The sequence below is a fragment of the Phyllobacterium sp. CL33Tsu genome (assembly GCF_900113985.1).
GTDB classification, from domain to species: Bacteria; Pseudomonadota; Alphaproteobacteria; order Rhizobiales; family Rhizobiaceae; genus Phyllobacterium; species Phyllobacterium pellucidum.
This window is the reverse complement of the sequence record NZ_FORJ01000001.1, coordinates 1,822,459-1,878,838: the sequence shown is the minus strand read 5'-3', so window position 1 is coordinate 1,878,838 and position 56,380 is coordinate 1,822,459. Positions and strand designations below refer to the sequence as shown.

55 protein-coding genes and 2 tRNA genes (2 of these 57 running past the window's edge) are annotated in these 56,380 nt (G+C 58.3%); 30 read left to right on the top strand and 27 right to left on the bottom strand.

Features of this window, described 5'->3' with window-relative positions; translation table 11 throughout:
* The 7 genes from BM074_RS09165 to BM074_RS09135 all read left to right on the top strand — a co-directional run.
* Positions 1–483 carry the final stretch of an RNA-binding domain-containing protein gene (locus BM074_RS09165; RefSeq protein ID WP_175498940.1) on the top strand. 900 nt of this gene lie to the left of the window's left edge, so the window shows 483 of its 1,383 coding nt (coding positions 901–1,383); the start codon falls outside the window, past its left edge; it ends in the stop codon at positions 481–483.
* 545 nt (positions 484–1,028) lie between these two features.
* Positions 1,029–2,507, top strand: a complete 1,479-nt coding sequence (locus BM074_RS09160; protein WP_091921213.1) for a UbiA family prenyltransferase — start codon at positions 1,029–1,031, stop codon at positions 2,505–2,507.
* 8 nt (positions 2,508–2,515) lie between these two features.
* Complete coding sequence (locus tag BM074_RS09155) at positions 2,516–3,832, top strand: FAD-binding oxidoreductase (protein WP_091921585.1); 1,317 nt, start codon at positions 2,516–2,518, stop codon at positions 3,830–3,832.
* Positions 3,833–3,849: 17 nt separating this feature from the next.
* Positions 3,850–4,587, top strand: a complete 738-nt coding sequence (locus BM074_RS09150; protein WP_091921211.1) for an SDR family NAD(P)-dependent oxidoreductase — start codon at positions 3,850–3,852, stop codon at positions 4,585–4,587.
* Positions 4,584–5,519 (top strand): NAD-dependent epimerase/dehydratase family protein, encoded by a 936-nt coding sequence (locus BM074_RS09145; RefSeq protein ID WP_091921209.1) that lies wholly within the window; start codon positions 4,584–4,586, stop codon positions 5,517–5,519. The genes BM074_RS09150 and BM074_RS09145 overlap by 4 nt, the downstream gene beginning before the upstream one ends.
* Positions 5,520–5,527: 8 nt before the next feature.
* Positions 5,528–6,808, top strand: coding sequence for an NAD(P)/FAD-dependent oxidoreductase (locus tag BM074_RS09140; RefSeq protein ID WP_091921207.1), 1,281 nt, complete (start codon positions 5,528–5,530; stop codon positions 6,806–6,808).
* 38 nt (positions 6,809–6,846) lie between these two features.
* On the top strand, positions 6,847–7,230 hold the full coding sequence (locus tag BM074_RS09135) for a GtrA family protein (protein ID WP_244532752.1): 384 nt from the start codon (positions 6,847–6,849) through the stop codon (positions 7,228–7,230).
* Positions 7,231–7,285: 55 nt separating this feature from the next.
* On the opposite strand, the gene BM074_RS09130 is transcribed toward BM074_RS09135, so the two are convergent.
* The 3 genes from BM074_RS09130 to BM074_RS09120 form a co-directional block, all read right to left on the bottom strand.
* Positions 7,286–8,806: a rhamnan synthesis F family protein gene (locus BM074_RS09130; protein ID WP_091921203.1), complete on the bottom strand. Its 1,521-nt coding sequence runs from the start codon at positions 8,804–8,806 to the stop codon at positions 7,286–7,288.
* A gap of 1 nt (position 8,807) precedes the next feature.
* Positions 8,808–10,112, bottom strand: a complete 1,305-nt coding sequence (locus BM074_RS09125) for a glycosyltransferase WbsX family protein (RefSeq protein WP_091921201.1) — start codon at positions 10,110–10,112, stop codon at positions 8,808–8,810.
* A gap of 110 nt (positions 10,113–10,222) precedes the next feature.
* Positions 10,223–10,951 carry a class I SAM-dependent methyltransferase gene (locus BM074_RS09120; RefSeq protein ID WP_091921200.1) on the bottom strand — a complete coding sequence of 243 codons (729 nt, stop codon included), beginning with the start codon at positions 10,949–10,951 and terminating at the stop codon, positions 10,223–10,225.
* A gap of 221 nt (positions 10,952–11,172) precedes the next feature.
* On the opposite strand from BM074_RS09120, the gene BM074_RS09115 reads away from it, so the two are divergent.
* Positions 11,173–12,177, top strand: a complete 1,005-nt coding sequence (locus BM074_RS09115; protein ID WP_091921198.1) for a class I SAM-dependent methyltransferase — start codon at positions 11,173–11,175, stop codon at positions 12,175–12,177.
* 167 nt (positions 12,178–12,344) lie between these two features.
* Here BM074_RS09115 and BM074_RS09110 read toward each other — a convergent pair whose 3' ends face one another.
* The 3 genes from BM074_RS09110 to BM074_RS09100 form a co-directional block, all read right to left on the bottom strand.
* Entirely contained in the window at positions 12,345–13,361 is a 1,017-nt protein-coding gene (locus tag BM074_RS09110; protein ID WP_091921196.1) for a zinc-dependent alcohol dehydrogenase family protein, read from the bottom strand.
* 168 nt (positions 13,362–13,529) lie between these two features.
* A complete protein-coding gene (locus tag BM074_RS09105) occupies positions 13,530–14,510 on the bottom strand; it encodes an aldo/keto reductase (RefSeq protein ID WP_091921194.1) in 981 nt (326 codons plus the stop codon).
* 51 nt (positions 14,511–14,561) lie between these two features.
* On the bottom strand, positions 14,562–14,975 hold the full coding sequence (locus tag BM074_RS09100) for a (R)-mandelonitrile lyase (protein ID WP_027231309.1): 414 nt from the start codon (positions 14,973–14,975) through the stop codon (positions 14,562–14,564).
* A gap of 115 nt (positions 14,976–15,090) precedes the next feature.
* On the opposite strand from BM074_RS09100, the gene BM074_RS09095 reads away from it, so the two are divergent.
* A complete protein-coding gene (locus BM074_RS09095) occupies positions 15,091–15,984 on the top strand; it encodes a LysR family transcriptional regulator (protein WP_091921193.1) in 894 nt (297 codons plus the stop codon).
* Between the two features lie 82 nt (positions 15,985–16,066).
* Here BM074_RS09095 and BM074_RS09090 read toward each other — a convergent pair whose 3' ends face one another.
* On the bottom strand, positions 16,067–16,465 hold the full coding sequence (locus tag BM074_RS09090; protein WP_139217641.1) for a hypothetical protein: 399 nt from the start codon (positions 16,463–16,465) through the stop codon (positions 16,067–16,069).
* A 222-nt stretch (positions 16,466–16,687) separates the two neighbouring features.
* Between BM074_RS09090 and BM074_RS09085 the strand changes: the two genes are divergently transcribed.
* The 3 genes from BM074_RS09085 to BM074_RS09075 all read left to right on the top strand — a co-directional run bounded on the left by BM074_RS09085 (position 16,688) and on the right by BM074_RS09075 (position 19,231).
* Positions 16,688–17,161: a low affinity iron permease family protein gene (locus BM074_RS09085; RefSeq protein ID WP_091921583.1), complete on the top strand. Its 474-nt coding sequence runs from the start codon at positions 16,688–16,690 to the stop codon at positions 17,159–17,161.
* A 148-nt stretch (positions 17,162–17,309) separates the two neighbouring features.
* Entirely contained in the window at positions 17,310–17,459 is a 150-nt protein-coding gene (locus BM074_RS09080; RefSeq protein WP_081815820.1) for a DUF1127 domain-containing protein, read from the top strand.
* Positions 17,460–17,665: 206 nt separating this feature from the next.
* Positions 17,666–19,231 carry a VOC family protein gene (locus BM074_RS09075; protein ID WP_091921189.1) on the top strand — a complete coding sequence of 522 codons (1,566 nt, stop codon included), beginning with the start codon at positions 17,666–17,668 and terminating at the stop codon, positions 19,229–19,231.
* A gap of 19 nt (positions 19,232–19,250) precedes the next feature.
* Here BM074_RS09075 and BM074_RS09070 read toward each other — a convergent pair whose 3' ends face one another.
* Positions 19,251–20,204 (bottom strand): ring-cleaving dioxygenase, encoded by a 954-nt coding sequence (locus BM074_RS09070; protein WP_091921581.1) that lies wholly within the window; start codon positions 20,202–20,204, stop codon positions 19,251–19,253.
* A 165-nt stretch (positions 20,205–20,369) separates the two neighbouring features.
* Between BM074_RS09070 and BM074_RS09065 the strand changes: the two genes are divergently transcribed.
* The 4 genes from BM074_RS09065 to BM074_RS23270 all read left to right on the top strand — a co-directional run bounded on the left by BM074_RS09065 (position 20,370) and on the right by BM074_RS23270 (position 23,580).
* Positions 20,370–21,311 carry a LysR family transcriptional regulator gene (locus BM074_RS09065; protein WP_091921188.1) on the top strand — a complete coding sequence of 314 codons (942 nt, stop codon included), beginning with the start codon at positions 20,370–20,372 and terminating at the stop codon, positions 21,309–21,311.
* Between the two features lie 204 nt (positions 21,312–21,515).
* Positions 21,516–21,791: an HU family DNA-binding protein gene (locus tag BM074_RS09060; protein ID WP_027231303.1), complete on the top strand. Its 276-nt coding sequence runs from the start codon at positions 21,516–21,518 to the stop codon at positions 21,789–21,791.
* Between the two features lie 291 nt (positions 21,792–22,082).
* The gene (locus BM074_RS23275) at positions 22,083–23,342 is read left to right on the top strand and encodes a L,D-transpeptidase family protein (protein WP_027231302.1); all 1,260 of its coding nucleotides are present in this window, start codon (positions 22,083–22,085) and stop codon (positions 23,340–23,342) included.
* Between the two features lie 55 nt (positions 23,343–23,397).
* Positions 23,398–23,580 (top strand): sulfurtransferase TusA family protein, encoded by a 183-nt coding sequence (locus BM074_RS23270; RefSeq protein ID WP_244532782.1) that lies wholly within the window; start codon positions 23,398–23,400, stop codon positions 23,578–23,580.
* Here BM074_RS23270 and BM074_RS09050 read toward each other — a convergent pair.
* Together BM074_RS09050 and BM074_RS09045 are read right to left on the bottom strand one after the other, a co-directional pair.
* Positions 23,573–24,733 carry a CobW family GTP-binding protein gene (locus tag BM074_RS09050; RefSeq protein WP_091921185.1) on the bottom strand — a complete coding sequence of 387 codons (1,161 nt, stop codon included), beginning with the start codon at positions 24,731–24,733 and terminating at the stop codon, positions 23,573–23,575. The two genes, BM074_RS23270 and BM074_RS09050, sit on opposite strands and share 8 nt — an antisense overlap.
* Positions 24,733–25,845 (bottom strand): D-alanyl-D-alanine carboxypeptidase family protein, encoded by a 1,113-nt coding sequence (locus tag BM074_RS09045; RefSeq protein WP_091921183.1) that lies wholly within the window; start codon positions 25,843–25,845, stop codon positions 24,733–24,735. Before BM074_RS09045 ends, BM074_RS09050 begins: the two co-directional genes overlap by 1 nt.
* A gap of 169 nt (positions 25,846–26,014) precedes the next feature.
* On the opposite strand from BM074_RS09045, the gene BM074_RS09040 reads away from it, so the two are divergent.
* From BM074_RS09040 to BM074_RS09030, 3 genes are all read left to right on the top strand, one after another.
* Entirely contained in the window at positions 26,015–27,184 is a 1,170-nt protein-coding gene (locus BM074_RS09040) for a M20 aminoacylase family protein (RefSeq protein ID WP_091921182.1), read from the top strand.
* 75 nt (positions 27,185–27,259) lie between these two features.
* Positions 27,260–27,336, top strand: a tRNA-Arg gene (locus tag BM074_RS09035).
* A 255-nt stretch (positions 27,337–27,591) separates the two neighbouring features.
* Entirely contained in the window at positions 27,592–28,389 is a 798-nt protein-coding gene (locus BM074_RS09030) for a class I SAM-dependent methyltransferase (protein ID WP_091921180.1), read from the top strand.
* A 143-nt stretch (positions 28,390–28,532) separates the two neighbouring features.
* Here the strand turns inward: BM074_RS09030 and BM074_RS09025 are convergent, their stop codons facing one another.
* The 7 genes from BM074_RS09025 to cbiE all read right to left on the bottom strand — a co-directional run bounded on the left by BM074_RS09025 (position 28,533) and on the right by cbiE (position 34,885).
* Positions 28,533–29,027, bottom strand: coding sequence for a nuclear transport factor 2 family protein (locus tag BM074_RS09025; protein WP_091921179.1), 495 nt, complete (start codon positions 29,025–29,027; stop codon positions 28,533–28,535).
* Positions 29,028–29,103: 76 nt separating this feature from the next.
* Positions 29,104–29,907, bottom strand: a complete 804-nt coding sequence (locus BM074_RS09020) for an SDR family oxidoreductase (protein ID WP_027231296.1) — start codon at positions 29,905–29,907, stop codon at positions 29,104–29,106.
* 45 nt (positions 29,908–29,952) lie between these two features.
* Positions 29,953–30,354 (bottom strand): GlcG/HbpS family heme-binding protein, encoded by a 402-nt coding sequence (locus BM074_RS09015; protein WP_091921579.1) that lies wholly within the window; start codon positions 30,352–30,354, stop codon positions 29,953–29,955.
* A 157-nt stretch (positions 30,355–30,511) separates the two neighbouring features.
* Positions 30,512–31,417: an AraC family transcriptional regulator gene (locus tag BM074_RS09010; protein ID WP_091921177.1), complete on the bottom strand. Its 906-nt coding sequence runs from the start codon at positions 31,415–31,417 to the stop codon at positions 30,512–30,514.
* Positions 31,418–31,537: 120 nt separating this feature from the next.
* Complete coding sequence (locus BM074_RS09005) at positions 31,538–32,335, bottom strand: mechanosensitive ion channel family protein (protein WP_091921175.1); 798 nt, start codon at positions 32,333–32,335, stop codon at positions 31,538–31,540.
* A gap of 88 nt (positions 32,336–32,423) precedes the next feature.
* On the bottom strand, positions 32,424–33,470 hold the full coding sequence (locus BM074_RS09000) for a DUF475 domain-containing protein (protein WP_027231293.1): 1,047 nt from the start codon (positions 33,468–33,470) through the stop codon (positions 32,424–32,426).
* 182 nt (positions 33,471–33,652) lie between these two features.
* Entirely contained in the window at positions 33,653–34,885 is a 1,233-nt protein-coding gene (gene cbiE / locus BM074_RS08995) for a precorrin-6y C5,15-methyltransferase (decarboxylating) subunit CbiE (protein ID WP_091921577.1), read from the bottom strand.
* A gap of 112 nt (positions 34,886–34,997) precedes the next feature.
* Between cbiE and cobG the strand changes: the two genes are divergently transcribed.
* The 5 genes from cobG (at position 34,998) to purU (ending at position 40,167) form a co-directional block, all read left to right on the top strand.
* Complete coding sequence (cobG, locus tag BM074_RS08990) at positions 34,998–36,362, top strand: precorrin-3B synthase (RefSeq protein ID WP_091921173.1); 1,365 nt, start codon at positions 34,998–35,000, stop codon at positions 36,360–36,362.
* A complete protein-coding gene (locus BM074_RS08985) occupies positions 36,362–36,988 on the top strand; it encodes a precorrin-8X methylmutase (protein ID WP_027231290.1) in 627 nt (208 codons plus the stop codon). The genes cobG and BM074_RS08985 overlap by 1 nt, the downstream gene beginning before the upstream one ends.
* Positions 36,988–37,728: a precorrin-2 C(20)-methyltransferase gene (locus BM074_RS08980; protein WP_027231289.1), complete on the top strand. Its 741-nt coding sequence runs from the start codon at positions 36,988–36,990 to the stop codon at positions 37,726–37,728. Before BM074_RS08985 ends, BM074_RS08980 begins: the two co-directional genes overlap by 1 nt.
* Positions 37,725–39,143 carry a precorrin-3B C(17)-methyltransferase gene (gene cobJ, locus BM074_RS08975; protein WP_091921172.1) on the top strand — a complete coding sequence of 473 codons (1,419 nt, stop codon included), beginning with the start codon at positions 37,725–37,727 and terminating at the stop codon, positions 39,141–39,143. Before BM074_RS08980 ends, cobJ begins: the two co-directional genes overlap by 4 nt.
* Before the next feature lie 169 nt (positions 39,144–39,312).
* On the top strand, positions 39,313–40,167 hold the full coding sequence (purU, locus tag BM074_RS08970) for a formyltetrahydrofolate deformylase (protein ID WP_027231287.1): 855 nt from the start codon (positions 39,313–39,315) through the stop codon (positions 40,165–40,167).
* Positions 40,168–40,209: 42 nt separating this feature from the next.
* On the opposite strand, the gene BM074_RS08965 is transcribed toward purU, so the two are convergent.
* The gene (locus BM074_RS08965) at positions 40,210–41,133 is read right to left on the bottom strand and encodes a 2-hydroxyacid dehydrogenase (RefSeq protein ID WP_091921170.1); all 924 of its coding nucleotides are present in this window, start codon (positions 41,131–41,133) and stop codon (positions 40,210–40,212) included.
* A gap of 207 nt (positions 41,134–41,340) precedes the next feature.
* On the opposite strand from BM074_RS08965, the gene BM074_RS08960 reads away from it, so the two are divergent.
* Entirely contained in the window at positions 41,341–42,531 is a 1,191-nt protein-coding gene (locus tag BM074_RS08960) for an alpha-hydroxy acid oxidase (protein ID WP_091921168.1), read from the top strand.
* Between the two features lie 45 nt (positions 42,532–42,576).
* On the opposite strand, the gene BM074_RS08955 is transcribed toward BM074_RS08960, so the two are convergent.
* Entirely contained in the window at positions 42,577–43,278 is a 702-nt protein-coding gene (locus BM074_RS08955) for a glycosyltransferase (RefSeq protein WP_091921167.1), read from the bottom strand.
* 18 nt (positions 43,279–43,296) lie between these two features.
* Positions 43,297–43,935, bottom strand: coding sequence for a hypothetical protein (locus BM074_RS08950; RefSeq protein WP_091921165.1), 639 nt, complete (start codon positions 43,933–43,935; stop codon positions 43,297–43,299).
* A gap of 178 nt (positions 43,936–44,113) precedes the next feature.
* On the opposite strand from BM074_RS08950, the gene BM074_RS08945 reads away from it, so the two are divergent.
* Both BM074_RS08945 and BM074_RS08940 read left to right on the top strand, forming a co-directional pair.
* Positions 44,114–45,340 (top strand): TIGR03862 family flavoprotein, encoded by a 1,227-nt coding sequence (locus tag BM074_RS08945; protein ID WP_091921163.1) that lies wholly within the window; start codon positions 44,114–44,116, stop codon positions 45,338–45,340.
* Positions 45,341–45,428: 88 nt separating this feature from the next.
* Positions 45,429–46,142 (top strand): DUF2270 domain-containing protein, encoded by a 714-nt coding sequence (locus BM074_RS08940; protein ID WP_091921161.1) that lies wholly within the window; start codon positions 45,429–45,431, stop codon positions 46,140–46,142.
* 35 nt (positions 46,143–46,177) lie between these two features.
* Here BM074_RS08940 and BM074_RS08935 read toward each other — a convergent pair.
* Both BM074_RS08935 and BM074_RS08930 read right to left on the bottom strand, forming a co-directional pair.
* Positions 46,178–46,252, bottom strand: a tRNA-Glu gene (locus tag BM074_RS08935).
* A gap of 83 nt (positions 46,253–46,335) precedes the next feature.
* On the bottom strand, positions 46,336–46,734 hold the full coding sequence (locus BM074_RS08930) for a hypothetical protein (RefSeq protein ID WP_027231280.1): 399 nt from the start codon (positions 46,732–46,734) through the stop codon (positions 46,336–46,338).
* Positions 46,735–46,788: 54 nt separating this feature from the next.
* Here BM074_RS08930 and BM074_RS08925 point away from each other — a divergent pair, with 54 nt between their 5' ends.
* Both BM074_RS08925 and rpoH read left to right on the top strand, forming a co-directional pair.
* Positions 46,789–47,793 (top strand): RluA family pseudouridine synthase, encoded by a 1,005-nt coding sequence (locus BM074_RS08925; protein ID WP_091921159.1) that lies wholly within the window; start codon positions 46,789–46,791, stop codon positions 47,791–47,793.
* A 231-nt stretch (positions 47,794–48,024) separates the two neighbouring features.
* Positions 48,025–48,933 (top strand): RNA polymerase sigma factor RpoH, encoded by a 909-nt coding sequence (rpoH, locus tag BM074_RS08920; RefSeq protein WP_027231278.1) that lies wholly within the window; start codon positions 48,025–48,027, stop codon positions 48,931–48,933.
* A gap of 68 nt (positions 48,934–49,001) precedes the next feature.
* Here the strand turns inward: rpoH and BM074_RS23475 are convergent, their stop codons facing one another.
* Together BM074_RS23475 and BM074_RS08910 are read right to left on the bottom strand one after the other, a co-directional pair.
* A complete protein-coding gene (locus BM074_RS23475) occupies positions 49,002–50,678 on the bottom strand; it encodes a hypothetical protein (RefSeq protein ID WP_091921158.1) in 1,677 nt (558 codons plus the stop codon).
* A 47-nt stretch (positions 50,679–50,725) separates the two neighbouring features.
* Positions 50,726–52,018, bottom strand: a complete 1,293-nt coding sequence (locus BM074_RS08910; RefSeq protein ID WP_091921156.1) for an adenylosuccinate synthase — start codon at positions 52,016–52,018, stop codon at positions 50,726–50,728.
* A gap of 192 nt (positions 52,019–52,210) precedes the next feature.
* On the opposite strand from BM074_RS08910, the gene BM074_RS08905 reads away from it, so the two are divergent.
* The gene (locus BM074_RS08905) at positions 52,211–53,122 is read left to right on the top strand and encodes a DMT family transporter (protein ID WP_091921155.1); all 912 of its coding nucleotides are present in this window, start codon (positions 52,211–52,213) and stop codon (positions 53,120–53,122) included.
* Here the strand turns inward: BM074_RS08905 and BM074_RS08900 are convergent.
* From BM074_RS08900 to BM074_RS08890, 3 genes are all read right to left on the bottom strand, one after another.
* Complete coding sequence (locus BM074_RS08900) at positions 53,100–53,615, bottom strand: GNAT family N-acetyltransferase (protein WP_091921575.1); 516 nt, start codon at positions 53,613–53,615, stop codon at positions 53,100–53,102. The two genes, BM074_RS08905 and BM074_RS08900, sit on opposite strands and share 23 nt — an antisense overlap.
* A gap of 17 nt (positions 53,616–53,632) precedes the next feature.
* The gene (serA, locus tag BM074_RS08895; protein WP_027231273.1) at positions 53,633–55,228 is read right to left on the bottom strand and encodes a phosphoglycerate dehydrogenase; all 1,596 of its coding nucleotides are present in this window, start codon (positions 55,226–55,228) and stop codon (positions 53,633–53,635) included.
* Between the two features lie 74 nt (positions 55,229–55,302).
* A protein-coding gene (locus BM074_RS08890) for a phosphoserine transaminase (protein ID WP_091921153.1) crosses the window boundary here: on the bottom strand, positions 55,303–56,380 show its 3' portion. The gene runs 98 nt beyond the window's last position; the window shows 1,078 of its 1,176 coding nt (coding positions 99–1,176); the start codon falls outside the window, past its right edge; the stop codon is at positions 55,303–55,305.

Here is a 56,380-nt window from a genome sequence, read left to right as displayed (position 1 = left end):
GTCGAGAAGGAAAAATACTCGGTTCAGATCAAGAAGCCCGCCGACTGTACCAAGAACGAACTCAACGATTTTGCGCTCCTCATCAAGAAGGGGGGCGAAGTCGCGGATGGCATCGAGGCTCGCCTCAAGACGGCGGATGTTCTGGGCTTCATCCGATACGAGAAGGCAATTGTCGGCGTCGGGGCTCTTAAGAAGCCGGCGGCCGCCTACCGGAACGGTGTTTTTCAGAAGGCGCAAGCTACAGCCAATCCAGGTGACTTCACGCGCGAACTAGGATGGCTCTTCGTCGACCAAAAGCATCGTGGAAAGCAGACCCGGGACCTGATCGCGGGCTTGCTGGATGCGGCGCGAGCCAAGCTCGTTTATGCGACGACCCGCAAGGAAAACGAAAAATTACAACGCATCCTCAAGCATCATCGCTTCTTCCATAACGGCGCTGCGTACCCTCGACCGAAAACCCCGGCGAGGAAATTATCCTCCTGACACAGAGCTCCAGGCCGTCTATTTCAAAGGAAAAAGAAAGCACAAGCCGAGCTCAACAGCATCCCAAGCCGGATCGCGGTGCGCGTCAACAATCAAAAGGCTGAAGCACGTGCCTGAGCCGCCTGGGCCCGAAACCCTGCCATTCCGGCGGAGCTTTCCGCTTAGAGTCACCAAGGTGCGCGTATCGCTCGGATGTCCGCTTCTGGCGCCAAGGAGACATTCAACGAGTCCGATTGTATGGACGCTTGCGGCCCATTTCTGCCGCTCCCGCCAGCGAGCTTTGGACACAATGACCCAATGCCGGCCCGCAGGTGTTAGCGGCAATCACAAGAATTACATCGAACAAACAATGACATACGAGTTCTCACTTTCATCCTGCCCGGCGCGCCATTCTTTCAATATGATCCAATTATAGTTGTGATTGCCAATGTAGGCGTGAGCCTGATTCCGCCTGCATTTACCGTGAGCTGTCAGCGACCTTGTGGCGATGCATCACTTGTGCAAGAAACATTTGGTATTTTTCACTGGAAAAGTTTCAGCTATCAATGGAATTGGTATACCGCAAATTGGATGGAGAGATTTCTCCCGATGCCGCGAATGTTCACTCGGCGCGATATCCCCTTGTCGTCGATCTCGATAAGACGCTGATATTGACCGATACCCTGCATGAGCAGGTGGTAGCCGCAATCTTCACAAAACCGGCTGTACTTGCCTTCGCAGCTCCGAGTGTGCTGCGCGGGCGCGCCGCGCTGAAAGCCTCCCTTGCGTCGAAGGTCGACCTCGCTTCTACGGTGTTGCCCCTACGTGAAGATCTCGTCAAGTGGCTGCGTGAGCAGGCCGCGGCAGGCCGCGAAATTCATCTCTGCTCGGCGGCAAATCAAGCGGTTGTCGAGAATGTTTCCCGCCGCGTCGGGATTTTTGTTAGCGCCATCGGTTCGGCGACGGCAAACTTGAAGGGCCGCGTCAAGGCAGAACATCTGGCGCGCACTTTCCCGGATGGTTTCGTCTATGTCGGTGACAGCCGAGCGGACCTTGCCGTTTGGAAGGCGGCTGAAGGGGTTGTTCTGGCTGGCGCCTCGCCCGGCGTCGCCAAGGCCGCGCGGGGTCTCGGCAAGCCGGTAGAAGCGGAGTTTTCCAATCATCCGCTCGGTTTGAAGGATAGCCTCAAAGCACTGCGGGTCCACCACTGGTCCAAGAATGCGCTCATTTTCGTCCCGTTGGTTCTTGCCCATGCCTGGGGTGATTTTGCCGTTGTGCGCGATACGATCCTCGGTCTTATCTGCTTGCTAATGGTTACGTCTTCGACCTATCTGCTTAACGATCTTGCGGATTTGAGTGCCGACAGGAAGCACTGGTCGAAACGCAATCGGGCGCTCGCCAGTGGGCGGCTTCCGATCGCATCCGGCCTTTTGCTGGCTTGCAGCGGCCTCATAGCCGCCTTCATCGGCTCGTTGTTGCTGTCTCCCTATTTTACGCTTGCCGTGGCGGCCTATCTGACACTCACCCTGGCCTATTCATTCGGGCTCAAGCGCGTGCCCATCTTGGATACGCTCATCATCGGCATCCTGTTCACCACGCGCCTTATCATGGGCATTGCCCTTCTAAGGGTGCCCGCGTCGGCGTGGCTGCTGACGTTCTCGGTGTTCTTCTTTTTCTCGCTCGCCATGGCCAAGCGTCACACCGAAATCGTCCGGGCTTCATCAAGCGGCTCCCATAGTCTCGCGAGCCGCGGCTACCTGATCGAGGACGAGCCGCTCACACTGGCACTTGGTGTAGCTTCCGCCGTCGCATCCCTGCTGATCATGGTTCTCTTCATCGTCGAAGAGATGTTGCCGGGTCCGTTTTATTCGCATCCGCAGTTGCTGGCAGGTATACCCGTCTTCCTCGCGATCTGGATCGGTCGTATCTGGTTGCTCGCCCATCGCGGCCGAATGAACGACGACCCCGTCAGCTTCGCCTTGCGTGACAGGCCCAGCATTCTGCTGGGCGTTCTGATCGCAGTGCTGTTTGTGGCTGCCCTATGACGTCATACATGGTTGCGGATGACATCCGCTCCTGGGGCGGAACGGTAAAAGCGCAGCATTTCGTCAGCCGGCCGAGCTGGCGTGAGCAACTGCCGGAGCTCCTTGCCCGGAAAGAGGGACGAAGCGTGCTCGGCATCGGCTTGCGCCGGTCCTATGGCGACAGCGGACTCAATCCCGATGGCTCGCTTATCGACATGACTGCGCTGGACCGGGTGATATCGTTCGATCCTGTGACGCGGCTGTTGCGCGCGGAGGCCGGAATCGCCTTTGACAGCATCCTCGAACTCTTCGTGCAGCGCGGCTACTTTCTGCCGGTCACGCCTGGCACGCGTTTCGTTACATTGGGCGGCGCCGTTGCCAACGATGTTCACGGCAAGAACCATCATTCCGCCGGAACGATCGGCAGATGGGTGCGCCGCATCGGTCTCATTCGATCCGATGGCACAGAGATCGAGCTGACGCCCGACGATCAAACGGGGTTGTTTGCTGCAACGATTGGCGGATTGGGCCTGACGGGCCTGATAAGCTGGGCCGAGATCGAACTTCTGCCGATTGACAGTGCCATGATGGAGGCGGAGACCATCCCCTTTGCCAATCTCGACGCATTCTTTGCCGTTGCAGCGGAAAGCGATGACGCTGCAGATTACACGGTCGCCTGGGTCGATTGCTTGGCAAGAGGCGACCGGCTGGGGCGCGGACTATTCAGCCGTGCCCGCCACGCGCCTTTAGGAGCGCGACTGACAAAGCGAGCAAAGCCAAAGCTCAGCATGCCCTTCGCAATGCCGGGCTTCATGCTGAACGCTACCTCCATAGGTTTGTTCAACGGCCTTTATTTCTACCGCGGCCGCCGGGCTGCGGGACCTGCGATTACTCCATACCAGCCTTATTTCTATCCTCTCGATGCCATCGGTCATTGGAACCGGATGTATGGCAGCCGGGGCATGTACCAGTATCAATCGGTCGTGCCGCCAGCCACGGCGCGCGACGCCACGCGGGAAATGCTCGAGACGATATCCAAGGCTGGCGAAGGCTCCTTTCTCGCGGTGCTCAAGACCTTTGGTGGAGTGCCGTCACCCGGACTTTTATCTTTTCCGCAGGCGGGCACCACGCTTGCACTCGATTTTCCCAACAAGGGCCAGTTGACGCTTGACTTGTTGAACCGGCTCGACGACATCGTCCGGGAGGCAGGCGGGCGGCTCTATCCTGCCAAGGACGGGCGGATCTCCGCATCCATGTTTCGCGCCGGCTATCCGGCGTGGGAGACGTTTGCCAACCATGTCGACCCGGCATTCTCGTCAGCTTTCTGGCGAAGAGTGAGCCAATAACGAAGAGGAATGATTTTTTGCGCGTTATCGTTTTGGGAGCGACATCGGCGATTGCCGAGGCCACGGCCCGCCTTTACGCACTGGAAGGCGCTGATCTGCTGCTGGTAGGCCGCCAGGAAGGCAAGCTTGAAGCCATTGCTGCGGATCTGAAGGTTCGAGGCGCTTCCCGTGTCAAGACAGCGGTCCACGATCTTGCTGTTTCGGACGATGTGCGCACCAGGCTTGCAGAACTTGTTGCGACGCTTGGAGGTGTCGATCACGTTATCGTCGCCTACGGGATTCTCGGCGATCAGAACGAGGCCGAGCGCTCGACGGAGGTGGCAGAGGATATCCTGCGGATCAACTTCAATTCTGCTGCGGCCTGGTGTCTGGCTGTTGCGGATTTGTTCGAAACCCAGGCCCGGGGCTCGCTTGTCGTGGTTGGGTCAGTGGCAGGGGACCGCGGCAGGCGCGCGAACTACGTATATGGGTCTGCGAAGGCAGGCCTTGCCGCTCTCGTCGAAGGCATATCGCATCGTTTCGCCAGCAATGGTCCGCGCGCGGCGATTGTCAAGCCGGGCCCGACCATTACGCCAATGACCGATGGAATGAAGCGCAAGGGCGCGTTGTGGGCGACACCGGAGCAAATTGCGACGGTGGTGCGGCGGGCCGCGGATGGCAAAGGCCCCGTATTCTACGCACCGGCCCGCTGGCGCTTGATAATGCTCATCATCCGCAACTTGCCCACAGCAATCTTCAACCGGATGAGCATATGACCCGCAAGATCATCATCACCGGCGCGGCAGGCCTTGTCGGACAGAATCTTATAGCCCGGCTTAAGGCAAATCCAGACATTGCCATCGTCGGCATCGACAAGCATCCCGCCAACACGGCGTTGCTTCGGCGGATCCATCCGGAAATCGAAGTCATCGAGGCTGATCTTGCGAAGCCCGGTGCCTGGTCGGGCGCCCTCGCTGGAGCAGATGCCCTGGTGCTCAATCAGGCCCAGATCGGCGGCCTTCATGAGCAGGAATTCACCGACAACAATGTGATCGCCACTGAGAAAATTGTGGCGGCCATGCGCGAGCACGCAACGCCTTACTTCGTGCAGATTTCATCGTCGGTCGTGCGCTCGCAGGCCGATGATTTCTACACGCGTTCAAAAACGGCTCAAGAGAAATTCATTGATACCGTAACCGATATACCGCATTTGATATTGCGCCCGACATTGATGTTCGGCTGGTTCGACCGCAAACATCTTGGATGGTTGCGCCGTTTCATGGATCGCACTGCGGTCTTCCCGATCCCGGGCGACGGCAAGTTTATCCGCCAGCCGCTATACGTCGGTGATTTCGCCGCCATCATCGCTGCCGGATTGGATAGCCGGGCGACGGGTACCTACGACATTTCGGGACTGGAACAAGTCCACTATGGCGAGTTGATTGCACTCATCCACGACATCGTCAAACCAAAGGCGAAGATGGTCCATATACCCTATGGGCTGTTCTGGGCTCTGCTATACGCCTATGGCAAGCTCAACAAAAACCCGCCATTTACGACCAGCCAGTTGGAGGCGCTTGTCATACCGGAGACGTTCCCGGTTATTGATTGGCCAAAAATTTTCGGTATCAAAGCAACCCCGTTGCGGAAAGCGCTCGAGGAGACTTACCTCGATCCGCGCTATTCCGGTATTGTTCTCGATTTCTAAGGATCGCCATGAGCAGGATCGTCGTCGTAGGTGCCGGGCCAATGGGACTTGCGGCAGCACATCGCGCCGTTACCCTCGGTCATGAGGTTGACCTGATCGAGGCGGACAGCAAGCCGGGCGGGATGGCAGCGCATTTCGACTTTGGCGGATTGTCGATCGAGCGTTACTACCATTTTGTCTGCAAGACCGACGAGCCGACATTCGCCTTGATGGAAGAGCTTGGCATTGGCGACAAGATGCGCTGGACGCCGACGTCCATGGCTTACTACATCAAGGGCAAAATCCACCCTTGGGGCAGCCCGATTTCGCTTTTGATGTTCCCGCATTTGAGCTTCATCGCCAAGCTGCGGACGGGCGTTCAGATGTTTTTGACGACCAAGGCCAAGGCATTCGATCGCATAGAAAAGCTGACAGCGCGCCAGTGGATCGAAGGCGGTTCAGGCAAGGAAGTCTACGACACATTGTGGCGGCGCCTCATGCAGCTCAAATTCTATGAACTCTCGGATGATATTTCGGCGTCCTGGATTGCCACTCGCATCAAGCGCATCGGCAATTCGCGCCGCTCCATTTTTCAGGAGGAACTCGGCTATATCGAGGGCGGCAGCGAGACCCTGGTCAAGGCGCTTGCATCCGCCTTCGAGGCAAAGGGAGGTCGACTGCAACTTTCAGCGCCGGCAGAGAAAATCGAGACCGAGGACGGTAAGGTCACCGGTGTTACAGCGGGCGGAAGGTTCTTCCCCGCCGATGCGGTCATCTCCACCGTGCCAACGCCGCTCGTATCCAAGCTGGCTCCGGATCTTCCGGAGGCGTGGAAGGCAAAATACGATGCAATCCGCAATATCGGCGTCGTTTGCCTCCTGTTCAAGTTGAAGCGTTCGGTCACCAAAAACTTCTGGCTCAATATCGTAGACGACGACATCGACATTCCCGGTATCATCGAGTTTTCGAATCTGCGCCCTGTCGATGATACGATCGTCTATGTGCCCTATTATATGCCCACGACCCAGCCGAAATGGCAGTGGACCGACCAGCAGTTCATCGAAGAGGCGTTCGGCTATATAAGCCGCATCAATCCGGCAGTCACCAAAAGCGACCTGATCGATGCAAAAGTCGGCCGCCTGCGCTATGCCCAGCCGGTCTGCGAGCCGAATTTCTACGAGAAGCTGCCCGACGTTCAGACCCCGATTGCAGGACTGCAGATTGCCGACACATGCTTTTATTATCCTGAAGATCGCGGCGTTTCGGAGAGCATTCGCTTTGGCCGGTCAATGGCAGAGGCGGTCATCTGATGCGTGAGCGAGCGATCTCAGTTGTAGGATCTTCCTTCGTGCGGTTTGTTATTTCAGGCGGGATAGCCGCCGCAATCAACATTCTTTCCCGCATCGCTTTCTCGCAGTTCCTGCCCTTTAGTGCAGCTATTGTGCTGGCCTTTCTGGTAGGAATGACGACGGCCTTCATATTGATGAAGCAGTTCGTTTTCGACGAGTCCGGCAACTCGACTGGAAATGAATATGTGCGCTTTGGACTTGTGAACCTTGTCGCACTTTTGCAAGTCTGGCTGGTGAGCATCATTCTGGCGCGGTGGCTGCTCCCTGCGATCAACTACAATTGGCATGTTGATACAACGGCCCATGTTGTCGGGGTCCTCAGCCCGGTCCTTACCAGCTACGTCGCGCATAAATCATTCACCTTTGCCGGCACCGCACGGTAGAGTCCTACAGCGTTCGTTACGCACGACGGATCGTTTCGCAGTGGCAGGTCGTGGGCTAAAAGTAGGTTAGTTTCCGATGGCGGACTTTATGTGGAAACAATTCCGTGTCCTCGCCAATTTCCCGTAAAGACCAACCTTGGGATCTCAGTGTCATCGGGATTGCTCGTTCAAGCACGTGGCCGTAAGTTCCATCCCTTTGACCGTCCTCTGTCTCAAACTGATCCAAGTCGACATTGGAAAGAATCTCATTCGCGCATTGCGATCGTATCCAAAACATGGTTCCTGCATAGAAACCAAGGTCGTCGGAGGCTGGCGGATTTGATCCTGCCGATGTCATGAACTTAAATACTCGGGCCTGGTTCGAGCCCCAGTATCCCAGATCGCTGACATAGGATCCGCTTGCGCCAATCATCGCCAATTTAGGCGAGTTGCCAAATTCATTGACGATCTTTTGGACACCTGCTTCAGAGGGAATAAGTTCATTCAGCAGATCGCGTCTCCATTTCTCGCCGGTTGGAGAATAGAGGCTACGCTTCCCGTGAATTTTCAGGATTGGGATATCGTCGGGCAATTTGAGAAGAGCGAGTACCTTAAGAAAGGGCAGGACATCCCGCCCTTTGTTTTCGGTAGCCAATACGTCAAGCGAGACCTTGCTTCGTCGCCATCCAGACTTGAACGATGCCAGCACGGACGGACTTGATGACGTAACATGGACCTGGCTTCCATCCGGCAATCGGTCGAGTATCAAAATGAGTTCGTCGACGACTTCTTCATAGTGGCAATGGCAAATGACGATAAGCGGCGGCTTGATAGTCTCTTGCTTTATAGCTGGCACAGGTTGTTGGGTGACTGCCAACTGGGCAATCTCCTTCAGACGAGCGGAATCGCTCAGCGACAAGGGATTTTTGATAAGTCGCTCATACTTGACAATGCCATAACGCAGTTCAACTTCATCGGCGTAGTCATGCGTTGGATTAATTCCTCGCTTGGGCATGACGCGCCTTTGAAGACGCGAAGTATTCGAATCCATAATTGACGAGAAATCGGCACCCATGTCCTTGAGACACGACGATAGTCCAATTTCGTAGGCATAGATCACGTCCAGCCGAGTAGGTTGGGGTCGGACACTACTCATAAATTGCTGAAACGGTCGCCGCGAAAAAACAGAACGATCCACTGCGAAGAGATAACTCTGTCCATGCTCGGTGATCTGGAGCGAACTTGTAAGGAACACCGCCGGATCATTGGACTTGAACAGGAGGTTCAAGGCGTTGGTGAATTTTGACTCGTTGGAAATGAAGAAGCTATCATTGCAGAACAGAATTTTACTTGCAGGACCGGCGCCTTGGATGGCGTCGAACCCAACCGAGTAGCTCATGAAATCGTACCCGACGTTCCCGCGTTGAATGACCGCGTAGCCCAGTTGCTTCGCGAAGTCGGAGTCCCGGTCCGATATTCCTGTGGAAACGACAACGGCATCGCTTACGACCGGCCTAAGCGTTCGCAACAGATTGTGCCAGTTGGCGGACTTTTCGCTGTACGGGTCAAAATGGGCGATGACAGCATTAATGCGCAACTTAGAGCCCTCTAACGCTTCGCCCTAAACGATAGCCTGCGCGTGCGATGCGATATAAAATGTTACGCTTCCGCAATCGATTTGCCATTAACGTAGCGAAGGGCACATTGTGTCCGGTCCGTAGTGCCTGTATCTCGCTCAATGCTTCCTTGTATCGATATTCCAGCCCCGACAGATACTTGAAGTCCTTGATGTCGTAGGAGTCGATTGAAGCCAGTGCACCCATCGTCGAATCGTGTGAGGGGGTGGCGGCAAGGTATCGATCAGCGTCGACTGCTCGACGAACAGCTTCCAAATGCTGATGGCCATATTTCAGGCATGGCTCCAAATGACAACCCTCCGCCCATTCATTCCACGCGTTGATGAAAACAAATTTTTCCTTGTTTCGGTCGTCTTTCAGCGTTTTTACGCTCTGTTGACGCAGCCAGAACTCGAAAAGCTCCGGCGAGGAATTAATGAACGTGAAGGGATCATTCTGACGACGCGCCGTATTGTCCCAGGATGGCATTGACCCATGAAAGAATAGAAAATCATCGTGGGTGCGATCAATCGATTCAGACATCACGGCCCGGTAGTCCATGATATTGCCGCGAAACTCCGGGTTGGTGATCCTTGGAAGTTGGGAAGCAAACGCGTTTTTCAGATATTGATGCGGTGGGAATTCCACCAAAGCATCGCAGCCCCAGTCAGCCGGGTCGAAAATGTCATAGAACGCAACGGACGCGATAAAAAGGCCAGGCAAGCCAGCTTCCTTGGCACGCTTTCGCCAATGGTCAAAAGTCGTTTTTGAATCGACCAAAATGTCAGGTCGATAGATTACGATCATGGGTAGGCCGTCATAACGGATGTACCGCTCATCACGCATATAGGGGATCACATCGTCAATGAAGCGATTGTCATTCTCGACGCTATGCTCATTGGCGAGCAGAACTTCATTGTTTCCACCATCCCAGCGCTTCGTCCAATTTTCGTTGGCCCAGCAAAAACAAAACGGCATATCAATCTTGTTGTCCACGAAGACGTCTATTGGCGTTTCGAGAATTCTTCGCCCTGAGAACCAGTAATAATAAAAACAGAAACCATAGATGCCGTTCTGCCTGGCTAGAGCAGCCTGAGCCTGCATCGTCTCCGGCATACGCAGATCATAGAATCCGAGATCTTTTGGAATTTGAGGCTGATAATGGTCTTCAAAGTTGGCCCGCGCTTTTGCGACGTTGGTCCATTCCGTGAATCCGGCGCCCCACCATTCTGAGTTTTCTTTGACGGGATGAAACTGCGGCAGATAAAAGGCAATAGGTTTAATCATAAATCACTAGTCTTCTGATTAGAAATGGCCAACCCTTAGTGAAGAATCCTGCCACGTCTGTCAAACCATAATCTCCCGCGACCCCTGATTTAGCGCCAGGCCGTCGAAATTCAAACCCGTATCAACCTTGCGAACATATCGATTTCATCTCGCGGGGTTAGAGTTACGACATCCAGTTTAAAGGGTATCCGACCGGTGTGGGCCATCATCCCGATCTCGTGAAAAAATGTCTGGGGCGTAAAAACCCAACAATGACAATCAACGTAATCGTTGACGGATTGCATCGCCTTATCAATTGCGTAGTCTAGCGTATGTACAAGCTTTCCCTCACGCTCGTGCCACCGAAAACTATCAAAAACTTGTGTTGGTGATGGCCTGGTCTGTTTCTGGATAAACGCACCGTAGAAGTCCTTTTCTTCTGAAACGGACCGCCTGCTGTCGAAGGTCTTCTCCTTGTTTGGAATGATGAGTGACAGCACACCTCCCTGCCTCAACACATCCCCAACGTCACACAGCCAAGAAATAATATCGGGCACGTGCTCGATGACATGCGATGCAATCACGTAATCAAATCTGAGGTTGTTTGGCACGACGCGCGCAAGTGGTCCTCCATCGGTTATAAAATCAACATCAACAATGTTTTGTACGTTCACTGTTGGGGTATGTTGATGGTTTCGCCTCAGATTATCTGTCGAGCAATAGTCAGCGTAATACACTTTTCCCACAGAACGCAGCGCACATGGATTGTCCAATGCGCCAATCTCCAGCCCAATTCCCGTCGCCTGGTCGATCTTCTCGAATAATTGTTCCGGTCTCGATAAAACCCGTTCGACAAGCATGTCCCCTCCAAAAGCGCATTAGATTTCGGCTTCGACTACAATGCACGTTGAATACAACTTTAAGTTATCATAGACGTTGGCGATTCCGACAGGCAAACTAGGGGAAAATTTAGGTGTTGCAATTAGAAAGAGCGGAGACGGTAATCTGCGGCACATGCCTCCCTGCAAGCGTCTATCTGTGGGATCGTTTTCAACCAGCCCTAGAGACGGGACTTGCATGAATGAGTGTTGAGCTTAGGAAAGAGCGTCAAATATCGGTAGTCGACAAATATCGTGGAGCACTCGACTGTGTCAGCCCCGCTTCATTTTGGCCCGTCGACCATCTCGTCCGCGAATCTGCGTGGAAAGAACATGCGCCATTTGCGTTTTGGCTCGTGGAATCCCACGAACCTCGCACATTTGTGGAACTGGGAACGCACGGTGGCTTTTCTTATTTCGCCTTTTGCCAAGCGATTAAAAAATTGGCCCTCGAGACAAAGTGCTCTGCAATTGATACTTGGACAGGAGATGAACACTCTGGTCTTTATGAGGATGACGTTTTTGATACGGTCAAATCCTATAACGAGCACTACTCCGGTTTTTCTAACCTGATCCGAATGACATTTGAGGAAGCACGAGACCAATTTGCTGATAGTTCTGTAGACCTGTTACATATCGATGGCCGTCACTTCTACGACGACGTTAAGAGCGACTTTGAATCCTGGCTCCCTAAATTGTCCGAGCGGGCAATCGTCCTTTTTCATGACACTGAGGTTCGATATCGCGGTTTCGGCGTTTTCAAATTATGGGAGGAAGTACGCGACTTGTACCCATCGTTCGAGTTTCAGCATGGCTACGGCTTGGGGGTCCTCGCCGTGGGACCCAAAATACCGAAAGCCGTTGCTCCTCTGTTCGAAGCTTCAAATTCACACGAAACAGTTGTCGCCATTCGATCGGCGTACGCTCGACTAGGTTCAACGATCAGCTTGGAGGCCAGAGATGCCACCCAGCAAGACGAACTCAGCCGGATAACCTCAGAAAACGATGCGCTTGGGAAGGCGCTCGGTGAACGTAACGAAGCAGTGAAAGGCCTCGTTTCAAACGCCGCCGCGCTTGAGCAAACGATAGCAAAATTACAATTCGACACAGCAAGGCAAGACGGCGAACTACGAGAATTACGGAATTCAACGTCTTGGAAACTGACGGCGCCTCTTAGATTTATCGGACGCCTGATCGGTCGCGGTTAGTGAAGCACTCTCATCGATAAGGCAACAAAGACTCTTGCCGCCGAGCTCGGTGACGCGGGTATCGCACGCGAACCTGGAAAGGCCGTACAAGCCTTCCTTGAAACGCGCGAGCCACCAGCTTCTGATTACAACAGGGCCGGCGAGCCTCGAAGATAACGATGGCAAGGTCAGACGCGGAGCATCGTCTTGATTGCCCGGCGTTCGTCCATGGCCTTGTAGCCTTCCGCGACATCGGCAAGGGGAAGCGTCAAGTCAAACACCTTGCCGGGATTGATCTTGCGGGTAAGCACGAGGTCCATCAGGTGCGGCAGGAAGCGGCGGACCGGGGCCGGGCCTCCGAGCATCCCGACCTGCGCGAAGAACAGCGACTGACCATCAAACTGCACGCCGTGCGGCACACCGACATAGCCGATCATCGAGCCGGGACGCGCGACCTGCAGCGCCTGGGTCATCGACTCCTGCGTGCCGACGCATTCAAGGACGGAGTCGGCGCCAACCTTTTTGGTTAGTTGCTTGATCCGCGCAATACCTTCCTCGCCGCGCTCCGATACAATGTCGGTCGCGCCATATTCGAGGGCGAGGTCCTGGCGCGTCTTGTGGCGGCTCATGATGATGATGCGACCGGCTTCCATCTGCTTTGCAGCCAGCACGCCCATCAATCCGACAGCACCGTCGCCGACGACCACCACCGTCGATTCCTGCTGCACGCGCGCCGCATCCGCGGCGTACCAGCCGGTTCCGAGTACATCCGAAACCGCGAGCAGGCTTGGGATCAGGTCTTCGTCCGGCTGCGTCTCGGTGGCGACGAGTGTGCCATCGGCAAGCGGGACGCGGGCATAGGGCGACTGCGCGCCAGTCATGAACTCGCGCTGCTCGCAGGATGACTGAAAGCCGAACCGGCAGTGCGGGCAGGTATTGTCGGAGATTACGAACGAGCCGACGACAAACTGGCCAGGCCTGACGGTCTTCACATCGCTACCGACCTCTACCACCACGCCGCAGTATTCATGGCCCATCGCCAGCGGCGCCGTCACCTCGTTGGCACCGCGATAGGGCCACAGGTCCGAACCGCAGACGCAGCTGGCCGACAACTTGATGACGGCGTCGGTGGGCTTTTCGATTTTGGGCTCGGGCCGTTCCTCGAAGCGAACGTCGCCCGGACCGTAGAGCATCGTTCCAAACATGACACGTCCTTTCGTCTACTCTTGTTCTGAGGGTACTCCATCACCATGCGAATGTCAGGCGAAAGCCTCTAAAGCAGGTGACTTGCCTAAACACGGCTGGCCCGCGGACTTTCACGGCGGGGGGCCATCGACACACCCCGCCTTTAAATTGCTTGCGTGGCGCGTGCGTCATCGATCTATCCGCGCCTGGTTCTGGGGTGAATAGCGTTCGCCGGTGATCGCGATACCGGAAAGCGCGTCATCGATGGCAGCAAGCTCGGCGGGGGAAAGCTTAATAGCGGCAGCGCCGAGATTCTCCTCAACACGGGTCAGCTTTGTCGTGCCTGGAATGGGCACGATCCAGGGCGCTTGCGAAAGCACCCAGGCAAGCGCGAGCTGGGCTGGCGTCACCTTCTTTTCGCGGGCGATTTTGGCAAACGCCTCGGCAAAGGCGTGATTTGCCGCAAGATTGTCAGGTGCAAAACGCGGCACCGTGCTGCGGAAATCGTCTTTCCCGAATGTCGTGTCCTTGGCAACAGTGCCGGTCAGGAAGCCCTTGCCGAGGGGGCTGAACGGCACAAAGCCAATGCCCAGCTCTTCCAGAACCGGAAGTATCTGATCCTCGGGCTCACGCCACCACAGTGAATACTCGCTCTGCAGCGCCGCAACCGGCAGAACGGCATGCGCGCGGCGGATGTTTTTGACACCCGCTTCCGACAGACCAAAATGAAGAACCTTGCCTTCCGCGATTAGTTCCTTGACCGTTCCGGCGACGTCCTCCATGGGCACATTGGGATCGACGCGGTGCTGATAGAGTAGGTCAATGCGGTCGGTTCTCAGGCGCTTGAGCGATCCTTCGACGGCCGCGCGAATGTGCTGGGGCTGGCTGTTCATCGCACCGCCCCAAGCAATGTCGAAACCGAACTTCGTAGCGAGGACGACCTGATCGCGGATGGGGACCAACGCTTCCCCTACAACGTCTTCGTTTTTGTAGGGGCCGTAGACTTCAGCCGTGTCGAAGAAGGTGATGCCGCGCTCAAAGGCTCCGCGGATCAGCGTAACGGCTTCAGGCAACGCCAGCGGCGCACCGTATGACTGGCTGATGCCCATGCAGCCAAGACCGATCGCCGAAACCTCAAGGCCGCTTTTTCCCAAAATCCGCTTTTGCATGTTTCTATCCTTCTTGCTTGTTGTCTGAGCCACTGAACACAATGACCTTGCTCATTGCGGCGCGCCCTTGCCCGCGCCGTATTCCTCGTCGGTAACGTGTTGCAGCCAGTCGACGGCCTTGCCATCCAGAGATTCCTGAACAGCGATGTGGGTCATCGCAGTATCGGGGGCCGCGCCGTGCCAGTGCTTTTCGCCGGGGGCGAAGCGCACGACATCGCCAGGGCGGATGTCTTCGATCGGCCCGCCTTCGCGCTGGACACGCCCGTATCCGGCGGTGACGATCAGCATCTGGCCGAGTGGATGGGTGTGCCACGCGGTGCGGGCGCCGGGCTCGAACGTTACGGCATTGGCTGCAGCCCTTGAGGGGTCTGCGACAGCGAAGAGCGGGTCCACGCGCACCGTGCCCGTGAACCAGTCGCTTGGTCCTTTGGCAGAGGGCTGCGTTCCGGCGCGGATGATTTCCATGATTGACTCCTTGCGCCGGGGAAGGTGATCCCAACGCTTCACAGCCAAAATAGACCTCACAGTATTTTTCAACTAGATGATATTATCTGCATGTCCTTATGAATGAGATTCAGTAATGCAGAAGCCTGATTTCAACGACCTTATCGCGTTCAGGGCAATTGCGCGCGAAGGCAGCTTTACGCGGGCGGCGGCGCAACTCGGCCTGTCGCCGTCGGCCCTCAGCCACACCATTCGCCGTCTCGAGACAGTGCTTGATGTGCGCCTGCTGGCCCGGACCACGAGAAGCGTGGCCCTTACCGACGCGGGCGAGCGTTTGCTGCATGAAATAGGCCATCACTTCGATGATATCGACCGTGCGGTCGAAACGCTGATGGCCACGCGCGACAGGCCGACGGGCACGCTGCGCATCAATGCGGGCGAGCATGCCGTCCGCTCCGTCCTGTGGCCGAAGCTCGACCGCTTTCTGCGCCACTACCCCGACATCAAGGTCGAAGTCGATATCGACAACGGCTATACCGACATCGTGGCGGGGCGGTACGACGCCGGTGTCCGGCTGGGGCAGGAAGTAGCCGCCGATATGATAGCAGTCCGAATCGGCCCCGACTGGCGCATGGCGGTGGTGGCGGTGCCCGATTATTTCCGGGAGCATGGCGTGCCTAAATCACCGCACGACCTCACCCGGCACCGTTGCATCAACCTGAGACTGGCGACATATGGCGGCTTTTACGCCTGGGAGTTCGAGCGCGACGGGGAGCCGCTGAATGTCCGGGTGGACGGGCAGCTTGCATTTAACAGCAGCCTGCCGATATTGACGGCTGCCCTGGCCGGGCACGGACTAGCCTTCATTCCAGAAGACATGGCGGCCACCCATATCGCCGAGGGACGGCTGCAGCGCGTACTGCCCCAGTGGTGCGCGCCGTTCACGGGCTACCATCTCTACTACCCCTCGCGCAGGCAATCATCGCCGGCTTTCCAGCTGCTTCTGGACGCCCTCAGGTTCAAGCCTTGATAAAGAGGTATCGGAGTGGCAACTCCCCGGAACGTGCGCCGACTTGCCTCCAGGTCAACGGCGTATGCGAGGAGGAGCGCGTTTACCCTGAAATGTCGAAAGTGATGCTGTAGCGGCACGCTGCGACAGGCTGTGCCTCGCTCATGAAGACGACCTTGACCTGATACTGGCCCGACGGCGGCAACTTGCCTATGTATCCGTCGCCGATAGCCCTGGCTTCGACCACCGCACCATCGCTTTCGGGATCGTAGACGTTGAACGTGCAGCTCTCATTGTCGGACCTGAATGCGATCGACATTTCCTGGCCGGGCTTGGCCTCGATAATATAGGTGGTGGTTTCAGGCCCCCGTATATCGCCCGACATGGTCGTCGAGCGCATGCCAAGGCGAAATTTGACCAGGTAGGATTGGCTGTCGGCCAGTCCGCTGCCGGCGCAAGCAACACAGGCTGAGAATGCAAGAATGAACAATCGTATCTTCATGTTCGACTCATTCAAGCGAGAATGCAGCCATGCTAGCAGCTTTCCGTTAATGGAAAAGTGCTGCCCGGGCCCTGCCATCGGCAAAATACACTAAAAGATTGCCTTGCGTTGCGGCGCATCGGCAATGAGCCGCCTCGCTGCCCCAGACCCGTGGAACAAATTTTACCAGCCGCTGTTATGGATAGCCGGCGCTCGATGCCGGCTCGCAACGGAGGCACGGCCATGTTCGGGAAGTTATTCAACACCATCGCGAATAAGGTCGCGTTTGCCGCCGGCAAGCCGGTAACATTCATTCTTTGCTGCGTCGTGGTGGTCGTCTGGGGGATCAGCGGCCCTATATTCGGCTTTTCCGATACGTGGCAGCTCATTATCAATACAGGTACGACGATAATAACCTTCTTGATGGTGTTCCTCATTCAGAACACCCAAAACCGGGACGGCATCGCCATTCAGGCGAAGCTTGACGAACTCGTCCGGGTCACCGAGGCGAAAAATGCCTTTATCGGCATCGAGCACTTGACCGAAGACGAAGTCGAAAAATTCCGACGCCAATGCGAAGCTGCAGCCAAAAAGGCCGACAAGGAGCTCGAGGAACTCAAGAAAACCCAGGCCCAAAAGCGCTCGCAAGGCAAGACCGCAGCCAAGCCCGCAACTGGTCGCGCCCGTACCTCCCGGTCTGCCGCAGCGGCGCGCTGACGTTCCTTTTTATTGTGCAATGCAACCTATGATTTGTTGCATTGCAGCTATGCAAAACTGTCACTCCAAGTTCCTCACCGCCTTGCCTATATCACCGTCAACGATCGGAAAATGATCCAACAAACAAGAAGTTACATAGGTGAGTGAAATGAACTTGATCCGCTCTTACAATAACTGGCGCCGCTATCGTGACACCGTCACGGAACTGAGCCGCCTTTCTGCCCGCGAACTGAACGACCTTGGCATCTCCCGCGGCGATATCGCCTTCGTTGCCAAGCGCGCAGCTTCGGCTCGCTAATAGATTACGACTTGCGTCCGGAGCACTCCTCCTCCCAAGCTTCGGACGTATAAAGACCGGCACTCCTCCTCCCAGCCGGTCTTTACAAATAGCACCCACCGCTCCTCCCGCGGTGGGTGTTGTTTTTTGTGCCTCAGCATCTCCATCCCCAGATTGTTCGCTCGACGGTTTCCCTGTAACGCTCTGCCGACCATGAGGAGGCGAACATGACGGGCGGAATTCACCACATCACGCTGATTACCCGCAAGGTTCAGGCAAATGTCGACTTTTATGTCGGCTTCCTTGGGCTGCGGCTGGTCAAACAGACCGGCGGGTTCGAAGACGCGACCCAGTTGCATCTGCTGTATGGCGATGCGACCGGAACGCCCGGCTCGCTTATCACCTTCCTCGTCTGGGAAGACGGCTCGCCCGGCCGCGTCGGCTATGGTCAGCCCAGCGAAATCGCGCTTGCCATTGCACCGGAAAGCATCGGCTTCTGGCTGACCCGGGCCCTCCAGTTCAACATACCGACCTCGGGTCCGGCGCAGGAGTTTGGTGAACCCGTGCTGCGGCTCAAGGATCCCGATGGCGTTATCGTCAAGCTCGTCGGCACCGATGCTGTCGCTGCGGGCGATGCCTGGGCTATCGACGGGATACCCGCGCCTGACGCGATACGCCGAATCCGCGGCGCGACCATCCTCACCGAGGAGCCGCAAGCCACCCGCGCCTTTCTGGAAGATTATTTCGGCTACGCGGCGACGGGTGAAAGCGAAACGATCACGCGCATGGTGGCAGATAGTGGCGACTGCGTCGATGTCCGCGATGCTTCCGGTTTCTGGAGTTCGGCCCCCGGCACCGGCACGATCGACCATATTGCCTTTCGTTCCCCAGGCATTCCCGAAGTGACGCGCATATTCGATCGTCTCGTTGCAAGCGGCGCCGATGCGACGGCCATGCACGACCGCAAATATTTCTCTTCGATCTATGTGCGCGAGCCGGGCGGCTCGCTGTTGGAACTCGCGACCGACGGCCCGGGCATGTTGATCGACGAGCCGAAGGACGAGCTCGGCTCGACACTTTTCATTCCGCCGTATTTTGCGAAAGAGGCGCAGAACCTCAAAGTGATGCTGCCGCAGTTCAGCATGCCGAACGAGTGGCGGTTCATCTATCGCGAGCTACCCTTTGTGCACCGCGTCTACACGCCAGAAGAAGCCGGCGGCCCCACTCTTGTGCTCCTACACGGAACGGGCGGCAATGAGGCGAGCCTTATGCCGCTCGCAGCATTGGCGGCACCCCGTGCAACGCTGATGGGCGTACGCGGCCGCAGCACCGAAGAAGGTAGCGCGCGTTGGTTCCGGCGGTTTGCGCCGCTCACATTCGACCAGAAGGACATAGGCTTCGAGGCAGATGCCTTTGCTGCCTTTATCGAGGGCGCGGTCGAAGCCTATGGGCTGGACCTAACAACCACGGTCTTCCTCGGCTACTCGAATGGTGGAAATCTGCTTGCGGCGATGATGCAGCTGCGTCCCCATCTCGTGCGCAACGCAATACTCCTGCGGGCAACGAAAGTGCTCGATGAAACCCCGCAATCCGACCTTTCGGATGCGCGCATCCTGTTCGTCACCGGCGACCATGATCTCTTCGGCGCCCATGCGCCGGCACTGGAGGCGGAACTTCGGCAGGCCGGGGCCGATGTGACTTCATTGAGCGTGCCGGCCGGGCATGAAACCGGCGATCATGACATCGAGGTGATCCGCCAATGGCTGGTGGAAACGGAAACGGGGCAGAACTGATCTGCCCCGTTTTTGAAGTTTATACGAGAGGCTTGAGGCCCGCTTCGATCGATGCGCGTTTCGGTTCGAGGAAGGGCGGCAAGGACAGGCTCTCGCCGAGCGTTTCCATCGGTTCGTCCACTGCAAAGCCCGGCGTGTCCGTAGCGATCTCGAACAGGATACCGTTGGGCTCGCGGAAGTAGAGCGAGCGGAAGTAATAGCGTTCGACCTCGCCGCTTGACGGCATGCGGAAGCCCTTCAGCCGTTCGGTCCATTCATGCAGCGCTGCCACGTCGGGAACGCGGAACGCGACATGGTGAACCGCGCCCGCACCCTGCCGGGCGACGGCAAGATCCGGCTGCACGGCGACATGGAGTTCGGCGGCAGGACCGCCCTCGCCCATGGCAAAGACGTGGACATGCCCTACGCCGTCCGGCGATGCATAGTCGCTAACCTTGCGCATGTTCATCACATGCAAGAGAATCGCCTCGGTATTGGTGATGTCAGGCACGCTCAGCGTAATCGGCCCGAGGCCGCGTATCTGGTGTTCGGCCGGAACCGGGCTCTTCTCCCATGGATGCGACGGAGTGGCGCCGCCATCATTGACAAGGCGGAAACGTTGGCCTTCGCCATCCTCGAAATCGAGTGAATCATAGCCGCCGACGACAGCGATCTCGCCGGCCTTGACGCCGAGTTTGTCAAAACGCTCCTTCCACCAGGAAAGGCTTTCCTTGCTGCCGACACGCAAGCCGGTGCGTGCGATGCTGTGCGTGCCGCGCCGTTCCGGCCCGACAGGCCAATCGAAGAATGTGAGATCGGAGCCAGGCGTTGCCTCGCCGTCGGCGTAGAACAGGTGGTAAGCGCTGGTGTCGTCCTGGTTGACGGTCTTCTTGACGAGGCGAAGGCCGAGCGTCTGCGTATAGAAGCGCAGGTTTTCAGGTGCATTTGCGGTAATGGCAGTCAGGTGATGAATGCCTGTAAGTTGCAAGGTCATTGAAGCCTCCTGGATGATAATTGCGGCCCGTTTGCCGTTGGGCTGAATATCTGTCGTTGCCCTCACCTGATAAAGAGCCAATCTGCGCAACCCATGTTCGCCTGTATCGAACAAAAGCAATCAAATCGGCTTCCCTCGCAGCCGACTGTCCGATAAATTGCAACCATGAAATGGCGTTTCGACGATCTTCTCACCTTTCTCGACGTAATGGAAACGGGCAGCATCACTGCGACCGCCGCTCGCCTCAACCTGTCGAAATCCGTCGTCAGCAAACGTATCACCGAACTTGAAGGGGCTCTTGGCATCGAGTTGTTCCAGCGCTCGCCGCGCAAGCTTGTCGCATCCGGAAGTGCCCTGGATTTTGTCGAGCGTGTGCGGCCGCTGGTGCGAGAACTGATCGATGCAGCCGATCGGGTCGGTGAGCGGCACAGCGCCATCCGGGGGACGCTGCGCATCGCGGCGCCCATGACCTTCGGCACGCTCTATCTCGGGCGCATGATCGCCGATTTCGCCCGCCAGTACCCCGAACTTGAAGTGGCGGTGGAATTCGACGATCGCATGGTCGATCTCGGTCGCGGTGGTTTTGACGTCGGCATTCGCATCGGCATCTTGAAGGATTCGAGCCTTATTGCCCGCAAGCTCTGCACCGATTCGCGCGTCATCTGCTGCAGTCCGGATTTTGCGGCAGCCAACGGGTTGCCGAAATCCCTGGACGATCTCGGCAATTTCGCCTGCATCGACTATTCCAATGTAAATACCAGCCAGCTCTGGCAATTCGAAAACCCCGGCCAACCATCAGATCCGATTTCCGTGGCCATGCATGGGCGTATCGTTGCGAATAATGGTGAGGCGATGCGCGATATGGCGATTGCCGGGCTTGGTCTCGTCCTGCTGCCGATGTTCATTGCGGCCGAAGCGCTGCGTGCCGGCACGCTCATTCCGGTGCTGCCACAGGCAAAGCCCCTCCCTTACAGGATCCATGCCGTCTACCCGCCGACGCGTCATGTCTCGGCGAAGGTCCGCGCTTTCGTCGATCATCTGGTGCGCCATATCGGTGATCCGCCTATATGGCAGATGAGCGATGTTCTACGCCAGGAGCCCGCCTGAATTGGTCTCGGCTTGCGCGAATCACCTCTCGGGGTTTTTCCGCCGCCTTGGCGGCCTTGCCCGCCTTTCGTAGCCGGTTTCGCAAAAAACCCTGTAAACACTGGGTATAAACCAGCATTTTGGGCGCTATTGCTGATGACAGGGCGGGAATCGCATGCCATACAGACCCCTCCGATCAACGAATTTACTGAGGAAACCGCCAACATGAATACCTCCGATCTTGTAGAGAAGCTGGTTGCTGATCAGGGTCTTACAAAAGTTCAGTCCAAGGCGATTGTTGACAGCGTTCTTAAGGGTATCACCGATTCCGTCGTAGCTGGCGATGAAGTATCGCTGCCGGGCTTCGGCAAGTTCAAGGTTCAGTCGCGCGCTGCTCGCGAAGGCCGTAACCCTGCAACTGGCGCTACGATCAAAATCGCAGCTTCGAAGAAAGTCGCGTTCCAGCCTGCAAAGGCATTGAAGGACGCGCTGAACGGCTAATCCCGTTCACGATCGACTTCAAAAGGGCGGCGCGGTTGTGCCGCCTTTTTCATTTGTGGCAGCCTTGAGTAACGTTTCGTTCACCATAGATGCGCTCTCCTTGCCAACCGCCAAGCGTTTGCCATAAATCCGCCCTGTCTTGGTCGCAGATCACGATTGCATGATTGAGCAATTTGCATAGTTGCGGTAAGGCTTTATCAACCATAACCGATGCATGCATGTGCTGTGGGTAAGGATCCGCGTGATTTGGGTCCAGGCAATGACACTGACAACAAACTGAAACAGCTTGCGATGAAACTATCGACACGAATCCTTGTGCCCCTCGCGCTCACCGCATTTCTTGCGGCGTGCCAGGGATCGTCCGTCGAGGACATTGTCCCGAACGGCGCGTCGACGCAGCTGCCTGCGAAAATGATCGAGAGCATGAAGTCGAAAGGCATCAGCCTGACGGCGCCTGTCATGTTCCGCATTTTCAAGGAAGAGAATGTCCTTGAGGTCTGGAAGCGCAAGGATAATGGCCGCTACGACATGGTCACCAGCTACCAGATCTGCAAATGGTCCGGAAAGCTCGGGCCGAAATTCATCGAAGGCGATCGTCAGGCGCCTGAAGGCTTCTATGCGGTGCGGCCGGCGCAGATGAACCCGAAATCGAGCTACTATCTCTCCTTCAACACCGGCTTCCCCAACGCGCTCGATCGCTCCCTTGGACGCACAGGCGCGAATCTGATGGTGCATGGCTCGTGCTCGTCGTCGGGTTGCTATTCGATGACCGACGCACAGGTTGCCCAGATTTATGCCTTTGCCCGCGACGCCTTCAAGGGCGGCCAGGACTCGATCCAGCTCGAGGCCTTCCCCTTCCGGATGACCGCAGCCAATATGGCGCGCTACAAGGATGATCCGAACTATGCCTTCTGGAAAAACCTGAAGGAAGGCTACGACCATTTCGAAATCACCAAGGTGCCGCCTAAGGTCGACGTCTGTGAGAAGAAATATGTCTTCAATCACACCAGCGATCCGAACGCTCCTATCGCCGCAACGAGCGCCTGCCCGCCGTCCGATCAGCCCGATTCGCTGAAGATGGCCTATCAGTCCTACCAGAGCACCTACGATTCGGCGTTTTCGTCGATGGTAAGCAAGGGCCGGGTTCAGCCGCCTGCACGCTCGATCCAGGGCATCGCTGAAGCAAAGATCATCGCTGACTGGAGTTCTCGTCGCGCCCGCGGGGAACGCGTTACGATGGACCCGCCGTCGCTCTCGCCGCAGGACAAGGACAAGGCTTCGAAGCCGCAGGTCATGGTACGCCTCGCATCCGCCGTCGCTGCCGACAAGGCCAAGGAAGAGCGCGAGGCCGCCAAGCGCACGCGCATGTCGAAGGTTCAACTGCCCTCCGCCTCGATGTCGGTCGCCTCCAATGCGCCAGCACCTGCCGTCTCGGCGCAGGCCACCCCGCAGACCACCGGCGCAATTGATACCGCCCCGGCAGCCGCGCCTGTCGAACAGCCTGCGGCAGCACCTGCCAAGAAGGCCTGGTGGAAAATTATCGGTAACTAGGGACGTGCCTGACGAAATCTATGACCTGCGCGGTCTGAACTGTCCCCTGCCGGTGATGAAGACGCGCCGAAAGCTCCTCGACATGCCCGCAGGGAGCCGCCTGTGGGTTGAAACCAGCGATCCGCTCGCCGTGATCGACATGCCGAACTTCTGCCAGACCGAGGGCCATCAGCTGATCGAAACAATCAGCATCGTCGGAGGCCACCGCTTCCATATCGAGCGTGGCGGCCCTATCTGAACTTCATGCCTGAGATTGCGAGCGGATTGTCGATGAGCGCCGCACTATCCGGCGTATCGATTTGCGGCTGGTTCAGGAACGCGCTGAAAAGCTGCCGGACATAGCTTTCGGGCAAGTCCTTCACGATCATCACCAGACGGGTCTCGCGCGCGCCATCGGGCCAGGCAGCAAGCCGCGCCGGTGGATGGAAGATCTGTTGCACGCCATGGATCACCAGCGGACGATCCGGATCATCAGCAAGCTGCACGATGCCCTTGACGCGCAGCAGCTTCTCGCCATGGGCGGAGCGCAACAGATCGAGGAACATGTCGAAGCTCGACAGCGGCACCGGACGGTCGTGCCTCAGGGAAAAAGAACGGATCGAGGCATCATGGCGATTGACGTCATGGTGGTGATGATCGTGACCGTCCTCATGGCTATGATGATGGTGGTGATGATCACCGTCGAGGCCATGGCGCTCGCCTTCGCGGTCCCTGTAGGCCTCGGCTTTGAGCCAGCGCTGCACGTCCACCGTCTTTGTCTCGGCATTATAGATGCCGCATTCAAACAGCGCCGCATAGCCCGTGCGCTCATCGCCGACATCGATCATTTCAGCACCGGGATTGAGGGCCGCGAGGCGCGTGCGCAACGCCGCGAGACCTGCTGCTGCTTCGGGCAGGTCCGTCTTGGTGATGACGATCCTGTCGGCGACGGCGGCCTGCTTGACCGCCTCCTCATGGGCGTCGAGCGTCGCCATGCCGTTGACCGCGTCTACCGTCGTGATCACGCCGTCGACACGAAAGGCCTGCAGCAGGACCGGGTGGCCCATGATGGTGTGGAGAACGGGCGCAGGATCGGCCAGGCCCGTCGTCTCGATGATGACCCGCCGCAGGCGCTCCAGCCGCCCGGTCTGCAAACGGTCGATCAGGCCCGCAAGCGTATCGACCAGTTCACCGCGCACGGTGCAGCAAAGGCAACCATCGGCAAGCTCGATGACGCCGTCGCTGGCGCTATCTACGAGGAGGTGATCGATGCCGACATCGCCGAACTCATTGATGATCACAGCCGTATCGGCCAATGCCGGATCCTTGAGGAGCCGGTTGAGCAGTGTCGTCTTGCCGGAGCCGAGAAAGCCAGTCAGCACTGAAACCGGGATGGGCGCATTGCTGGCCATCAATTGACGGCCTTCAGCACATTGTTGGCGTCCGTCATCGACGGCCGATCTGGCCGCGGCGTCGGCACGGGTATGCTGCTCAGCGGCATGCCTTCGGAGTTAACCTTGGGCGGCAGGACGACGATCGGTTCCGACTTCGGCTCATGGTCGAGCCGCGCGAGGTAGACCGAGCCCTGAACCAGGTGGCCCTCGGCATCCTTGCCGTCCCAGCTGTCGGAGGCATTTGCTTGTTTCGAGCAGACGGTCGGGCGCATGTTCACCGCGACATCGCGCGTGGGTCCGCCATAGGGCGCCAGCGTATCGAGCGTCTGGCCGCTACCCTTGCCTTCGAATGCCTTGCCGAGAAGATCGGCCGCCTTGGTGACCCTCGAGGTGATGGTCATTTCGCCAAGAACCACCGTGACAATCGTCCGACCGTTGCGTGTCGCCGAACCGATGAGATTATAGCCGGAGGGGCATACGAAACCCGTCTTCATGCCGTCGGCACCCTGGAAGCGCCCGATCAGCGCATTGTAGTTGGCCTGTGATTTCTTGGCGCCGTAGTCGATCGCCTCGATATCGAAATAATGGGCATATTGCGGATATTCGCGGCGCAAATGCAGCGTCAGGACCGCGAGATCGCGGGCCGTCGAGTAGTGATCGTCCGAATGCAGGCCGTTCGGATTGACGAAGTGCGTGCCGTACATGCCAAGGCGCTTTGCCTCTTCATTCATCAGCGCGGCAAACTTCTCTTCCGAACCGCCGAGTGTCTCGCCGATGGCCATGGCCACATCATTGGTCGAGCGCACCAGCATGATCTTCAGCGCATTGTCCAACGTCATTTCCGTACCCGCCTTGTAGCCGGATCGGCTTGGCGGTTCCTTGACGGCATTTGCCGAGATGCGGATTGGCGTGTCGAGCGTCACCTGCCCGGATTCGATCATGCGGAATGCCACATAGGTCGTCATCAGCTTGGTAAGCGAAGCCGGATACCAGCGCTGGAACGCATCCTCCTGCGACAGGATTTCACCGGTATTGGCGTCCACGGTAATGTTGGCGCCGGCAAACGCTGTGGTACCGGCCATGGCCGCAAGCAAACAACCCGATAGAAAAGAAACTACAGTTTTGCGCATTCCTGAGATCCGACCTGTCCTTTTAAAAGCAACCGGGAGGGCATAAGGCATTAAGCCGCGCTTCACGCCGGGCGGCAATGGCCTTATCTATCTTATGTGGCAGGCAAAAGGCAAAGCGCCTTTATGCTGTGCACGAAAATGTCAGACGCGAATTTGGAGTCGCTAACGAATGCCCTTGCTCAACCGTGCCATCGAGATGCAGGACGAGGTTTCCGCATGGCGTCGCAAGCTGCACGAGAAGCCGGAACTGATGTTCGACGTGCACGAGACTGCCGCCTTCGTCGCCGCGAAACTGCAAGAATTCGGCTGCGACACGGTGGAAACCGGCATCGGCCGCACCGGCGTCGTCGGCATCATCAAGGGGCGTCATGGCAACGGACCCACGATCGGCCTGCGCTCGGACATGGACGCGCTGCCGCTCACCGAGATCACCGGCAAGCCATGGGCCTCGCAAAACATTGGCAAGATGCATGCCTGCGGCCATGACGGCCACACCGCGATGCTGCTCGGCGCTGCGCAATATCTTGCAGAAACACGCAATTTCAAGGGCACGGTCGCAGTCATTTTCCAGCCGGCGGAGGAAGGCGGTGGTGGCGGGCGCGAAATGGTCAAGGAAGGCATGATGGAGCGCTTCAGCATTTCGGAAGTCTATGGCATGCACAATATTCCGGGGCTCGCCGTGGGCGAGTTCGCCATCCGCAAGGGGCCGATCATGGCCGCGACGGACGAGTTCAACATCACAATCGAAGGCCGGGGCGGGCACGCGGCGCAGCCGCACCGGACCATCGATCCGGTGGTCATTGGCGCGCAGCTCGTCAACGCCTTGCAGACCATCGTCTCGCGCGGCACTGACCCGCTCGATTCCGTTGTGCTGTCAGTGACGAAGTTTCATGCGGGTGATGCGCACAACATCATTCCCCAGCGCGCGGAGCTTGCCGGCACGGTCCGCACGCTGCGCGCCGAAATGCGCGATTTTGCCGAAAAACGCCTTACCGAGGTCGCCGAAGGCGTTGCCGGCGCGCTTGGAGCAAGCGCCAGCGTTCACTATGCCCGCAACTATCCGGTGACGTTCAATCATGACCGCGAGACAAGCTTTGCCGCGCAAACCGCCCGTCTGGTCGCCGGCAATCACGCGGTCAACGAAGACGTTGCGCCGATGATGGCCGGCGAGGACTTTTCCTACATGCTGGAAGCTCGCCCCGGCGCCTTCATCTTCATCGGCAATGGCGACAGCGCATCGCTGCACAATCCGGCCTATGACTTCAACGACGCCGCAATTCCACACGGAATCAGCTATTGGGTAACGCTCGCGGAAAGCGCCCTCCCCGCCTCGCCCTGAGGCGGCTCGGCAACGCAATTTCCTCGCATCTTCAGGCTTGGCGCGCGCGGCGAAAAACAGTATGTCTCAGGTCATGGTCCCGTAGCTCAGTAGGATAGAGCGACAGATTCCTAATCTGTAGGCCACTGGTTCGAATCCAGTCGGGATCACCAATTACCGATGCCCGAGTTAATATGTTTGCCTCGTCGCATCGTGCCGCAACCCGCGCATAGCGTCCAGAAATTCCAATCTGGTAGGCTGCTGCACCGTGACGATCCCCAGTTGATGCAAAGTTGTGTACCACAAAAAGCCAGAATTTGTGACAGAGGTTTTCCACGAGTGGACAAAGACGAATTGTGTCAGAACGGATTGACTATTTGTGACTATCGCTATTATGCCCCCAGTAGACTTGGCATTGAGGGGGGATCATGTCACCAAATATAGAACGTATTTTAGCCAGTGCAGATCAAGAAACACCGGAGCTTCCCACGTTCCCTCCGAACGAAGTTCAAGAACGTTTCGTAGGACGGAGCGGACGGTCTGCGCTTGAAGAAGTCGTGCCGTTCCTCTCCCTCATCGCTAAATTTAAACGCCCCAGCAAAGACACGACTGTTGTGGACTTTGGCGCGGGATGGGGGCGAATCGCTCGTTTTTTCCAAGACGTTGTTCCTGCGAACCAACTTTACCTCGCCGATGTTGACCCCGCCGCGTTGGAGTGGTGCAAAAACTGCCGCGTTCAGGGCACGCCTATCCTTCTAGAGAAATCGGGACCGTTGCCGCTGGGCTCGAACTCCATCGATATCGTGTACTCGTACTCGGTCTTTTCCCATCTCGCCGAATACGCCGCAGAACTTTGGCTCAATGAAATCCATCGGGCATTGAAACCAGACGGCGTACTGGTGTTCACTACTCAATCGCTCAGATTTCTTCATCTCGTGCGGGCTTGCGCCGCTAAGGAGGACGCGAATGATCTCGAGCGTAGCATCGGTGGATACATGGGAGCTGACCCGGAGAAGGCGGTAGCCTCGTACGAGCGAGGAGATCATGCGTACTCTGACGTTAACGGCGGTGGCGGTGGTGGCGTTTTAACCGGCGATTTCTACGGGTGGGCAGCCATCCCAACTGCTTGGTTTGAACGAAAGTTCGGAACTAAATTTACGATTGAAAAGTACGTTGACGATCCTAAGATTCTAGAACAAGCCATTTATATCGTTCGCAAGCGTTAAACTGGTATGATGGATCATCCTGGGACTGATGATCCATCAGCGCCTCTATGCATCACGTAGTTTTCAAAGTCGGATAATTCACGCATAACGAATTGCTGCATCTAAGCTCTCGGCAATCATGGTGACATCGATCGCGAGGAGGCTCAAGGAACTGGCTCGACCCTTGTCCAGAAATCGTTGAAGGCGATGCTGTCAAAGAAAGCATGCGCCTTGCCGATCTTGCCGTCTTTCAGATCGAGGAACCAGGCATAGGTATTTGCATAGGGCTTGCCGTCGCGTGCAGTGCCACTCGCATCGAAGAAAACGACGACGGTGTCGCCTTCTGCATAGATATTGCGAATTGACGGCTTCAGGCTGGCGCTCATGCGTGCGTTAAATGGCCGGATCACTTCACTCATGAAGGCTTCGCGGCTCGGATAGGTCTTGGAAGCAAGGGAATTGCCGGTAATGGTCCACGTCGCATCATCGGCCAGCAAATCGTATGGGCCGCCTGTTCCTGCGGCCCACGCATCGAACGTACGCTGGATGATCGCCTTGTTCGCATCTGCCGTGTCTGCCCGTGCGTGCGCCAATGGAGCCAGCGCGGCCACGGCGAAGCCTGAGACCGATACTGCTAACAATGTGCCAAATCCTGCCATGGCTATCTCCTCCACCGAAAATGATCAGTACCGGCCGTCCTAGGCAATCGGCCAACGAACGTCCGTACCGGACCGCTTAGATTTGGTTTTCCCAGGCCGCCAGTTGGTGTTCCTTCAACATATTTTCGATCGCTTTCGGCACCACATTGCGGAATTTGCCGGTGTCGGCGGGCACGACCTCGATCATGCGATCGATCATCTCCTGCGGGTCCATTTTACCCTCGGGCGTTGCGAAGAAGTCGTCGAACCCCTTGCGCAGGTCGGCGCGCTTGGTGAAATTTGTGGAATCGTCCAGCCAACGGAACGGATTATCGGCCATGGTTTCATTATAACCGGTGTAGTAAGCGCCGGGGTTGATCGTCTGAATCTTGATCCCATAGGCACTGAGTTCCTGCTGCAACGCTTCAGCGATCGATTCCAGCGCATGCTTGGTCGAAACATACGTGCCCCAGTTGGCCGGGGTAAAAAGCCCGCCCATTGACGATGTGAAGACCACCTTGCCTTTCTTGCCCTGCCTCACCCATTTCTGGACAACGCCCTGCGTAAGCTGAAGGGGCAAGATGACATTGACCTCGAAATTACGGCGAACCAGGTCGATCGGGATTTCCCAGACCGGACCCGCCTCGCCCATGCCGGCATTGTTCCACAACACATCGAATTCCCATCCAATGGCCTGTTTGATGTCGTACGGATCGTCGAGATCCAGACGTTCAACACGGAGGTTGTTGAGGCCGAGCGCAGCCGCTTCTTCGCGCAACGGCGTGACTTGCGAAGATACGTGTGCTGTGGCGATGATGTTATGACCGTTTTTAGCCATCCCGATCGCAGCAGCTTTACCGAAGCCCGACCCAGCACCGGTGATAAGGATCGTCCTGGACATTCCATTCTCCTCTTGTTGGCCTAGTTGATGTGAGTTTTGAGAGCGTCAGTCGAGGCCTGAAACGGCCGCCTGGGCGACGTCCATGTCCTGTGCTACGGCCCCTCCCGATACGCCTACCGCCCCGAGGAAAGTTCCGTCGGGCGCCGTCAGAGGCAGGCCGCCGCCAAATACCACGAGAACGCCATTGGTCTGCTCAAGCCCGGGCGATCCGCCTCCCGGCTTGCAGAACTCACCAACGGTCTCCGTTGCCATCTGGAAGAGAGCGGCCGTCTTGGCCTTGCCCAGAGCGATATCTATGGACCCGAGCAATGCTCCATCCATGCGGCTGAAAGCTTTGAGGTGGGCGCCATCGTCAAGCACCGCAATATTGACCGCTATCCCGATCGTCTGGGCACGGGCTTCCCCGGCCGCAATGATCGAACGCGCCTGATGAACCGAGATCTGCATGGCCATTCCCCTCAACGCCAACTGCGGGAGGAATAATATTCAGCATCGCTCGTCCTGCGAGGTACGTGCGTGCTGTTTTGTGTACTGGAGTGCTGATTTGAGGGCGGCCGAAATCACATATGCTTGAATGGGCACGGCCGTCGGCTATTCGGTCCGCTCACAACTTGTGCTTGCGGCGCCATTCGCCCGGGGAGGCCTTGAAGCGCTTGAGGAAAACCTTGGTGAGGTGACTGTGGTCAGCAAAGCCGCAATCGTCGGCGATCGCCTGGATAGTAAGGCTCGTTCCAAGAAGCAACGTCACCGCCTTCTCCAGGCGCTGGTTCTGCAGCCACATCATCGGCGAACGACCCGTGCTGATCTTGAAGGATCGAGCGAGGTGAGCGCGGGAAAGGCCGGTTTCCTTGGCGAGAACGTCAAGCCCGATATCGCCTTTCAGGTTCGCGAGAAGAAGGTCCTTCACCCTCCGCTCTTGCCGCGGAGCCAATCCTCCTTTGACCGCGCGGAACTCGGTTGTCTGTTCCCCGTAAAACATCGTCAGATGGGACAGCAGCGTTAAGGTAAGTTGGTCAAGGAAGAGGCGCGAGGCAGTTTCAGGCCGTTCGAATGCGGGTACGAAACATTCCATCAAGTTTCGCACGATGATATCTGAATAACCAAACACGTCTCTATCCCGGAGCGTCGAGAAGGGCGTCAGATCGTTCTCCTGATGAAAGTCGGTAATCGAGGCATGGGGCGCGAACATCGAGACGCAGTCGACGTCTCCGGCCTCGACCGCTGTGTAGCGTCTTCTAAGGTCGAGGAGCAGAAATTCGCCTGGATCCAATGACACGGACGTTACCGGCTTCCCATCTATCCAACGTGGCCGCGCCGGAAGATGGTTCCTTTGATAGCAAATCATGTAGCCGTCCGCCTGCTCCAGCTGGACGGGAATGCCGTTGTCATCGTGCCGCCATTTGAGCCTGCCGAAGGTTGCGTCCTGCAGCGTGATATGACTCATCTCGAGCGACGAAGGCCGCTCGACGCCTTGAAACCTGTCCGGACTGGCTATCCCCCTGCGCGCCATCCCTAGCCCCCGCGCGATGTTCCGGATCAATACTAGATTAGCCGAGGCGCCAGATCCACCCGTCCGTTGGGCACCACTGGAAGCGGCCGTCCAGCGGCGCTTTGGCGAGCACTGATATGGTCAAGCCATTTGGTTCAGGGTATTGCGGACGTTTTTGTTCATTTCGGCCTGGGTCGCGGCAAAATCACCGACAGAGGTCCAGTAGCGCAAGGTTATCGACACGCTGCTATCGCCCAGGTCCGCGACGAATGCGGCAGGAGTCGGCTCCTTTTTCACGCGCGCATCGCGCTCGGCGAGCTTCATCAGCGATTTCTGCATTGCCTCGATGTCATCCGAATTGGGAATCGTGATGGTGATATCGTTCCGGCGCACGCCGTTGCGCGTATAATTCTTGACCGGCAGCGTCCAGAGCGTCGAATTCGGAGCCAGAATGTAGATCCCATCAGCGGCACGCAATCGCGTCGCAAAGAGCCCTATCTCCTCAACAGTGCCGGAGACGCTGCCGACTTCGACATATTCACCGATCCGCAGCGGCCGCAGCGCCAAGAGCATAATACCGGCGGCTATATTCTGCAGTGTTCCCTGGAGCGCCAGACCGATAGCGAGACCTACCGCGCCAATGGCGGCAATGACCGATGCTGTCTGGATACCGAACTGGCCCAGCACCATGACAACCACGAGCCCGAGCACGAAATAGCGCGCGATCTTTGAAAGGAAGCGACGCAAGGTAAGGTCGAAGCCGCCAACGCGGCCGAGACCGGCAAAGAGCCAGCGCTCCACGAGGCCAGCCACAAGAAACCCTATGACCATGAGCAAGATCGCGCCGATCACCGAAAACGAATAGGTGACGACCAGCGCACTCGCCTGTCTTATCCCGGTTTGTATGGCGGAATAGGCGCTTTGAGGATCAAGTTCCATCAGACAGTTCTCCGTTTCGGTGGGAAGGGCTCAACCGTTGGAAGATGCTCCTGGTTCCGGATGCCACAGCGTCGCCGTTTGTTCCGCCTCAAGCCTCCTGGGTCTCGCCGTGACGCCGGCGGTAGCGGATCGAGGAGAAGAAGGCGAACATGATGAGCGCTGCGCCGATCACACCGGTTATCACCTCCGGAATGTGAACCAGCGTCTGGCAATACATGATCAGAGCCAGAACGAGGATCGCGTAGAAGGCGCCGTGCTCAAGGTAGCGATATTGGCCGAGCGTTTCCTTGTCGACCATCATGATCGTCAGCGCCCGCACATAGAAGGCGCCGATGCCAAGGCCTATCGCAATGACGAAGAGATTTGTCGAGAGGGCAAATGCCCCGATAACGCCATCGAACGAGAAGCTGGCATCGAGCATTTCGAGGTAAAGGAAGGCGCCGAGCCCACCCTTGTGCACCGTGTCCATCTGCTCCTGGGTCGCATCGAGAACCGCGCCAAGCCCTTCGACGAAGAGGAACGTCAAGAGGCCGTAAATGGCCGACGTCAGGAACGTCACCGATTCCTCACCCTCGAGCTGGCGCGAGAAGAATATGATGAGAAGCAGCGCAACCGCGACCTCAATACCCTGGATCGAGGCAAACCGGGAGGCATTTGCCTCGATAACCTTGATCCAATGGACGTCCTTCTCATGATCGAAAAAGAACTTCAGGCCGACCATCAGCAGGAAAGTGCCGCCGAATGCCGCAATGGATACATGCGCGTCCTGCATGATGCGGGCATATTCTTCCGGATTGGAGATGGCGAGTTTCAGCGCCGAAATTGGATCGATCCAGGCCGCAATGGCGACGATTGCCAGCGGAAAGATAATCCGCATGCCAAACACGGCGATTATGATGCCCCAGGTCAGGAAGCGCCGCTGCCACGTTGGTGTCATGTCCCGCAAGATCTTGGCGTTGACGATGGCGTTGTCGAAAGACAGCGAGATTTCGAGGATGCCGAGGACAGCACAAATGAAAAGGACCGAAAGTGCGCCCTGTACGGTTCCTGAATAAATGAAACCGATCCAAGTACCGAGCGCGAGACCAACAAATGTAAAAATGAAGGGCCAGGTGAAATATTTATACGTTGCCATGCGCGTTTCCTGCTTGAAACTCCCTGATTGCTATCAAGATGGGAACTCAGAACGGCCATAACCACCGCATAGGCGGGTTTATGCGCCGTTCAATATGATTTCACACTCGATTGCAATCCTCCCACTGTCTTTAAACCCCACAAACCTGTCTCAATCCTGTCTCGTCCACGAGCAGGCGGCGGTCAATTGGTCTTTCGAACCATATAGATCGTAACGGGCAGCGCAGCGCGCCAGGCGTCGAAGCTTCCAAGGGGTTGTGCCTGCGAAACTGCAAGCTTGGTCAGGTCGCCGCCATGCTTCCTGCGCCAATCGACGAGCGTCATTTCGCCTTCGATGGTCACGGCATTTGCGACGAGGCGGCCGCCAGGTTTCAGGTGGGCCCAGCAGGTGGAAAGTACATCGGGGTCGGTGACGCCCCCGCCGATGAAGATCGCGTCGGGAGCCGGCAGTTCGGCGAGGGCTGCAGGCGCTTCGCCGCGAACAAGATGAAGGTCCGGCACGCCCAGCGCGCGGCTATTGTGCAAAATTAACTGCTGCCGCTTGTCGTTGGCTTCGATTGCCAGCGCCCGGCACATCGGGTGGCTGCGCATCCACTCGATGCCGATCGAACCGCAGCCTGCTCCGACATCCCACAGCAATTCGCCGGGAAGCGGGGCGAGATGCGCCAGCGTGACGGCACGGACATCACGTTTGGTCAGTTGTCCGTCATGTTCGAACGCATCATCCGGCAAACCGGCCAGCAGTGGAAAGGTTCGCATTTCCTGGCCGACCACGCCGCAATCGACGGCAACGACATTGAGATCCGCACATCGCGGATGATCCCAGGAACCGGCAACGCCATCAATCCGGCGCTCAACCGGTCCGCCGAGATGTTCGAGCACTGTCAGCCTGGCGGCAGCAAATCCGCGCTGGGCGAGCAATCCCGCCACATTGGCAGGTGTATCGCCGTCATTACTGAGGACGATGAGTTTGCCGTTGGGAACAAAGGCTTTGAACAGCGTCTCGATTGGCCGGCCATGAACGCTCAGCAACTGGCTTTCCTGAATGGGCCAGCCCATTGCAGCCGCTGCGAGCGCGAACGAGGAAGGGGCAGGAAGTATTCGCATCTCGCTGCGCTCGATATGGCGTGTCAGCGCCGCGCCCATGCCGAAATGCATAGGGTCGCCGCTGGCGAGCACCACGACGGGGTGACCGCGTAAAGCAAGCAGCATCGGATAGGCGTCGGAAAACGGTGTCGGCCAGGCAACGCGCTTTGCTTCGAGATTGTCGGGCAGGAGATCCAGATGGCGCCTGCCGCCGAAAATGGTTCCGGCCTCGGCAAGAGCGCGCCGGGCGGCTTCGCCAAGCCCGCCATAACCGTCCTCGCCGATTCCAATTACCGTGAGCCACTGTGCCGTGATTTCTTCCTCGTTCATGGTCCATGCATGCCCGAAAGCAGACGTGAGGTCAACGAAACCGCCAACTTGCGTGCGGGTCCAGGTCATGGCTGTTGGCACGCTGCCAGCCATCCTGTAAAACCGTCAAACCATGAGCCAGCGCGCGCCAATTGCCCCGAATTTTACTGTCGAAGACCGGCGTTCCGCCTGTCCCGGCCTGTTTCGCATGGCCAAGGCGCTCGATGGCGCCATTTGCCGGGTAAAGCTCACCTTCGGCGAATTCAGCGCCGAACAGGCACGGCAGGTGGCTGAAGCGGCGGAAAAGTTCGGAAATGGCATCATCGAGATCACCAACCGTGCAAACCTGCAGATACGCGGCGTTCGCGCGGAAACTGAAGCGCTCCTGATAGCGGCGTTGCTCGATGCCGAACTTGGGCCGCTGACGGATCGCGGTGACGATGTTCGTAACGTCATGGTCAGTCCGGTTGCCGGGGTCGATCATGCGCTTGTCGATGTTCGCCCGCTCGCCTTACGCCTGCTCACGGCCTTGCAACTCAATGCCGGTTATCAGACGCTATCACCGAAATTCTCGGTGCTCGTCGACGGCGGTGAGACTGTCGCGATGGTTGAACACCCGCACGATATCTGGGTCAGCCCGATCGATCCCGAAAGCAAGACATCGCAATTTGCATTCGGCATTGCCGGTGTGCCCCCAACGGGGCGGGACGATCGCCCGGCGCTCGGGAGGGTCAACGGCGATGAGGTCTTAGCGGTCGTCACCAGCATTATCGACCTGTTTCTCGAATGGAGCCGAGGCAACCCCGCCGCCTCGCGCATGCGCCACTTTCTTGCGGATATTGGAGAGGCAGACTTTCTGCAACAATTGGAGCGGGGGCTCGGCCATTCGGTAGGACACGATGCTTCTGCCCCATGGTTGAGACGGCAGCCTCGGGCGCATGGACACCTCGGCGTCCTTATTGAGAGTGCAAGCACTTTCCTCATTGGCGCCATGCCGCCCCTTGGCCATCTTGATCCAGATGTGCTCGTCGCCCTTGCTGCGCTGGCTCAAGAACAGGGCAATGGCCACCTGCGCCTGACGCCCTGGCAAAGCATCCTATTGCCGGGGATCGCTACGGCTGGGGCGCAGAGCGTCCTCGCTCGTCTCGAAGCGTTGGGCCTGCATTCAGACCCTGAAACGCCGCTCGCAACGATGATCAGTTGTTCAGGATCAGCCGGTTGCGGTTCCGCCCTCGCCGCCACTCAGGCTGACGGGTTTAAGCTCGCCACCCTGCTGGGCCCGACATCCGCTTCCCCGCAGATACATGTGAGCGGTTGCATGAAATCCTGCGCATCGCCCGGGACACGTCCCATTACGCTGGTTGCGACGGCGCCCGGCCACTATGACATCTTTCTGCAAGCGACCAATGGACCGTCGCGTTTTGGCAAGCTATTGGCTGCCAATGTCACTATCGAGGAAGCGGCCGATTTGATCGGCAAGAATTTCGGGGCCAGTTAATGCTAGATTATATTCGCGACGGCCAGGCGATCTATGATCGCTCATTCGCCATCATCCGTTCCGAGGCTGATCTCAGCCGCATCCCCGCCGATCTCGAAAAATTGGCCGTGCGCGTCGCCCATGCCTGCGGCATGGTGGACGTCATCGATGACCTCGCCTTCTCCGAAGGTGCCGGGACCGCGGGCCGCAACGCGCTTTTGAACGGTGCGCCGATCCTTTGCGATGCGCGCATGGTGGCCGAGGGTGTCACCCGCGCAAGGCTTCCTGCCAATAACGATGTCACCTGCACACTGAACGATCCGTCCGTGCCGACTCTGGCGCGCGATATCGGCAATACCCGCTCGGCCGCGGCGCTTGAACTCTGGCGCCCGTATCTCCCTGGCGCCGTCGTGGCCTTTGGCAATGCGCCGACCGCGCTCTTTCGCCTCCTCGAAATGATCGATGCCGGCGCTCCGAAGCCTGCGCTGATTCTCGGTTTTCCCGTCGGATTCGTCGGCGCCATGGAATCGAAAGCTGCTCTCGCCGAAAACAGCCGCGGCATACCCTATGTCGTCGTGCATGGGCGGCGCGGCGGCAGCGCCATGGCGGCGGCAGCCATCAACGCGCTTGCCTCGGAGAAGGAATGATGCCGCAAAAGGGACGGCTCTTCGGGCTGGGCGTTGGTCCCGGCGATCCCGAACTCATCACCCTGAAGGCGCTGCGCCTGCTGCAGGGTGCGCCGGTCGTTGCCTATCATGCCGCCAAAGGCAAGAAGGGCAACGCGCTGACCATCGTGGAACAGTATCTCAGGGACAATCAGCTTCTGGTCCCGCTCGTCTATCCGGTCACAACCGAGATCCTGCCGGCGCATATGAATTACGAGGCGATCGTCAGCGACTTCTATGGTGAAATCACCGGCCTGTTGCGCCGCCATCTCGATGCCGGCAGCGACGTCGCCGTGATCGCCGAGGGCGATCCGTTCTTCTACGGCTCGTTCATGTATATCCACGACCGGCTGGCGGAAGACTACGAGACCGAAGTCGTTCCCGGCGTCTGCTCCATTCTCGGCGGCGCAGCGGTGCTCGGCGCGCCGCTGGTCTACCGTAACCAGACGCTTACCGTTTTGTCCGGCGTCCTGCCTGCGGCCGATTTGAAGATGCGCCTTGCCGCCACGGAGGCAGCGGCAATCATGAAGCTCGGTAAAAACCTGAGCAAAGTTCGGGGCGTCATCGAGGAACTTGGCCTCATGGACCGCGCGCTCTACGTCGAACGGGCGACCATGCAAGCGCAACGGATCATTCCGCTCGCCGAAGTCGATCCCGAGACGTCGCCTTATTTTTCGCTCATCCTCGTCCCGGGCGAAAAGTGGCAAGGCAGCGGCGAATGACCGGCCCGCTCAGCATTTTCGTGCTTTCCGTACGCGGCATCGAAACGGCGCGGCGCATCAAAGCGGGTATAGAAGGCGCAACGGTCCTGGGGCTCGAAGGCCGCGTTGAGGGTGCCGACGAGACATTCGCCAATTTCGGCGATACGATCCGCGAGCACTATTCGCGCGGCAACGCTATTCTTGCCCTTTGCGCCGCCGGCATCACCATACGCTCGCTGGCGCCACTTCTCGGCAACAAGACAGGCGAGCCCCCCGTTCTTGCCGGCGCCGATGACGGGTCTGCCGTCGTTCCCTTGCTCGGCGGCACCACCGGCGTCAACGTCCTCGCGAGGAAGATCGCCGATGTCGTTAGTGTTGCTCCGGCGATCACCACCTCCGGTGAATTGCATTTCGGCACGTGCCTGCTCAATCCTCCGCCGGGCTATGTGCTTAAAAATCCTGAGGATGCAAAGACCTTCATCGCGGATCTGCTCGCAGGCAAGACGGTGCGGATCGAGGGCGATGCTCCCTGGCTCGAGCAGGCGCGCCTGCCCATCGATGAGAACGGCGATCTGCTCATTCGCGTGACCTCCGACAATGCCGCTCCCGGAAAAGGCGAACTCGTATTTCGGTCAGTGCCGCAGAACAGTCCTGCCCCTCGGAAGCGCGGCCGTCTGTCCGTCATCGGTCTAGGTCCCGGTGATCCCGACTTCATGATTCCGGCCGTCAAACAGGCGCTGCAACGAGCCGAAGATGTGCTTGGCTATGAAACCTATGTGCGGATGGCGGAGCCTTTCCGGCCGGATCAGACGATCCACATGACCGACAATCGCGAGGAAATGCAGCGCGCCCGCCATGCCTTCGAATTGGCGGCGACCGGCCGCTCCGTTGTGATGATTTCCTCCGGCGATCCCGGCGTGTTCGCCATGGCCGCCGCAGTGGTCGAGGCATTGCACGAATCGCAAGATCCGGCCTGGCATGCCGTCGAGCTCGAAATTCTGCCCGGCGTTTCTGCGGCGATGGCGGCGGCAAGCCGCAGTGGCGCCCCGCTCGGCCACGATTTCTGCATTCTTTCGCTTTCCGACAATCTCAAGCCTTGGGAGATCATCGAGAGGCGGATCGCGCTTGCCGCCGAAGCTGACCTTGCCATGGCCTTCTACAATCCGATTTCCAAGCCGCGCCCGTGGCAGCTGCCGCGTGCGATCGAAATTCTGCGTCAGCATCGTGGTGCCGCGACGCCCGTGGTTCTCGGCCGCGACATAGGCAGGCCGGGCGAAACGCTGCGGACCATTACGCTTGGCGAATTGACGCCGGAGCAAGTTGATATGCGCACGGTGGTGATCGTTGGATCGTCCCATACGGTAAGTTTCCCCCGCGCCGATGGTGGCAGCTGGGTCTATACGCCGCGTTGGTATGGGACGAGGCCGCAATCCTGACTTGCCGCGGGCCCTTTCGGGATAAAACTCATCGTTGAGTGAGGAAAGTTCATTTGACGCTGCCCGCCGATGCCGGAAAAAGGACTGAGCACTTCGCATTTGTATCGCCGCCCTTCAATGGCGCTCACTATGATCCGCCAAGACCAGAATGCCTGCATCCGGAGCTACCATGCCTGACAAGAATTACGTTTTGACCCTGACCTGCGAAGACCGTCCCGGCATCGTCGCCTCGGTGACGACCGAACTTGCCGGCATGGATGCCAATATTGCCGAGAGCAACCAGTTCTGGGACCGGCAGACCAACCGCTTCTTCATGCGCATCGCTTTTACCGCGGCGGAAGGGACGACCAAGGACGATGTCGAACGGGGGTTGAAGCCCGCCATCGACCGATTTGACATGAAGACGAGCCTCGCCGATCAGGCGAAAAAGCCGAAGATCATCATCATGGTGTCGAAGTTTGACCATGCGCTGCAACATCTGATCTACCAGATCCGCGTCGGCTGGCTCGATGCCGAAGTTGCCGCCATCGTCTCCAACCATGAGGACAGCCGTCGTTTCGCCGAGCACGAGGGTATTCCCTATTATGTCCTGCCGGTATCGAAGGACAACAAGCGCGACCAGGAAGAGACGCTCCTGAAGATCGTCAAGGACAGCGGCGCCGATCTCGTCGTCCTCGCCCGCTACATGCAGGTTCTGTCCGACAACCTTTCGAAGCGGCTCTACGGCAAGGTGATCAACATTCACCACTCGTTCTTGCCGAGCTTCAAGGGCGCTAAGCCCTATCACCAGGCGCATGAGCGCGGCGTCAAGCTGATTGGCGCCACCGCCCACTATGTCACGCCGGATCTCGACGAAGGCCCAATCATCGAGCAGGAGACCGAGCGCGTCAGCCATGCGATGAGCGCCGAGGACTTTGTCGCCACCGGCCGCGATATCGAAAGCCGCGTGCTCGCCCGTGCGGTGAAGAAGCACCTCGAATCCCGCGTCATGCTCAACGGCCACAAGACCGTGGTATTTGGCTAGGTAGATACGGTACCGGCTGCTACCGCAGCCGGCTTGGGAAAGTTAGTTAGCCGCGAAATATTTCTCCAGGTTCGAGACGACCCGGTCGGCCATTGCCTTCCGGGTTTCGACCGTCGCGCTGCCCATGTGCGGCTGCAGCACCACATTATCGAGCTTGAACAGTGCCTCTGGAACATTTGGTTCGTCGACGAACACATCGATCCCGGCGCGGCCGAGTTCGCCCGACTGCAGGAGTTCCACGAGTGCCGCCTCATCGACGACGGTGCCTCGCGCGATATTGACGAAGGTTCCCTCAGGACCGAGCGCCTGCAGCACCTCACGTGAAATAATCCCCTGCGTCGCCGCGCCGCCGGGCAGGATGGCGATAAGGGCGGCGCAGTCGCGCGCCATGGCGACGAGATCATCATAATGGGTATAGGGCGCGTCCGGCTTCCTGTTGCGGGTATGATACACGACATCGCAGCCAAAAGCCTCAAGCTTGCGGGCAATGACGCTGCCGATACGGCCGAGCCCCACGAGCCCGACCTTCTTTCCCTCGATGCCGAGGGAAAGCGGTGCATTCTCGCCCCTCGCCCAGCGACCGGAGCGCACAAAGCGATCATTGGCCACAAGATCGCGGGTTGCGGCGAGGAGGAGCACGATCGCCATGTTGGCGGTATCTTCGTTGAGCACGTCCGGCGTGTTCGCGACCTTGATGCCCTTCTTCTCCGCATAGGCAACATCGAGAGAATCGGTGCCGACGCCGAATGACGAAACAATCTCGACCGCCGTCAAAAGGTCGATCATGTCGGCCTTCAGCCCGGTAAACGTGCTTGTAACCGCGGCGCGAAACCGGCTTGCATTCTTTTCGAGAAAACCGAGCGCATCCTTTTCCTCGTAGAGCTTTTCCACCGCATAGCGCTTTTCGAGTTCTTCAAGGAGATAGGGCATCAACGGCCCGAGTACGAGAAGCGGTTGCTTTGGCATTCGTCACATCCTGTTCGTTCAATTCAATGGGCTTTCCTGACCATAGCGAAACTGGTGACGCAAACACAAACCCTTACGCAATAATTTATATGTGAAATATGCACCCGTATATGATTAAAACCGTCAGGCGCGGTAATTTGGTTCTGGTGCTTGCGCCACTCTATCAATTAGTATGAAAAGCAAGGACCAAGGCCTCGGGACGGAAAAATGTCAAAATCAGTTGAAATCAATGATCTGAAGCGAATTGCCAAGCGGCGCGTACCGAAGATGTTCTTCGATTATGCGGATTCGGGCGCCTGGACGGAAAGCACTTACCGCGCCAACGAAGAGGATTTTCGCAAGATTCAGCTGCGCCAGCGCGTAGCCGTCGACATGACCGACCGCACGCTGGAAAGCACGATGATCGGCCAGAGGGTATCAATGCCCGTGGCTCTTGCGCCGACCGGGCTTACCGGTATGCAGCATGCCGATGGCGAGATCCTGGCGGCACAGGCGGCCGAGGAGTTCGGCGTTCCCTTCACGCTTTCGACCATGAGCATCTGCTCGATCGAGGACGTCGCCGAAGCGACGACGAAGCCGTTCTGGTTCCAGCTTTACGTGATGCGCGACCGTGATTTCATCTACAATCTTATCGACCGCGCCAAGGCTGCCAAATGCTCCGCCCTGGTGTTGACGCTCGACCTGCAGATTCTCGGCCAGCGCCATAAGGATATTCGCAACGGCCTCTCCGCACCGCCAAAATTCACGCCGAAGCATATCTGGCAGATGATGACGCGCCCGCAGTGGTGCCTCGGCATGTTGAAAACAAAACGGCACACCTTCCGCAACATCGTCGGCCACGCCAAGGGCGTCGGCGATCTCTCGTCCCTCTCGGTCTGGACGGCGGAACAGTTCGACCCGCGCCTCTCCTGGAGCGATGTCGCCTGGATCAAGGAACGCTGGGGCGGCAAGATCATCATCAAGGGTATTCTCGACGTCGAAGATGCAAAGATGGCCGTATCGACCGGCGCCGACGCCATAATCGTCTCCAATCACGGCGGACGTCAGCTCGACGGTGCACCCTCCTCGATTTCTGTGCTTGCCGAAATCGTCGACGCCGTGGGCGACAAGATCGAAGTGCTGTTCGACGGCGGCATCCGCTCCGGTCAGGATGTCCTGAAGGCCCTCGCCATTGGCGCAAAGGGCACTTTTATCGGACGCGCCTTCCTTTACGGCCTCGGCGCTGGCGGCAAGCAGGGCGTGAGCGAGGCGCTCGAAATCATCCGCAAGGAACTCGACATCACCATGGCGCTGTGCGGCGAGCGCGACGTGAAGAATCTCGACCGCAACAATCTCTACAAGAGCGGGCTCGAAACCAAACCGCGCATGGCCGAAGTCAAGACCAAGCGCGCGTCATAAGCATGAGCACAAAAAGCCCCGGTCGCCCGGGGCTTTTTTCACAATTCAGATCGCCTTCCAGTTGGGATCGACCGCGTCTGCCGCTGATCGCCATTCATCGGCATAATCGACGTTCTGCCAATTCTTGAACCATGGGCCGCCATTGGTGAAATGCACGGCGTTGGGATAGCCGCTGGCCGGCTTCTCATTCCAGCCTTCGAGCCAGTTCCATTCGACCGGAACCTCGCCGATCTCATCATCCTTCGCCCACTGCATCCGGTGGAGATAGGCGCCCGTTTCGCGGTTGATCAATTCCGGCGTCAGCTGGCGCGTTGACGGATGCTCGCAGTTGAAGAGCATGAAGGACGACCAGTTCTTGCGCGGATAGCTGGTCTGCACCTTGCCATCCATCTTGGTGCCTTCCTTGGGGGTGTAGTCATGCTTGACGCAGATGACTGCCTTCGATTCGTCGCGGTAATCCAGAAGCTTGGCCACGTCGGAAAAGAACAGGAAATCGCAATCGCAAAACAGCGCCCAGCCCTTGTAGCCGGCAAGCCACGGGGTGAAGAAGCGCGAATAGGTGAATTCCGTTGAAGCCAGCGGGTCGATATCGCGGGTATAGGCGCCTTTCTCGACAAGCTCTTCCAGCTTGATCGGGATCACCTTGACCGGAATGCTCGCATGTTTGAGGATAGTGCTCTTTGCAACCTCGTAGGCAATGGGTTCGCGTGAATCCCAGCCAATATAGATATCAAGTTCCCTGTTCATATGACCTCGCTTCCAGCTTCATACGATGACGTTGAGGATGTTCTGTTCCACCCTGTCCATGACCCATTTGCGCTCGTCGCCCCAGGAGTGGCGGCGCCAGCCTTCCCAGCTGAACCCGCAAAGGACGATCTTCCATTCCGCCGGGTCATAATGTTGGAGGATATAGGTCAGGCCGAAGTAGCCGGTGCTCGGGAACACCTCCCGGCGCGCACCTTCGGGAATACCGAGCGCAGCACAGCCGTCCTTGTAAAACCGGGGAGGCAGAATCAGGACCGATTTGCCCGCAGTGCCGAAAGCGTCGATTGCCTGCAATGTCCAGTCACCGCGCCGGCCCTTGAGCCGCGAGAGCAGATGTGGCTGGCGGAAATATTCGGCGATGATCTGCGGGTGATAGGCAAAAATGACTTCGGACGCGCCCTGGACGATCGGAGAGCCGAAATAATTCGGATCGGTCAGGCGGCGCTGCATCGGCTTGCCTGAATTGCACACGAACAGAATGTCGGTCTTGACCCCGGACATGCCCTTCGATGATTTGGGCTCGTTGAAGCGGACAACACAATCTGCACGATCGACATCCTCGGAGAGATTGTCCTTGATCGGACCGTTACCGACGATGAACATCGTCTTGCGTTCGCTGTGATGGGGAATGGAAGACATTAATGGTTTCGTGTTGCTCGTCCGAGGGTGAACGACCCGATTGATGAAGCTGATCGCCAGCCTCGCATGGACATCCGTTGTACGACTAATGTACGGGGAACTCTCGCAAGTCAACATGGTGTAGTTGAATGCACTAGTCCACATATCACACTGCGTGCAACATTTCTGAAGGAATTCAATGGCGAACGAACTTCCAAGCAGAAAGGCCGTCGCAATCATCGGTGGCGGACCGGCCGGACTGATGGCCGCAGAACTTCTGTCCGCATCGGGGGGCTATACTGTCACCGTCTACGACAGCATGCCGACCTTTGGCCGCAAATTTCTCCTTGCCGGAAAATCCGGGCTCAACATCACGCATTCCGAAGCCTACGCCCGATTTGCCGGGCGATTCGGCGCTGCCTCAGGTCACCTGCGCGCGGCGCTCGATACGTTTACGCCGGACGATGTCCGCCAGTGGGCGGCCGGACTTGGCACTGAGACCTTCGTTGGCTCGTCGGGCCGCGTCTTTCCCAAGGTCATGAAAGCCTCGCCTTTGCTGCGCGCCTGGCTTGCCCGGTTGCAACAGCGTGGCGTGGTGCTCAAGTCGCGTCATCGCTGGACAGGCTTTGCCGAAGGCGGCTACGCATTCGAAACGCCTGAGGGCCCAACGATCATCCACAGCGATGCGACGCTGCTGGCGCTTGGCGGCGCGAGCTGGCCGAAACTTGGCTCTGACGGACGCTGGCAGCCGTTGCTTGCGGCTACGGGCGTGCCGATGGCTGGCCTTCGTCCGGCAAATTGCGGCTTCGACGTCGCCTGGGATGAGGGATTTCGCGATCGATTCGCAGGCGTACCGGTGAAGTCGGTCACGGCAACATCGGATGCAGGCTCCTTGCCCGGCGAATTCGTGATCAGCACCGATGGCATCGAGGGAAGCCTGGTTTACGCCCATTCCGCCGCACTGCGCGACCGGCTTCAACGTGAGGGGCGGGCAGAACTGGCGCTCGATCTTGCGCCCGGACGCAGTGAGGAGCGGCTTGCCCGCGACCTTGCGCGCCAGGATAACAAGGCAAGTTTCAGCAATCGCCTGCGCAAGGGCGCCGGCATTGACGGCGTAAAGTCGGCACTCCTCAGGGCCTATGCAAGTCCGGCCGATCTTGCCCACCCGCTGCGTCTCGCCGCAAGCATAAAGAGCTTGAAACTGCCGCTGCTTCGGCCGCGTCCCATCGCCGAAGCCATCTCCTCGGTCGGCGGCATAAAATGGGAGGGCCTCGACGACAATTACATGCTCAAGTCGATCCCGGGCGTCTTTGCCGCCGGAGAGATGCTGGATTGGGAGGCTCCGACAGGCGGTTATCTCCTCACCGCCTGCTTTGCCACGGGGCGCGCCGCGGCGCACGGCATGGCGGCATTTCTGGACAATTGAAAAACGCCGCTTGGCGATGATTTTTCAGCACATTCCGCCCGTTTGATGTACTCTCCTGAAGGGGGGAAATATCGGTTGGGAGGCTGATATGGACGACCTTCGAGATGCCGCAGCCGGCGGGGAGACACGATGGACGGCGCCGCCGCTGCCGGCAACTTCAGCTGAATACATTACCGTTGTCGCCCACTATCACCGCGCGGAAATGGGCCGCATGGCAGGTTGGCGCGACCGGATAGACCGAACAACCAACTGGGCCATCACCGGCGTTGCGGCAATGCTGTCGCTCTCCCTCTCAACGCCGACATCCCACCATGGCGTCCTGATCTTCGCCATGATCCTGGTACAGTTGCTTCTCCTGATCGAGGCACGCCGATACCGCTTTTTTGATGTTTATCGCGGCCGCGTTCGCAAGCTCGAAAAGCACTATTTCGCCCAGATCCTCGATCCGATGCCAGATCCGGACACGAAATGGGGCCATCTGATCGGCGAGGATTTGCGCAGACCGAAATTCATGATCTCTACCCGGGCAGCAATGTCGCGGCGGCTGCGCCGCAACTATATCTGGATGTTCCTCGTCCTCCTCCTCGCCTGGGTATTGAAAATATCTACGCCGAAACTGCAGGATGGCGGGGCGGTACATGATGTGGCCGGGTCGCTGGCCGAAATCGTCCGCAACGCCACCTTTGGACCGCTCCCCGGCTGGCTCGTGGTGGCCGGCGTAGTGATGTTCTATATCTGGCTCGCCTATCTCGCGCTGCTGACCGACCCCGACGAAAAAGAGCACGGCGAAGTCCACGTCTGAGCGACGAGAACCTATAAACATGGATGTAAGAAAGGTGGTACGCCCAAGGGGAATCGAACCCCTGTTTGCGCCGTGAGAGGGCGCCGTCCTGACCGCTAGACGATGGGCGCTTAGCGAGTTGCTTCTGGCGGTATAATCAAGCCGGCGCCAAAGTGCAATAATGATTTGTTACTGTCGTAATCGACAGCCTGCCCTACTTCCCGGGAGCTTCGCCAATGCGCGCCACGACACGCTTCGTTGCAACGTCATAGACCAGAATCTGCCGCGTGCCGTCGGCAAGCCGCGTTTCGAGCGAAAGCGAATTATTCGACAGATTGTGGGAAAGGATGCGCGTGCCGGGGTCGAGCGTGATCGATTCGCCGGCCAATGCCTCGCCGAGCGGCTGCCCCGGAACCGTATGGTGCGCTGCCGCTGCGACCTCGGGAACCGGCTGGTTAATCTTGTAGACAATCGCCGCCAGCACGGCCATAAGACCCACAACCATGATGCCGATGGATACGGCGAGCAGCCGTATCATCTTGCGGCGTACCCGCTCCATCGCCGGATCGAGCGGCTGTTCTTCCGCATCGAGTTCTTGGTTGATTTGAGCCATTAAGGCATCTCCGAGGTTTTGAAACCAAGCCTCTGTAACGAAGGGACGCGGTCTTTGAAAGAGTTAATTACCGATAGCGAAGCGGCTGGCAAGCGGCTGGATGCCTGGCTTTCAGCCCAATTGGCGCCCGATCTGTCGCGCAATCGCATCCAGTCGCTCATCGGCGAAGGCCAGGTCAGCATCGACGGCAAGATTATCCGCGAAGCCAAGCACAAGCTGCGCGAAGGCGCGAGCATCGCGATTGCCGTCCCCGAACCCGAGGATGCAACGCCGCAGGGCGAGGAAATCGCCCTCGATATTCTTTACGAGGATAGCGATCTCATCGTCATCAACAAACCCGCCGGCCTCGTCGTCCATCCAGGCAACGGCAATTGGAGCGGCACGCTCGTCAATGCGCTGATCCACCACTGCGGCGATACATTATCGGGCATTGGCGGTGTAAGGCGCCCGGGCATTGTCCATCGCCTCGACAAGGAAACCAGCGGCGTCATGGTCGTTGCAAAAAACGATCTCGCGCATCGCCATCTCAGCGCGCAGTTCGCCGACCACGGGCGGACGGGCGATCTGGAACGCGCCTATCTCGCAATCGTCTGGGGTACGCCCGATCGCAAGGCCGGGACCGTGGACGCACCCCTCGGCCGATCCCACCGCGACCGCACCAAGCAGGCCGTGGTACATGAGGAGCGCGACGACGCGCGCCACGCCGTCACCCATTTCGAGGTCATGGAGAAATTCGGCGCGAAGGACGATGCCACCGCCCTTGCTGCCTTGATCGAATGCCGGCTCGAGACCGGGCGCACGCATCAGATACGCGTACACATGGCGCATATCGGCCATCCCCTCATCGGGGATCTCGACTATGGCAGCGCCTATAAGACCAAGGCGAACAAATTGGCCGAACCGCTTCAGGGCATCGTCAAGAGCTTTACGCGCCAGGCCCTCCACGCGCAGCTTCTCGCCTTTGAGCATCCTTCGACAGGCGAGGTCAAGCACTTCGAAGCGCCCGTGCCGGCGGATATGGCCGAGTTACTTGACGCCTTCCGCACAACTGCGCTTTAATAAGCGGCGGAACATTCTTTGCCATGCCACGTTCTAGTGAACGCACACCCCAAACATGACTGTATTGTTCACGTTTATGTGACAGCTTGTTTCGTCGCTTAATAGATCGTGATTTTGACAAAATAGTACCTATATGTTGATGGCACGAATCCGCCAGCGCCAATTTGTGGGTGGCCGGATGTTGCGGACCTGCCGATAATGGGGGTCCATTTCAAATGAGGAGGGTGCCCTGTGGCCCAAAATCTTCCTAGTGTTCTCGGCGGGGATGGTGGACTGACCCGCTACCTTGAAGAAATCCGACGCTTTCCGATGCTCGAACCGCAAGAAGAGTACATGCTCGCCAAGCGGTATCTTGAGCATTCCGATCCGAAGGCGGCACACAAGCTCGTTACCAGCCATCTGCGTCTCGTCGCCAAGATTGCGATGGGTTATCGCGGCTATGGCCTGCCGATCGGTGAAGTCATTTCCGAAGGCAATGTCGGCCTGATGCAGGCCGTGAAGCGTTTCGAACCGGAGCGCGGTTTCCGCCTTGCAACCTATGCGATGTGGTGGATCAAGGCCTCCATCCAGGAATATGTCCTGCGCTCGTGGAGCCTGGTCAAGATGGGCACGACCGCCAACCAGAAGCGCCTGTTCTTCAACCTGCGCAAGGTGAAGAGCAAGATTCAGGCGCTCGATGATGGCGATTTGAACCCGGAACAGGTCAAGGAGATCGCAACGCGGCTCAGCGTGTCGGAAGACGAGGTCATTTCGATGAACCGACGCCTTTCCGGCGATGCTTCGCTCAATGCGCCGATCCGCTCGGCCGACGGCGAGGCAGGCGGCGACTGGCAGGACTGGCTGGTGGACGACCACGACAGTGCCGAGGACATGCTGATCGAGCAGGACGAGCTCGAAAGCCGGCGCGAAATGCTGTCCGGTGCGATGTCGTCGCTCAATGACCGCGAGCGCCGCATCTTCCAGGCGCGGCGCCTTGCAGATGATCCCGTTACGCTCGAGGACCTCTCGACCGAATTCGGCATCAGCCGCGAGCGTGTACGCCAGATCGAGGTCCGCGCTTTCGAGAAGGTTCAGGATGCCGTCAAGGCAGCCGCCATCAAGCAGCAGAAGGCGCTCGTCTCGATGAGTGACAGCCGCTAGTCTCCCCTAGCTGAATGCAAAAAAGGCCGCTTCAAGCGGCCTTTTTCATATCATCACGCGTCGTAATCCTAACCGCCGGCCTTGTCTGCCCAGGATTTCAGGACGTCGTTGAAAACCTTCTCGCCGGGCAGACCCTTTTCGAGCGTGATCAGCGCCCGGCGTCCGGTCTTGTAGGCAATCGGAATATCGATCCACGATTGGCGGCCCATCAGTGCCATGTTGGTATCGACCGCCGTCTTGGCGTCGTTCATCGCAATGATGAAGAAATTGTCAGCGATTTTCGCCGGTATGGCGACGAGCGGGCTGCCCGGCGCCTGTTCCGTATCCTTGAAGGTCATGCGCGAGACATTTTCGATCGACCCGCCGGGGAAACCCTCAGGAACCGTAAAGATCATCTCGACGAGATGGCTCGCGGGCAAGGTCTTGTCGCCATTGCGCCGGATGATCATGCGCAGGTTTATGCCTCGGCCAGGAATGGTGACCTCGGCCTTGATCGCGGGTTCCGGCGGCAGGTCGTTGCCGGGGGATTCCTGCACCACCGACCAGACGACCGCGCCAGCGTCGGCGGTTCCGGCTTCCTGACCGGAGCGTTCCTCGTAGAAGAAGGCTTTCTGTCCGATCGGCAGGGCGGCCGGTTGCTGTGTCTGGCCTGCGGCCTGCTGTTCGGCCGGGGGTGCGGCCGGCTTTGCCGATTGGTCCGGTGTCGATGCTGCAACGGACGTTCCCTCACCGAGCGAAGGCTTGTCGTTGGCCGGGCCGGGATTGACCTCCTGCCCATCCGGCATCAGGCGCTGCGTCAGCTTCGGCTCGGGTTTGGGCTCGGTGCTCTCCGGCGTTGCGGCTGGCGCAGGGGCTTGCGGCGTCGGTGCAGGCGTGGCTGGCTCGGCGGGTGTCGTGGCCGGCGCATTGTTGGCGGTTTCTGCAGGCGCTTGCAGTTCGGTCTTGGAACTGGTCAGGCTGGCAAGCCAGGTCTTGGCCGCTGAAGCTTGTTCGGAAAGCTTGTCCTTGTAGACCCATCCTGCATAGCCGCCACCGGCAATGACCAGCAGAAGGCCAACAATGGCAAGGAGCGGCACCAGCGACTTCTTCGGCGCCGAGCGCTTCAGGGGGCCGCGCGTGTACACGCCATAATTGCCCGCCCCGCGATCTTCCGCGGCGACCGTCAGATCGTTTTCGTCTTCTTCTTCCGGGCCTCGGTCAGATTTATTGCCTGCGGCAAACCCGGTCGCGGATTCTGCCAATACATCTTCGTCAGGAAGCCTTTGGTCCTCAGGCTCGCTCCGGTTGTTGATGCCGGCGCCGTGACTTGTCAGAAAATCTTCAAGCGCATCAGGCTGCGAACCTATCTTTGTAAAGCCCGGCGTCACGCTGGGCGCGGGCTTCGGAGGCTCCGGCGGCGCAGGCAGGGGCTCCGGCGCCTTGGTTTCAGGCTCCGGTTCCGGATCCATAATGGGCGTAAACTTGAAATGCGGCGGCGTCGATGATGGTGGCGGGGCGACCGGCTTTGCTTCCACCGGCGGTGGCGGCGCATCCTCGATGGCCGGCGTGAATTCAGACTCTACCTCGGCGATAGCGTCTTCGAGCGCACTTATCTGGCGCGCCGCCGCGGCTTCCGGCGCATTCAGCGCCGCAAGCTTCTGCTCAATCGTTGCACGAGCTTTTGCATATACACGTTGACGAAGTTCGGGCGTTGGGTCCGCGATCCCGTCAATTGTCTTCCTCAATACTGCAACGAAGTCTGCCATTCACCCAAACCTATGGTTTTGCTGTGAGATTCTAGGACAATCCGAGTCTAGTCATGAAACGGATCGGTAACAAGTATCGTGTCGTCGCGTTCGGGGCTGGTGGACAGCAAAGCGATCGGCGCGCCGATCAATTCCTCGATATAGCGCACGTACTTGACTGCCTGCGCCGGAAGCTCGCTCCAGCTCCGTGCGCCGGCCGTGGTTCCCTTCCAGCCTTCGAGCGTCTCGTAGACGGGCTTGACGCGCGCCTGCTGACCCTGCCCCGCCGGAAGATAATCGATTACTTCGCCGTCAAGTTCGTAGCCGGTGCAAACCTTGATCTCCTCGAGTCCATCAAGGACATCGAGCTTTGTGAGCGCGATCCCGCTGATGCCGTTATTGGCAACCGCCTGGCGCACCAACACCGCGTCGAACCAGCCGCAACGGCGCTTGCGCCCGGTAACCGTCCCGAACTCGTGGCCGCGCTCGCCGAGGAACTGCCCGACTTCATTCTGCTGTTCTGTCGGGAAGGGCCCCTCGCCGACGCGCGTCGTATAGGCCTTGGTGATGCCAAGCACATAATGCAGGGAGCCAGGGCCAATGCCCGAACCTGCGGAAGCCTGCCCAGCAACGGTGTTGGATGAGGTAACAAACGGATAGGTGCCATGGTCTATGTCGAGGAGCGTGCCTTGCGCCCCCTCGAAAAGGATACGCTCACCGGCCCGCTTCTTCTGGTCGAGCACATACCATACACGGTCCATGAAGGGCAGGATGTGCGGCGCGGCGTCGTTGAGTTCAGCGAGAAGTTTTTCCCCATCGACCTCTTCGATGCCGAGACCACGGCGAAGCGGATTGTGGTGCGCGAGCAGGCGCTCGATCTTTGCCGGGAGCGTGTCCGGATCGGCAAGATCGAGAACATGAATAGCGCGGCGTCCCACCTTGTCCTCATAGGCTGGACCAATGCCGCGGCCGGTGGTGCCGATCTTGGTGCCCGCGTTCGAAGCTTCCCGCCGCCGGTCAAGTTCACCATGGATTGACAGGATAAGCGTCGTGTTTTCCGCGATTTTCAACGTATCCGGGGTAATGACAACGCCTTGGGCTTCCAGTTTCTTCTTCTCGGCGATGAAGGCATGCGGATCAAAAACGACGCCGTTGCCGATGATCGACAGCTTGCCGGGACGCACGACGCCGGAGGGCAGGAGTGACAGCTTATAGGTGACGCCATCGACGACCAGCGTATGACCTGCATTGTGACCGCCCTGAAAGCGAACGATGATATCTGCCCGTTCGGAAAGCCAATCAACGATCTTTCCCTTGCCCTCATCACCCCACTGGGAACCGATCACAACAACATTTGCCATTCAAAACTCCTCGAGTCATAACCTCGTCGTGCATTTTTCTTCAAATGCGGTGCTTCTATACAGGCTGGTTCATAAAAGCGCGACAATTCTTTCGGCTATCACGCAACCTATTTACCTTTATCCTGGCAATAAACATCCCTGCCGTTGCATCCAGATAGTGGTTTCGCAACCACCCCGAATAGATTGCAAAACATGAATCGTACCGCCTACATATTTCTGCTGCTAACCGCGCTTTTTTGGGGCGGCAATGCTGTGGCCGGCAAGTTTGCAGTCGGCCATATCTCGCCGATGCTGCTGACGCTTTTGCGCTGGCTGCTCGCCTTTCTGATCATCGCCGCCATCAGCGTCAGACAAGTGCAGCGCGACTGGACTATGCTGCGCAAACATTTGTGGTTACTCGCCGCCCTCGGCGCTTTCGGCTTCACCTTCTTCAACATGGCGCTCTACAGCGCACTCAACTATACGTCCGCGATCAACGTCACGATCGAGCAGGCCGGCATACCCATGGTGATCTTCGTTGCAAATCTCCTGCTATTCGGCACGCCCGTTCGCGCCGGGCAGATCATCGGCTTCAGCCTTTCGCTCGTTGGCGTGGCGCTGACCGCGGGGCACGGCAGCTTTAGCCAATTGGCCCGGCTTGAAGTCAATTTCGGCGACGCGCTGATGATCCTCGCAGTCCTGCTCTATAGCGGTTACACAGTGGCGCTGCGGTTCCGGCCCGCCATCAACTGGCAGAGCCTGATGACGGCAATGACCTTCTTCGCGTTTCTGACCGCGATCCCGTTCACGCTCTGGGAATGGCAGCGCGGCGCGCTGATGCCACCGGACACGACCGGCGCCATGGTCGTCCTCTATACGGCTATCTTGCCTTCACTTGCCGCACAGGTGCTTTTTCTCAAGGGCGTCGAATATATCGGCGCCAACCGCGCCGGCCTCTTCATCAATGCGGTCCCGATCTTCGGGACGCTTCTCGCGGTAGCCTTGCTCGGCGAGGAGTTCCACCCCTACCACGGCATCGCCCTTGTGCTCGTGCTTGGCGGCATCTGGATTGCCGAACTCAGCGGACGCAAGCACGCCGCGATCAGCGAAGCTGGCGGACCATGAAACGCGCGACCTCCGAATAGGTTTTGAGCTTTGCTTCAAGCTCTGGCAGGTTTTCTGTCTTGAAGCCCTGCTTTTCCCAGAATCCAACCGAGTTGTTGACCGAGACCAGAGACATATTGGCAAGGTCTTCCCGCTTGGCCTGCTCGGCAAGAATGGCAACAATGCGCGCCGCCGCGCCGCTACCGCGGGCCGTCGGCATGAGGGCGATATCGTGCAGGTAGTAGGTGGAAGGGTGGGTGGGTAATTCGACGAGCAGGCTGTTGAGCGCAGGCATCGCATAAATTTGCCACGGGTGGGTGACCGCGTAGCCGTGAAGAGCGCCGCCCGGCGATTCGAGGACGAAACAGCCATTGCCATAAAGCCGCATGCGCTCGCGAAAAACGCTGTCATCTTCCGGGAAATTCGGGTGGATGACTTCGGCCATGGCATTGGTGGAAGCGAGGTCTCCCGCTTCCATCAAACGCCAACGGAGATCGCTGTGTTCGGATGCCATGACCGACATCCGTACAATCAAGCGATGTTGAATTCCAGCGGTTTGGCCGAAACAATTGCCTTGTTGACCCGTAGTTCCTCAAGGACATTGTCCGGGATGCGCTCGTCGAGATAGAGCATGGCAATGGCATTGCCGCCGGGCGCATCGCGCCCAAGCGCGAAGTTGGCGATGTTGACCTTGTTGTTGCCGCAGATCGTACCAAGCAAGCCGATCATGCCCGGCGTATCGTTGTTGGTCGTATAGAGCATATGCTGCCCGACTTCCGCGTCGAGGTTGATACCCTTGATCTGGATGAAGCGCGGCTTGCCATCGGAGAAGCAGGTGCCGGCGATCGAGCGCGTCATCGACGCCGACTTCACAGTCAGTTTAATATACCCGTCGAACACGCCGGATTTGTCACGACGGATCTCGGAAACGATGATACCGCGTTCCTTCACCATGATCGGCGCGGAAACCATGTTCACATCGGCGACCTGCGGGCGGATGAGACCGGCGAGCGTCGCGCTAAGCAATGCCCGCGTATTCATCGCCGCCGTCGCTCCATCGAACAGCACTTCGACTTCCTCGATCGGCTCTTCCGTGACCTGGCCGACGAAAGCACCCAGCACTTCGGCAAGCTTGACGAAGGGCTTGAGGCGCGGCGCTTCTTCCGCGGTGATCGAGGGCATGTTGATCGCGTTGGAGACCGCACCCTTGATCAGGTAATCCGACATTTGCTCTGCGACCTGCAGGGCGACGTTTTCCTGCGCTTCGCTGGTCGATGCGCCAAGGTGCGGTGTGCACACGACGTTCGGCAGATGAAACAGCTCGTTATCCGTAGCAGGCTCGACTTCGAAGACATCAATGCCGGCGCCGGCGACCTTGCCGGATTTAAGGGCGGCAACGAGGTCCTTCTCGACGATGAGACCGCCCCGGGCACAGTTGATGATGCGCACACCATCCTTCATCTTGGCGATCGCGTCGGCGTTGATGATCCCGCGCGTCTTGTCGGTCATCGGCGTATGCAGGCTGATGAAATCGGCACGGGTCAGAAGCTCGTCGAGTTCGACCTTCTCAACCCCGAGTTCCTCCGCCCTCCCCTCGGAAAGGAACGGATCGAAGGCGATGACATGCATCTTGAGACCGACGCCACGCGTAGCGACGATCGAGCCGATATTGCCGCAGCCGATAACACCGAGCGTCTTGCCGGTGATCTCGACACCCATGAAACGGTTCTTTTCCCATTTGCCGGCGCGAGTTGAAGCATCGGCCTCAGGCAATTCGCGGGCGACGGCGAACATCAATGCAACGGCGTGCTCAGCCGTGGTGATCGAATTGCCGAAGGGCGTATTCATGACGATGATACCGCGCCGAGAAGCGGCCGGGATGTCGACATTGTCGACGCCGATACCGGCGCGGCCAATGACCTTGAGGTTCTTCGCTGCGCTAATCAGCTTCTCGGTGACCTTCGTCGCCGAGCGAATGGCAAGGCCATCATATTGGCCGATGACCTCAAGCAGCTTGTCCTTGTCCTTGCCGAGATCCGGCAAGTAATCGACTTCGACACCGTGATCCTTGAAGATCTGGACGGCGGTGGGGGAGAGTTTGTCGGATACGAGTACGCGCGGTGCCATCATGGCCTCCATCGTTGAAATCGGATAAATGGGAGGAGCGGCCGCAATGCTGCGGCCGGCTTTAGCCTGGAGACCTAGGCGGCCTTCTTCAGTTCAGCCTTCTGGGCTTCGAACGCCCAATCCAGCCACATCATCAACGCCTCGAGGTCAGCCGTCTCGACCGTAGCGCCGGCCCAGATGCGTAGACCCGACGGAGCATCGCGATAGGCGCCGATATCGTAGGCGACGGCTTCCTTTTCGAGGGCAGCGACGAGGTTCTTGGCAAAGCTGGCCTGAGCGTCGGCATCAAGCGCGGTGATCTCGGAATCGACGATGGTCAGGCAAACGGAGGTGTTCGACCGGGTTGCCGGATCCTTTGCCAGATTGGCAAGCCACGGCGTACGTTCGACAAAGGCGTCGATCGCCGCGAAGTTCCTGTCGGCGCGGGCAACGAGTCCATCGAGGCTTCCTACCGACTTTGCCCAGTTCAACGCATCAAGGTAATCCTCGACGCAGAGCATCGAGGGCGTGTTGATCGTCTCGCCGGAGAAAATGCCTTCGATGAGCTTACCGCCGGAGGTGAGGCGGAAAATCTTCGGCAGGGGCCAAGCGGGTTTATAGGTCAAAAGCCGCTCTACCGCGCGCGGGCTGAGGATGAGCATGCCGTGTGCGCCCTCGCCGCCGAGAACTTTCTGCCAGGAGAAGGTGACGACATCGAGCTTGGCGAAATCAAGGCGCTGTGCGAATGCGGCCGAGGTTGCGTCGCAGATGGTGAGGCCCTTGCGGTCCGCAGGGATGAAGTCGCCGCTCGGAACGCGCACGCCGGACGTTGTGCCGTTCCAGGTAAAGACCACGTCGCGGTCGAAATCGATCTTGGAAAGGTCTGGCAGTTCGCCGTAGCCGGCTTCGATCGTGCGGGCATCGGCGAGCTTCAGCTGTTTGACGACATCGGTCACCCAGCCGGCGCCGAAGCTTTCCCATGCGACCATGTCGACGCCGCGCTCGCCCAGCAGTGACCAGAGCGCCATTTCGACGGCGCCCGTATCGGAGGCCGGAACGATGCCGATGCGGTAATCGGCAGGAACCTGCAGAATCTCACGGGTAAGGTCGATGGCCTGCTTCAGCTTGGTCTTGCCGACCTTGGCGCGATGCGAACGGCCAAGCGCTGCATCG

Coding starts and splice junctions, on each gene's coding strand:
- BM074_RS08945 (WP_091921163.1), top strand. CDS start 44,114: ATGGCGAACGAACTTCCAAGCAGAAAGGCCGTCGCAATCATCGGTGGC.
- BM074_RS09045 (WP_091921183.1), bottom strand. CDS start 25,845: ATGCGCAAAACTGTAGTTTCTTTTCTATCGGGTTGTTTGCTTGCGGCC.
- BM074_RS09005 (WP_091921175.1), bottom strand. CDS start 32,335: ATGGAACTTGATCCTCAAAGCGCCTATTCCGCCATACAAACCGGGATA.
- BM074_RS09080 (WP_081815820.1), top strand. CDS start 17,310: ATGAACTTGATCCGCTCTTACAATAACTGGCGCCGCTATCGTGACACC.
- BM074_RS08955 (WP_091921167.1), bottom strand. CDS start 43,278: ATGAACAGGGAACTTGATATCTATATTGGCTGGGATTCACGCGAACCC.
- BM074_RS08965 (WP_091921170.1), bottom strand. CDS start 41,133: ATGCCAAAGCAACCGCTTCTCGTACTCGGGCCGTTGATGCCCTATCTC.
- BM074_RS23475 (WP_091921158.1), bottom strand. CDS start 50,678: ATGGCAGACTTCGTTGCAGTATTGAGGAAGACAATTGACGGGATCGCG.
- BM074_RS09025 (WP_091921179.1), bottom strand. CDS start 29,027: ATGGCAGGATTTGGCACATTGTTAGCAGTATCGGTCTCAGGCTTCGCC.
- BM074_RS09090 (WP_139217641.1), bottom strand. CDS start 16,465: ATGAAGATACGATTGTTCATTCTTGCATTCTCAGCCTGTGTTGCTTGC.
- BM074_RS09155 (WP_091921585.1), top strand. CDS start 2,516: ATGGTTGCGGATGACATCCGCTCCTGGGGCGGAACGGTAAAAGCGCAG.
- BM074_RS09010 (WP_091921177.1), bottom strand. CDS start 31,417: ATGGCGCGCAGGGGGATAGCCAGTCCGGACAGGTTTCAAGGCGTCGAG.
- cobJ (WP_091921172.1), top strand. CDS start 37,725: ATGACCGGCCCGCTCAGCATTTTCGTGCTTTCCGTACGCGGCATCGAA.
- BM074_RS09070 (WP_091921581.1), bottom strand. CDS start 20,204: ATGACCTTGCAACTTACAGGCATTCATCACCTGACTGCCATTACCGCA.
- BM074_RS08960 (WP_091921168.1), top strand. CDS start 41,341: ATGTCAAAATCAGTTGAAATCAATGATCTGAAGCGAATTGCCAAGCGG.
- BM074_RS09120 (WP_091921200.1), bottom strand. CDS start 10,951: ATGCTTGTCGAACGGGTTTTATCGAGACCGGAACAATTATTCGAGAAG.
- BM074_RS09110 (WP_091921196.1), bottom strand. CDS start 13,361: ATGTTTGGAACGATGCTCTACGGTCCGGGCGACGTTCGCTTCGAGGAA.
- BM074_RS08950 (WP_091921165.1), bottom strand. CDS start 43,935: ATGTCTTCCATTCCCCATCACAGCGAACGCAAGACGATGTTCATCGTC.
- BM074_RS09145 (WP_091921209.1), top strand. CDS start 4,584: ATGACCCGCAAGATCATCATCACCGGCGCGGCAGGCCTTGTCGGACAG.
- BM074_RS08910 (WP_091921156.1), bottom strand. CDS start 52,018: ATGGCAAATGTTGTTGTGATCGGTTCCCAGTGGGGTGATGAGGGCAAG.
- BM074_RS09085 (WP_091921583.1), top strand. CDS start 16,688: ATGTTCGGGAAGTTATTCAACACCATCGCGAATAAGGTCGCGTTTGCC.
- BM074_RS09160 (WP_091921213.1), top strand. CDS start 1,029: ATGGAATTGGTATACCGCAAATTGGATGGAGAGATTTCTCCCGATGCC.
- BM074_RS09030 (WP_091921180.1), top strand. CDS start 27,592: ATGTCACCAAATATAGAACGTATTTTAGCCAGTGCAGATCAAGAAACA.
- BM074_RS23275 (WP_027231302.1), top strand. CDS start 22,083: ATGAAACTATCGACACGAATCCTTGTGCCCCTCGCGCTCACCGCATTT.
- BM074_RS09140 (WP_091921207.1), top strand. CDS start 5,528: ATGAGCAGGATCGTCGTCGTAGGTGCCGGGCCAATGGGACTTGCGGCA.
- purU (WP_027231287.1), top strand. CDS start 39,313: ATGCCTGACAAGAATTACGTTTTGACCCTGACCTGCGAAGACCGTCCC.
- BM074_RS09000 (WP_027231293.1), bottom strand. CDS start 33,470: ATGGCAACGTATAAATATTTCACCTGGCCCTTCATTTTTACATTTGTT.
- BM074_RS09015 (WP_091921579.1), bottom strand. CDS start 30,354: ATGCAGATCTCGGTTCATCAGGCGCGTTCGATCATTGCGGCCGGGGAA.
- BM074_RS09105 (WP_091921194.1), bottom strand. CDS start 14,510: ATGCAAAAGCGGATTTTGGGAAAAAGCGGCCTTGAGGTTTCGGCGATC.
- cbiE (WP_091921577.1), bottom strand. CDS start 34,885: ATGAACGAGGAAGAAATCACGGCACAGTGGCTCACGGTAATTGGAATC.
- BM074_RS09100 (WP_027231309.1), bottom strand. CDS start 14,975: ATGGAAATCATCCGCGCCGGAACGCAGCCCTCTGCCAAAGGACCAAGC.
- BM074_RS08905 (WP_091921155.1), top strand. CDS start 52,211: ATGAATCGTACCGCCTACATATTTCTGCTGCTAACCGCGCTTTTTTGG.
- BM074_RS09125 (WP_091921201.1), bottom strand. CDS start 10,112: ATGATTAAACCTATTGCCTTTTATCTGCCGCAGTTTCATCCCGTCAAA.
- BM074_RS08940 (WP_091921161.1), top strand. CDS start 45,429: ATGGACGACCTTCGAGATGCCGCAGCCGGCGGGGAGACACGATGGACG.
- BM074_RS08900 (WP_091921575.1), bottom strand. CDS start 53,615: ATGGCATCCGAACACAGCGATCTCCGTTGGCGTTTGATGGAAGCGGGA.
- BM074_RS09020 (WP_027231296.1), bottom strand. CDS start 29,907: ATGTCCAGGACGATCCTTATCACCGGTGCTGGGTCGGGCTTCGGTAAA.
- BM074_RS08930 (WP_027231280.1), bottom strand. CDS start 46,734: ATGGCTCAAATCAACCAAGAACTCGATGCGGAAGAACAGCCGCTCGAT.
- BM074_RS09040 (WP_091921182.1), top strand. CDS start 26,015: ATGCCCTTGCTCAACCGTGCCATCGAGATGCAGGACGAGGTTTCCGCA.
- serA (WP_027231273.1), bottom strand. CDS start 55,228: ATGGCACCGCGCGTACTCGTATCCGACAAACTCTCCCCCACCGCCGTC.
- BM074_RS09060 (WP_027231303.1), top strand. CDS start 21,516: ATGAATACCTCCGATCTTGTAGAGAAGCTGGTTGCTGATCAGGGTCTT.
- BM074_RS08985 (WP_027231290.1), top strand. CDS start 36,362: ATGCTAGATTATATTCGCGACGGCCAGGCGATCTATGATCGCTCATTC.
- BM074_RS09095 (WP_091921193.1), top strand. CDS start 15,091: ATGCAGAAGCCTGATTTCAACGACCTTATCGCGTTCAGGGCAATTGCG.
- BM074_RS09050 (WP_091921185.1), bottom strand. CDS start 24,733: ATGGCCAGCAATGCGCCCATCCCGGTTTCAGTGCTGACTGGCTTTCTC.
- cobG (WP_091921173.1), top strand. CDS start 34,998: ATGAGCCAGCGCGCGCCAATTGCCCCGAATTTTACTGTCGAAGACCGG.
- BM074_RS08980 (WP_027231289.1), top strand. CDS start 36,988: ATGCCGCAAAAGGGACGGCTCTTCGGGCTGGGCGTTGGTCCCGGCGAT.
- BM074_RS09115 (WP_091921198.1), top strand. CDS start 11,173: ATGAGTGTTGAGCTTAGGAAAGAGCGTCAAATATCGGTAGTCGACAAA.
- BM074_RS23270 (WP_244532782.1), top strand. CDS start 23,398: ATGAAGACGCGCCGAAAGCTCCTCGACATGCCCGCAGGGAGCCGCCTG.
- BM074_RS09075 (WP_091921189.1), top strand. CDS start 17,666: ATGACGGGCGGAATTCACCACATCACGCTGATTACCCGCAAGGTTCAG.
- BM074_RS09065 (WP_091921188.1), top strand. CDS start 20,370: ATGAAATGGCGTTTCGACGATCTTCTCACCTTTCTCGACGTAATGGAA.